Annotated in this window: 47 protein-coding genes, 1 tRNA gene and 1 pseudogene (2 of these 49 cut by a window edge); 24 read left to right on the top strand and 25 right to left on the bottom strand. The window is 70.0% G+C overall.

What is annotated here, in order from left to right:
• From ACIREO_RS16205 to ACIREO_RS16195, 3 genes are all read right to left on the bottom strand, one after another.
• Window positions 1-476, bottom strand: the 5' portion of a protein-coding gene (locus ACIREO_RS16205; RefSeq protein ID WP_404109812.1) for a TerD family protein. Its footprint begins 103 nt before the window's first position; only the first 476 of its 579 coding nucleotides appear in the window; it begins with the start codon at window positions 474-476; its stop codon lies off the left edge, out of view.
• 131 nt (window positions 477-607) lie between these two features.
• Window positions 608-2,728: an excinuclease ABC subunit UvrB gene (gene uvrB, locus ACIREO_RS16200; RefSeq protein WP_404109809.1), complete on the bottom strand. Its 2,121-nt coding sequence runs from the start codon at window positions 2,726-2,728 to the stop codon at window positions 608-610.
• A gap of 39 nt (window positions 2,729-2,767) precedes the next feature.
• Complete coding sequence (locus tag ACIREO_RS16195) at window positions 2,768-3,640, bottom strand: MHYT domain-containing protein (protein WP_404109806.1); 873 nt, start codon at window positions 3,638-3,640, stop codon at window positions 2,768-2,770.
• Window positions 3,641-3,855: 215 nt separating this feature from the next.
• Between ACIREO_RS16195 and ACIREO_RS16190 the strand changes: the two genes are divergently transcribed.
• The 3 genes from ACIREO_RS16190 to ACIREO_RS16180 all read left to right on the top strand — a co-directional run bounded on the left by ACIREO_RS16190 (window position 3,856) and on the right by ACIREO_RS16180 (window position 6,665).
• The gene (locus tag ACIREO_RS16190) at window positions 3,856-4,728 is read left to right on the top strand and encodes a glycerophosphodiester phosphodiesterase (protein ID WP_404109804.1); all 873 of its coding nucleotides are present in this window, start codon (window positions 3,856-3,858) and stop codon (window positions 4,726-4,728) included.
• A 47-nt stretch (window positions 4,729-4,775) separates the two neighbouring features.
• Entirely contained in the window at window positions 4,776-5,321 is a 546-nt protein-coding gene (locus ACIREO_RS16185) for a methylated-DNA--[protein]-cysteine S-methyltransferase (RefSeq protein ID WP_404109801.1), read from the top strand.
• A 66-nt stretch (window positions 5,322-5,387) separates the two neighbouring features.
• Window positions 5,388-6,665 carry an MFS transporter gene (locus ACIREO_RS16180; RefSeq protein ID WP_404110008.1) on the top strand — a complete coding sequence of 426 codons (1,278 nt, stop codon included), beginning with the start codon at window positions 5,388-5,390 and terminating at the stop codon, window positions 6,663-6,665.
• A 97-nt stretch (window positions 6,666-6,762) separates the two neighbouring features.
• Here the strand turns inward: ACIREO_RS16180 and ACIREO_RS16175 are convergent, their stop codons facing one another.
• Window positions 6,763-7,404, bottom strand: a complete 642-nt coding sequence (locus ACIREO_RS16175; protein ID WP_404109799.1) for a uridine kinase — start codon at window positions 7,402-7,404, stop codon at window positions 6,763-6,765.
• A gap of 34 nt (window positions 7,405-7,438) precedes the next feature.
• Between ACIREO_RS16175 and ACIREO_RS16170 the strand changes: the two genes are divergently transcribed.
• Window positions 7,439-7,804: a nuclear transport factor 2 family protein gene (locus ACIREO_RS16170; protein WP_404109796.1), complete on the top strand. Its 366-nt coding sequence runs from the start codon at window positions 7,439-7,441 to the stop codon at window positions 7,802-7,804.
• A 67-nt stretch (window positions 7,805-7,871) separates the two neighbouring features.
• Here the strand turns inward: ACIREO_RS16170 and ACIREO_RS16165 are convergent, their stop codons facing one another.
• Both ACIREO_RS16165 and ACIREO_RS16160 read right to left on the bottom strand, forming a co-directional pair.
• Window positions 7,872-8,366: a cupin domain-containing protein gene (locus ACIREO_RS16165; protein ID WP_404109793.1), complete on the bottom strand. Its 495-nt coding sequence runs from the start codon at window positions 8,364-8,366 to the stop codon at window positions 7,872-7,874.
• Window positions 8,367-8,444: 78 nt separating this feature from the next.
• Entirely contained in the window at window positions 8,445-9,131 is a 687-nt protein-coding gene (locus tag ACIREO_RS16160) for a winged helix-turn-helix transcriptional regulator (protein WP_404109790.1), read from the bottom strand.
• A 69-nt stretch (window positions 9,132-9,200) separates the two neighbouring features.
• Between ACIREO_RS16160 and ACIREO_RS16155 the strand changes: the two genes are divergently transcribed.
• From ACIREO_RS16155 to ACIREO_RS16145, 3 genes are all read left to right on the top strand, one after another.
• Window positions 9,201-10,412, top strand: a complete 1,212-nt coding sequence (locus ACIREO_RS16155) for a pyridoxal phosphate-dependent aminotransferase (protein ID WP_404109787.1) — start codon at window positions 9,201-9,203, stop codon at window positions 10,410-10,412.
• Complete coding sequence (locus tag ACIREO_RS16150) at window positions 10,409-11,038, top strand: peptidase (protein WP_404109784.1); 630 nt, start codon at window positions 10,409-10,411, stop codon at window positions 11,036-11,038. The genes ACIREO_RS16155 and ACIREO_RS16150 overlap by 4 nt, the downstream gene beginning before the upstream one ends.
• 327 nt (window positions 11,039-11,365) lie before the next feature.
• Entirely contained in the window at window positions 11,366-11,674 is a 309-nt protein-coding gene (locus tag ACIREO_RS16145; RefSeq protein ID WP_404109782.1) for a hypothetical protein, read from the top strand.
• Between the two features lie 10 nt (window positions 11,675-11,684).
• Here ACIREO_RS16145 and ACIREO_RS16140 read toward each other — a convergent pair whose 3' ends face one another.
• The 3 genes from ACIREO_RS16140 to ACIREO_RS16130 form a co-directional block, all read right to left on the bottom strand.
• On the bottom strand, window positions 11,685-12,962 hold the full coding sequence (locus ACIREO_RS16140) for an SWIM zinc finger family protein (RefSeq protein WP_404109780.1): 1,278 nt from the start codon (window positions 12,960-12,962) through the stop codon (window positions 11,685-11,687).
• Complete coding sequence (locus ACIREO_RS16135; RefSeq protein WP_404109778.1) at window positions 12,959-15,871, bottom strand: DEAD/DEAH box helicase; 2,913 nt, start codon at window positions 15,869-15,871, stop codon at window positions 12,959-12,961. Before ACIREO_RS16135 ends, ACIREO_RS16140 begins: the two co-directional genes overlap by 4 nt.
• A 125-nt stretch (window positions 15,872-15,996) precedes the next feature.
• Complete coding sequence (locus tag ACIREO_RS16130) at window positions 15,997-17,088, bottom strand: slipin family protein (protein WP_404109775.1); 1,092 nt, start codon at window positions 17,086-17,088, stop codon at window positions 15,997-15,999.
• 220 nt (window positions 17,089-17,308) lie between these two features.
• Between ACIREO_RS16130 and ACIREO_RS16125 the strand changes: the two genes are divergently transcribed.
• Window positions 17,309-17,665 carry a hypothetical protein gene (locus ACIREO_RS16125; RefSeq protein ID WP_404109772.1) on the top strand — a complete coding sequence of 119 codons (357 nt, stop codon included), beginning with the start codon at window positions 17,309-17,311 and terminating at the stop codon, window positions 17,663-17,665.
• On the opposite strand, the gene ACIREO_RS16120 is transcribed toward ACIREO_RS16125, so the two are convergent.
• Window positions 17,659-18,120 (bottom strand): DoxX family protein, encoded by a 462-nt coding sequence (locus tag ACIREO_RS16120; protein WP_404109769.1) that lies wholly within the window; start codon window positions 18,118-18,120, stop codon window positions 17,659-17,661. The genes ACIREO_RS16125 and ACIREO_RS16120 overlap by 7 nt on opposite strands.
• 181 nt (window positions 18,121-18,301) lie before the next feature.
• Window positions 18,302-19,006, bottom strand: coding sequence for a class I SAM-dependent methyltransferase (locus tag ACIREO_RS16115; protein WP_404109766.1), 705 nt, complete (start codon window positions 19,004-19,006; stop codon window positions 18,302-18,304).
• A gap of 161 nt (window positions 19,007-19,167) precedes the next feature.
• Between ACIREO_RS16115 and ACIREO_RS16110 the strand changes: the two genes are divergently transcribed.
• Window positions 19,168-19,449 carry a DUF6343 family protein gene (locus ACIREO_RS16110; protein ID WP_404109763.1) on the top strand — a complete coding sequence of 94 codons (282 nt, stop codon included), beginning with the start codon at window positions 19,168-19,170 and terminating at the stop codon, window positions 19,447-19,449.
• Between the two features lie 44 nt (window positions 19,450-19,493).
• On the opposite strand, the gene ACIREO_RS16105 is transcribed toward ACIREO_RS16110, so the two are convergent.
• The 5 genes and pseudogenes from ACIREO_RS16105 to rpsA form a co-directional block, all read right to left on the bottom strand.
• Window positions 19,494-19,862: a tetratricopeptide repeat protein gene (locus ACIREO_RS16105; RefSeq protein WP_404109760.1), complete on the bottom strand. Its 369-nt coding sequence runs from the start codon at window positions 19,860-19,862 to the stop codon at window positions 19,494-19,496.
• Between the two features lie 72 nt (window positions 19,863-19,934).
• Complete coding sequence (gene coaE, locus ACIREO_RS16100) at window positions 19,935-20,537, bottom strand: dephospho-CoA kinase (protein ID WP_404109757.1); 603 nt, start codon at window positions 20,535-20,537, stop codon at window positions 19,935-19,937.
• Window positions 20,538-20,580: 43 nt separating this feature from the next.
• A complete protein-coding gene (locus ACIREO_RS16095) occupies window positions 20,581-21,519 on the bottom strand; it encodes a PAC2 family protein (RefSeq protein WP_404110005.1) in 939 nt (312 codons plus the stop codon).
• Between the two features lie 243 nt (window positions 21,520-21,762).
• Window positions 21,763-22,336, bottom strand: a pseudogene (locus ACIREO_RS16090) (FAD-dependent oxidoreductase); the annotation flags it as partial.
• A gap of 48 nt (window positions 22,337-22,384) precedes the next feature.
• A complete protein-coding gene (rpsA, locus tag ACIREO_RS16085) occupies window positions 22,385-23,905 on the bottom strand; it encodes a 30S ribosomal protein S1 (RefSeq protein WP_404109754.1) in 1,521 nt (506 codons plus the stop codon).
• A gap of 397 nt (window positions 23,906-24,302) precedes the next feature.
• On the opposite strand from rpsA, the gene ACIREO_RS16080 reads away from it, so the two are divergent.
• Together ACIREO_RS16080 and hrpB are read left to right on the top strand one after the other, a co-directional pair.
• A complete protein-coding gene (locus tag ACIREO_RS16080; protein WP_404109752.1) occupies window positions 24,303-25,127 on the top strand; it encodes a class I SAM-dependent methyltransferase in 825 nt (274 codons plus the stop codon).
• Between the two features lie 37 nt (window positions 25,128-25,164).
• Window positions 25,165-27,684 (top strand): ATP-dependent helicase HrpB, encoded by a 2,520-nt coding sequence (hrpB, locus tag ACIREO_RS16075; RefSeq protein WP_404109749.1) that lies wholly within the window; start codon window positions 25,165-25,167, stop codon window positions 27,682-27,684.
• A 60-nt stretch (window positions 27,685-27,744) separates the two neighbouring features.
• Here hrpB and ACIREO_RS16070 read toward each other — a convergent pair whose 3' ends face one another.
• Window positions 27,745-29,424, bottom strand: coding sequence for a lytic transglycosylase domain-containing protein (locus ACIREO_RS16070; protein WP_404109747.1), 1,680 nt, complete (start codon window positions 29,422-29,424; stop codon window positions 27,745-27,747).
• A 185-nt stretch (window positions 29,425-29,609) separates the two neighbouring features.
• Here ACIREO_RS16070 and ACIREO_RS16065 point away from each other — a divergent pair, with 185 nt between their 5' ends.
• Window positions 29,610-30,485, top strand: a complete 876-nt coding sequence (locus ACIREO_RS16065) for a DUF4184 family protein (protein ID WP_404109744.1) — start codon at window positions 29,610-29,612, stop codon at window positions 30,483-30,485.
• Between the two features lie 21 nt (window positions 30,486-30,506).
• On the opposite strand, the gene polA is transcribed toward ACIREO_RS16065, so the two are convergent.
• Window positions 30,507-33,218 (bottom strand): DNA polymerase I, encoded by a 2,712-nt coding sequence (polA, locus tag ACIREO_RS16060; protein ID WP_404109741.1) that lies wholly within the window; start codon window positions 33,216-33,218, stop codon window positions 30,507-30,509.
• A 270-nt stretch (window positions 33,219-33,488) separates the two neighbouring features.
• Here polA and ACIREO_RS16055 point away from each other — a divergent pair, with 270 nt between their 5' ends.
• The 7 genes from ACIREO_RS16055 to ACIREO_RS16025 all read left to right on the top strand — a co-directional run bounded on the left by ACIREO_RS16055 (window position 33,489) and on the right by ACIREO_RS16025 (window position 42,544).
• The gene (locus ACIREO_RS16055) at window positions 33,489-35,759 is read left to right on the top strand and encodes an FdhF/YdeP family oxidoreductase (RefSeq protein WP_404109738.1); all 2,271 of its coding nucleotides are present in this window, start codon (window positions 33,489-33,491) and stop codon (window positions 35,757-35,759) included.
• Window positions 35,760-35,864: 105 nt separating this feature from the next.
• A complete protein-coding gene (locus ACIREO_RS16050) occupies window positions 35,865-36,335 on the top strand; it encodes a PaaI family thioesterase (protein ID WP_404110002.1) in 471 nt (156 codons plus the stop codon).
• Window positions 36,336-36,931: 596 nt separating this feature from the next.
• Window positions 36,932-38,167: a branched-chain amino acid ABC transporter substrate-binding protein gene (locus ACIREO_RS16045; protein WP_404109735.1), complete on the top strand. Its 1,236-nt coding sequence runs from the start codon at window positions 36,932-36,934 to the stop codon at window positions 38,165-38,167.
• Between the two features lie 99 nt (window positions 38,168-38,266).
• Complete coding sequence (locus ACIREO_RS16040) at window positions 38,267-39,199, top strand: branched-chain amino acid ABC transporter permease (protein ID WP_389201344.1); 933 nt, start codon at window positions 38,267-38,269, stop codon at window positions 39,197-39,199.
• 5 nt (window positions 39,200-39,204) lie between these two features.
• Window positions 39,205-40,938 (top strand): branched-chain amino acid ABC transporter permease, encoded by a 1,734-nt coding sequence (locus tag ACIREO_RS16035; RefSeq protein WP_404109732.1) that lies wholly within the window; start codon window positions 39,205-39,207, stop codon window positions 40,936-40,938.
• 5 nt (window positions 40,939-40,943) lie between these two features.
• The gene (locus tag ACIREO_RS16030) at window positions 40,944-41,831 is read left to right on the top strand and encodes an ABC transporter ATP-binding protein (protein WP_404109999.1); all 888 of its coding nucleotides are present in this window, start codon (window positions 40,944-40,946) and stop codon (window positions 41,829-41,831) included.
• The gene (locus ACIREO_RS16025; RefSeq protein ID WP_389201346.1) at window positions 41,828-42,544 is read left to right on the top strand and encodes an ABC transporter ATP-binding protein; all 717 of its coding nucleotides are present in this window, start codon (window positions 41,828-41,830) and stop codon (window positions 42,542-42,544) included. Before ACIREO_RS16030 ends, ACIREO_RS16025 begins: the two co-directional genes overlap by 4 nt.
• Window positions 42,545-42,616: 72 nt before the next feature.
• Here the strand turns inward: ACIREO_RS16025 and ACIREO_RS16020 are convergent, their stop codons facing one another.
• Window positions 42,617-43,273, bottom strand: coding sequence for a response regulator (locus tag ACIREO_RS16020; protein ID WP_351280279.1), 657 nt, complete (start codon window positions 43,271-43,273; stop codon window positions 42,617-42,619).
• A 100-nt stretch (window positions 43,274-43,373) separates the two neighbouring features.
• On the opposite strand from ACIREO_RS16020, the gene ACIREO_RS16015 reads away from it, so the two are divergent.
• Window positions 43,374-43,446 (top strand) — tRNA-Leu (locus ACIREO_RS16015).
• A 111-nt stretch (window positions 43,447-43,557) separates the two neighbouring features.
• The gene (locus ACIREO_RS16010; protein ID WP_404109728.1) at window positions 43,558-44,337 is read left to right on the top strand and encodes a helix-turn-helix domain-containing protein; all 780 of its coding nucleotides are present in this window, start codon (window positions 43,558-43,560) and stop codon (window positions 44,335-44,337) included.
• 6 nt (window positions 44,338-44,343) lie between these two features.
• Here the strand turns inward: ACIREO_RS16010 and pyk are convergent, their stop codons facing one another.
• Window positions 44,344-45,777 (bottom strand): pyruvate kinase, encoded by a 1,434-nt coding sequence (pyk, locus tag ACIREO_RS16005; protein ID WP_404109725.1) that lies wholly within the window; start codon window positions 45,775-45,777, stop codon window positions 44,344-44,346.
• A gap of 259 nt (window positions 45,778-46,036) precedes the next feature.
• On the opposite strand from pyk, the gene ACIREO_RS16000 reads away from it, so the two are divergent.
• Entirely contained in the window at window positions 46,037-47,848 is a 1,812-nt protein-coding gene (locus tag ACIREO_RS16000) for a bifunctional metallophosphatase/5'-nucleotidase (protein WP_404109723.1), read from the top strand.
• A gap of 59 nt (window positions 47,849-47,907) precedes the next feature.
• Here ACIREO_RS16000 and ACIREO_RS15995 read toward each other — a convergent pair whose 3' ends face one another.
• The 5 genes from ACIREO_RS15995 to ACIREO_RS15975 all read right to left on the bottom strand — a co-directional run bounded on the left by ACIREO_RS15995 (window position 47,908) and on the right by ACIREO_RS15975 (window position 55,083).
• The gene (locus ACIREO_RS15995) at window positions 47,908-49,350 is read right to left on the bottom strand and encodes a lysine N(6)-hydroxylase/L-ornithine N(5)-oxygenase family protein (protein WP_404109720.1); all 1,443 of its coding nucleotides are present in this window, start codon (window positions 49,348-49,350) and stop codon (window positions 47,908-47,910) included.
• On the bottom strand, window positions 49,347-50,747 hold the full coding sequence (locus tag ACIREO_RS15990) for a pyridoxal phosphate-dependent decarboxylase family protein (protein WP_404109717.1): 1,401 nt from the start codon (window positions 50,745-50,747) through the stop codon (window positions 49,347-49,349). The genes ACIREO_RS15995 and ACIREO_RS15990 overlap by 4 nt, the downstream gene beginning before the upstream one ends.
• 273 nt (window positions 50,748-51,020) lie before the next feature.
• A complete protein-coding gene (gene pepN, locus ACIREO_RS15985; RefSeq protein ID WP_404109714.1) occupies window positions 51,021-53,633 on the bottom strand; it encodes an aminopeptidase N in 2,613 nt (870 codons plus the stop codon).
• A 249-nt stretch (window positions 53,634-53,882) separates the two neighbouring features.
• On the bottom strand, window positions 53,883-54,206 hold the full coding sequence (locus ACIREO_RS15980) for a chorismate mutase (RefSeq protein ID WP_404109711.1): 324 nt from the start codon (window positions 54,204-54,206) through the stop codon (window positions 53,883-53,885).
• Window positions 54,207-54,309: 103 nt separating this feature from the next.
• A complete protein-coding gene (locus ACIREO_RS15975; RefSeq protein ID WP_404109708.1) occupies window positions 54,310-55,083 on the bottom strand; it encodes a S1 family peptidase in 774 nt (257 codons plus the stop codon).
• A 246-nt stretch (window positions 55,084-55,329) separates the two neighbouring features.
• Between ACIREO_RS15975 and ACIREO_RS15970 the strand changes: the two genes are divergently transcribed.
• Both ACIREO_RS15970 and ACIREO_RS15965 read left to right on the top strand, forming a co-directional pair.
• On the top strand, window positions 55,330-56,238 hold the full coding sequence (locus ACIREO_RS15970) for a hypothetical protein (RefSeq protein WP_404109706.1): 909 nt from the start codon (window positions 55,330-55,332) through the stop codon (window positions 56,236-56,238).
• A 38-nt stretch (window positions 56,239-56,276) separates the two neighbouring features.
• Window positions 56,277-56,731, top strand: partial view of an ankyrin repeat domain-containing protein gene (locus ACIREO_RS15965; protein ID WP_404109703.1) — the 5' portion only. It continues 646 nt past the right edge of the window; the window shows 455 of its 1,101 coding nt (coding positions 1-455); its start codon is at window positions 56,277-56,279; its stop codon lies beyond the right edge, outside the window.

Raw genomic sequence — 56,731 nt, 5'->3', positions numbered from 1 at the left:
TTCGCCATGATCTGCGCCGTGTACTGGCCCCCGCCGTCCAGCGTGTAGCGGGCGAGCTCCTGGCCGTTGGTCTCGTCGACGATGCGGCAGAAGGCGTGTCGCACCTCCTGGAACGTCTGGCCGGTGAAGGAGTTCACCGTGAAGACGATCTGGTCGATGTGGACCGGGACCCGCTGCAGGTCGACGAGGATCGCCTCGTCGTCGCCGCCGGAGCCGGCCCCGCCGACCAGGTTGTCGCCGGTGTGCTTGACCGAACCGTCGTCGCTGACGAGGTGACGGAAGAACACGACGTCAACGGGCTGCTTGTCGGCGAAGAGCACCGCCGAGGCGTCCAGGTCGATCTCCCGGGTGCGCGAACCGAACAGCCCGCGGCGCGGAGCCGCCTGCCAGCCGAGCCCCATCCGTACCGCGGTCAGGGTCCCCCCGTCGCTCTTCTGCAGGTTGATGGCCTGGCCCTTGGTCATGTTGACCGTCACGCGCTGTCCCCTCTCCGCTTGCCCCGCAACCGTCGGTGTGCGGTTTCCCAGCACCCTACGCAGTCCTCGCAGGCGGGAAGAGGCGTGGGCCGCTTTTGTGTCGGTCCTGCAACACTGCGGGCCCCACGGGCTCAGGCCAGCCCCGCCTCCCTCATCTGGCGCAGCTCCTTCTTCAGCTCCCCCACCTCGTCACGCAGCCGGGCGGCCACCTCGAACTGCAGGTCGGCCGCGGCGGCCCGCATGCGGTCCGTCATCTCCTCGATGATCCCCGCGAGCTCCGCGGCGGGCCGGTCGGTGACCACCGCGCCCTCCTTCTTCGCCTTGCCCCCCGCGGGGGCCTTGCCGCCCAGCGAAGGGACAGGAGCCTTGGTGTCCTTGCCCTGCCGGTAGCCGGTGCCGAGCAGCTGCTCGGTGTCGACCTCCTCGCGGGCGATGGACGCGACGATGTCGTTGATCTTCTTGCGCAGCGGCTGCGGGTCGACCCCCCGCTCGGTGTTGTAGGCGATCTGCTTCTCGCGGCGGCGGTTGGTCTCGTCGATGGCCTGCGCCATCGCCGGGGTGACCTTGTCGGCGTACATGTGGACCTGCCCCGAGACGTTACGGGCGGCACGCCCGATGGTCTGGATCAGCGATGTGCCGGAGCGCAGGAAGCCCTGTTTGTCCGCGTCGAGGATGGCCACGAGCGACACCTCGGGCAGGTCGAGGCCCTCACGCAGGAGGTTGATGCCGACCAGGACGTCGTACTCCCCGGAGCGCAGCTCGCGCAGCAGTTCGATGCGGCGCAGTGTGTCGACGTCGCTGTGGAGGTAGCGGACCTGGATGCCCAGCTCGAGGAAGTAGTCCGTGAGGTCCTCGGACATCTTCTTGGTGAGCGTGGTGACCAGGACGCGCTCGTCCTTCTCGGTCCGCTCGCGGATCTCGTGGACCAGGTCGTCGATCTGGCCCTCGGTGGGCTTGACGACGACCTCCGGGTCGACAAGTCCGGTGGGCCGGATGATCTGCTCGACGAAACCGTCGCCCCGGGACATCTCGTACTTCCCGGGTGTGGCGGAGAGGTAGACGGTCTGGTCGATCCGGCCCAGGAACTCCTCCCATTTCAGCGGACGGTTGTCCAGGGCGGAGGGCAGCCTGAAGCCGTGGTCGACGAGGGTCCGCTTGCGGGAGGCGTCGCCCTCGTACATCGCGCCGATCTGCGGCACGGTGACGTGCGACTCGTCCAGGACGAGGAGGAAGTCCTCGGGGAAGTAGTCGAGGAGGGTGTTGGGGGCGGTGCCGGGCGAGCGGCCGTCGAAGTGCATCGAGTAGTTCTCGACGCCGGAGCAGCTGCCGATCTGGCGGAGCATCTCGATGTCGTACGTGGTGCGCATGCGCAGCCGCTGGGCCTCCAGCATCTTGCCCTGCTTCTCCAGCTCGGCGAGGCGCTGTTCCAGCTCCTGTTCGATGCCGCCGACCGCCTTCTCCAGGCGCTCGGGGCCCGCGACGTAGTGGCTGGCGGGGAAGACGTGGACCGAGGCGTCCTCGCTGATGACCTCGCCGGTAAGGGGGTGGAGGGTCGAGAGCGCCTCGATCTCGTCGCCGAACATCTCGATGCGGACGGCGAGCTCCTCGTACACCGGGAAGATCTCGATGGTGTCGCCGCGGACCCGGAAGGTCCCGCGGGTGAACGCGAGGTCGTTGCGGGTGTACTGGATCTCGACGAAACGGCGCAGCAGCTGGTCACGGTCGATCTCGTCGCCGACCTTGAGCTGGACCATCCGGTCCACGTACTCCTGGGGGGTGCCCAGGCCGTAGATACAGGAGACGGAGGCGACCACGACGACGTCGCGCCGGGTGAGCAGCGAATTCGTGGCGGAGTGCCGCAGCCGCTCGACCTCCTCGTTGATCGAGGAGTCCTTCTCGATGTAGGTGTCCGACTGCGGTACGTACGCCTCGGGCTGGTAGTAGTCGTAGTACGAGACGAAGTACTCCACGGCGTTGTTCGGGAGGAGCTCGCGGAACTCGTTGGCCAGCTGGGCGGCCAGCGTCTTGTTCGGTGCCATCACCAGGGTGGGGCGCTGCAGCTTCTCGATCATCCAGGCGGTCGTCGCCGACTTGCCCGTGCCGGTCGCACCGAGCAGGACGACATCCTTCTCACCTGCGCGGACGCGCCGGTCCAGCTCGGCGATGGCCGCCGGCTGGTCACCGCTTGGCTGGTAGGGACTGATGACCTCGAAAGGCGCCACCGAACGTTCGATCTTCGAGACTGGCCGCATGCAACCACCGTACGGCCCGCCACTGACAACGGCCGGGGATCAGCGGCTCCACGGCTGCCGGGACTCCTTGCGTGCGGTGGTCGCGTAGGGCTGCGTCCGGCGGCGCTGGACGGGGATCGAGGCCACAGGTCCGCCGCTCCGGGGAGCCTGCCCCGGCAGCCGCCCGGCTTCTTCGCGGGATCCGGTCACCACGAGGGGGTCGATCATCACGACCACGGCTGCGAGCAGAAGGAAGCAGCCCGGTCCGATCATCATCGGCAGGAGCAGCGAGGTGGGTGCCTCGCCGGGCAGTGCCGGCGGGGCGTCGGGGTGCAGGTGCACCCGGAGCGCGGCCATTCCCGTGTAGTGCATCCCGCTCACGGCCACACCCATGACCACGCTGGCACCGAGGCTGGGGAGGAATCCGTGGATGGAGACGGCGGCCCACAGCGCGGTTGTCGCGGCCACCACGGCGATGACGACGGAGAGCGCGACGGTGAGCGTGTCGTACTCGAACACTCCCTCGAAGTTCATTCCGGCCATGCCGAGGTAGTGCATGGAGGCGACACCGAGGCCGGTGATCGTTCCGCCGGTGACCAGCGCCATGCGGGTGGCGCCCCGGTAGCCGACCAGGAAGATACCGATCCCGACCATCCCGACCCCCACGGCGAGACTGGCGTAGGTCAGCGGCCTGTCGTAGCTCACCGGCGCTTCCCGGACGGTGAAGCCCAGCATCGCGATGAAGTGCATCGTCCAGATGCCGGACCCGATGGATGTCGCGCCGAGGGCCAGCCAGCCGGCTCTGGAGGCTCCCCGAGTGCGCAGGGACCGTGTGGTGCACCGAAGACCGAGCGCGGCGCCGAGGCATGCCATGAGGAACGCCGTGACCGGCGTCACGAGGCCGTAGGTGAATCCGTCAACTGTGCCCTGCATGCTGGTACGCCCTTCGCGGTGTGCCCGGGTTCGGGGGTGACCCTAAAGGGCAAGGCCCGGCAAGCAAACATAAGGACGGCATTTTATCCGCCTTCGGGCCCTTCGAGGACGCGGCTCCCATCATTGCGTTCACAACATGGCCATCATCCCCCTCCCTTTTGTTGGCGATCGGATGCGAGTCTCAGGCTGTCCGCATCTCGACGCGAGGAGTACACGTGTCCGTACGCACAGCAACCACCTCCGGTGCCGTCGCCGCCCTGCTCGGCGCCTGTGTCCTGTTGCCCGCCACCCAGGCCCAGGCCTCGGGGCCCCAGGACAGCCCGGTCGTCTACGCCCACCGGGGCGCTTCCGCCTACGCCCCGGAGAACACTCTGGCGGCCGTGGACGCGGCCGACGACCTGGGCATCGCATGGGTGGAGAACGACGTGCAGCTCACCAAGGACGGTGTGCTGGTCGTCGTGCACGACACCACCCTGGACAGGACCACCGACGCCGAGGAGGTCTTCCCCGACCGTGCGCCCTGGGCGGTCAAGGACTTCACTGCGGCGGAGATCGCGAAGCTGGACGCCGGCAGCTGGTTCGGCGCCGGCTTCGCGGGCGCCCGGGTGCCGACGCTCAGCCAGTACCTGCACCGTGTCGAGCGCAACCGCCAGAAGCTGCTCCTGGAGATCAAGAGCCCGGAGATCTACCCGGGCATCGAGAAGGAGACCCTGGGCGTCCTGCGCAAGGAGGGGTGGCTCGACCGCGGACACGTCAAGCACAAGCTGATCATCCAGAGCTTCGGTGCAGAGAGTGTGAAAACTGTTCATGTTCAGCGTCCGGACGTCGTCACGGGCTTCCTGGGCACCCCGGCGGTGGCCGATCTGCCGTCGTACGCGGCGTTCACCGACCAGATCAATCCGTCGTACACGACGATCGGCGCCGACTACGTCGCCGCGGTCCAGAAGCTGAAGGGCGCCCACGGCAAGCCTCTCCGGGTCAACACCTGGACGGTGAACGACGCGGCGAAGGCGGCGGAGGCGGCCGGCTTCGGCGTGGACGGCATCATCACCAACAACCCCGACATCGTCCGGGACGCCACCCGCTGAGCGGCTGACGGGGCGGCACTGTCGGTGCCCGGTCGTACGGTGGTCGCATGGAGAGCAGCGAGCAGGTCGTGGAGTGGGCCGTCGTGCCGAGCGGTATCGGCCCGCTCCTGCTGGCCGCGACCCGCACCGGTCTGGTGACCGTGGTCTTCCACGCGCGCCCGGCGGTCCGGGACAAGGTGCTCGGGCAGTTGCGGACACGGCTCGGCGCGAAGCCCGTGGAAGCCCCGGGCTCCGCGCTGCTGGCCGAGCCGGCGCGTCAGCTCGCCGCGTATTTCGCCGGAGAGCTGCGGGACTTCTCTCTCGCTCTGGACTGGTCGCTCAGCTCCGGCTTCCACCGCGAGGTGCTCACCGAGCTGGCGTCCGGCGTGCCCTACGGCACGGTCGTGGGCTACGGGGACCTGGCGAGCCAGGTCGGCCGGCCGGGCGCCGCCCAGGCCGTGGGGGCGGCCATGGGCTCCAACCCGCTGCCGGTCGTGGTTCCGTGCCACCGGGTGGTGGAGAGCGGCGGAGGGCTCGGCGGGTTCGGCGGCGGGCTGGAGACGAAGCGGCAGCTGCTGGCTCTGGAGGGCATACTCCCGCAGCCGCTGTTCTGAATTCGTACCGACCGTGTCCGTCGCGCCATGTCGCACGGAGGTACGAGCTGGCACACTGCGGCGGTGATGACAGCTCTCCCCGCGCCGCGGATCACAGCCGCTGAGCTGCCGGCCCTGCGGCGCCGGATATCCACCGTGCTCGTCGGCAGCCAGATACTCGGCGGCCTCGGCGTGGCCGTCGGTATCGCGCTCGCCCCGGTCCTGGCGACCGAGGTGAGTGGCTCCGAAGCCGTGTCGGGGCTCGCGCCGACCGCCTCCGTGACGGGCACCGCACTGCTCTCGCTGCCGCTGGCCGCCCTGATGACCTCGCGGGGCAGGCGCGCCGGGCTCGTCCTCGCCTACCTGATCGGGGCGTGCGGGGCCTTCCTCGTGGTGACCGCTGCCGTCGTGGGCAGCTTTCCGCTGCTGCTGCTCGGTATGGCCGGCTTCGGTGCCGGCTCGTCGGCCAATCTCCAGGCGCGGTTCGCGGCGGCCGACCTCTCGGAGCCGGAGCGGCGCGGGCGGGCGATCTCCACCGTCATCTGGGCCACCACGATCGGTTCGGTGCTCGGCCCGAACATCGCCGCTCCCGCGAGCCGGGTGTTCCGGGGCACCTTCGTGCCCGAGACGGCGGGCCCGTTCGCCTGGGCCGCCGGCATCTTCCTGCTCACCGGGGCCGTGGTCGCCGTGCTGCTGCGCCCCGACCCGCTGCTGACCGCACGGGCGCTCGCCTCCGAGGACACGGCCGACGCGGCGAGCCGATCGCTGCGGGCAGGGATCGCGGCGGTGCGGGCGGCCCCGATGGCCCGGCTGGCACTCGTGACGGTCGCCGTGTCCCACACCGTGATGGTCTCCATCATGGTCATGACCCCTGTCCATCTGGGGCACCACGGCGCGGACATCCAGCTGATCGGCCTGGTCATCAGCGGACACATCGCCGGCATGTACGCGCTGTCCCCCGTCATGGGCTGGCTCTCCGACCGGGTCGGCCGGCTCCCCGTCATCGGGCTGGCTGCCGGACTGCTCTGCTGCGCGGCGGTGTTGGCCGGTACGTCGGGTGACGGGCACATCCGGACGGCCGCAGGCCTGTTCGTCCTGGGGCTCGGCTGGTCGGCGGGCCTGGTAGCGGGCTCGGCGCTGCTCACCGACTCCGTACCTCAGGCGGCACGGGCCGCCGTGCAAGGACTCTCCGACCTCACGATGAACACGGCTGCCGGCATCGGCGGCGCCGTCGCCGGAGTGGTCGTCTCCCGGCTGGGCTACGGCTGGCTGAACGCGGCCGCCGCCTGCCTCCTCCTGCCGATGGCCGCGCTCGCGCTGCGCAGGACACTGGCCCGGCCTGCCCCGGATTCCTTGAAGGCCTGACCACCCGCTCGACGTACGCCCGGCGGCCGCGGCGGGCTCCGGGCAGGGCCGAAGCGGTCGCGATGGTCGGGGCCCGCCCGGTGTGACACCCCTCGCTTCAGCCGCCGAGCCCCGTCCAGGCGGGGCGGTGCGGGTCGTCGGCCCGTACGACGGCGTCCGCGCGGCCGGCCGGGGCGACCTCGTCCTCGTACCGCTCGAAGGCGGGCAGCGTCCACCGCTCGCTCTCCCGTGTACGCCGTCGCAGCGCTCCCGGCGAGACACTCAGATGCACGGCGAGGTCGAACGGGAACCAGTGCCCGAGGAGCAGCGGCCCGTGCAGGATCAGCACCCCGCCCCCGGGCAGCACCTGGTACGGACTGCGGGTCGCCCGGTCCGTCGCGGGGTTCCAGAGATCGGGCAGGACCCGTCCGCTGCCGCCCGTTTCGAGCGGACGGAACACCTCGCGCCACAGCGCCCCGGTGTCGAACCAGCTGTCGGCGTACGAGTCCGGGTCCTCCTTGCCGTATTCGTAGCGCAGGCTGGCCGGGCGCAGGAAGCCCTCCGTGGAGACGGTGAGCACCGGGCGCCCGAGGGCCCGCAGCGCCTCGGCGAGACGGGCGGCGGCTTCCTCGGGGCGGGCGGCGGGAGCGCCGTCGACACCGATCCTCAGCCAGGACCCGCCGTCGGCCGGTTCGAGTCCGTCGGCATGGGCGGCGAGGTCGCGGGACAGCCGTTCCCAGGTGATGGGTTCAAAGTGCACGCATCCATCATCGCCCTGTCGCATCATGATCCGTATGGATCTCGCATACGCCCGCAGGTTCGCGTCCCGGTGGCAGGACGACTGGAACTCCCACGATCTGGACCGCATCCTCGCCCACTACGACGAGGACGTGACCTTCAGCTCCCCGATGATCGCCCGGCTGACGGGCTCCCCGGCCGGGACACTGCACGGCAAGGCGGCGCTGCGGGCGTACTGGGCCGCCGGGCTGGAGAAGATCCCCGGCCTGGAGTTCGAGGTGATGGACGTGCGCGCGGGCGTCGACGCGCTGGTGATCGACTACCGCAACCAGATCGGTGGCCGGGTGTACGAGGTGCTGACCTTCCGGGACGGGCTCGTCGTCTCCGGCTTCGGGGCGTACGGGGAGACGGCCGCCGTCTGACGGACGGCTCGGGTTTTAAGGCGCCCCGGCGGGGACGCCCGCCGCCGTGCGGAGGCCCCCGCCACGCTCATCCCGCAGCCGGGCAGTCCACCGCGTCGGCGTCGTCGGAGAGTTCGCTGCCTTCGGGGAGCAGATAGGTCACCCAGAGCACGACGGGCTCCGTGCCCAGGTTGCGCCCGATGTGGCGGTGGTCGGCCCCGGACGGTTCGATGAACGACGTTCCCGCTGGTGTCGCCTCGACCGAGCAGTCGTCGAGGGTCCGCGTCAGCGTGCCGGACTTGACGACGGCGATCAGCTGTCCGCGATGGGTGTGCCAGCCCGTGGAGCCGCCCGGCGCCACCGTGATCTCCCGGAAGGTCACATCCGTGCGCCCCTCGGGAGTCTCCACCTTCAGCTTGCCCCGGGACGTGCCCTCGGCGACGACCGTGCCGCTCACACCGCTGCCCGGTGTCGCGACCGCCGCCGCCGGCACAAGACCGAGCGCCGCCACGCAGACCCCCACGAGCATGACCTTGCGCAGGGTCACCCGCTTCTTCGTACCGACCGTGCCACCGAATTCCATGACCGACTCCCTCAGCATCCGGGCCCATCGAACATGCCTACGCTACGCGTGAGTTGGCGTACCGCAGCGACGGCACGGTCATCCGCCGCCACGGAGTTCGACGGCGAGCGGTCCCTCGCCCAGGACTTCGGCCCGGCCTTCCTTCACGGCCTCGGCGAGAGTGCTTTCACCGCGCCCGATGGACAGCACGGCCTCGGCGTCCAGCACGAGGCACGCGTCCGGGTGGCCGGCGGGACCGTATCCGTACGCCTCGCCTCCCGGCGCCTCCGCACCGGTACGGATGTGGAACTCGCCCTCGGGGAGCCTGACCTCGATGACTCCGCCATGGGTGAGGGCGTCCAGGGCCCGCAGCAGCGGCAGGGCGAACCAGTGGGCCCTGACCGCGTCCGTGGGCCGGCGCTCACCGAGCGCGGGCGCGCCCCACCGAGCGAGCGCGGTGAGGACCGGGAGCAGTCCACGGCCGTGCTCGGTCAGCTCGTAGACCGAGGCTGCCGCCGGGGGCGGCAGACGGCGGCGCACGGCCAGGCCGCCCTGTTCCATGTCCTTGAGCCGGGAGGCCAGCACATCCGTGCTGACTCCTGGCAGATCGGCGTGCAGATCCGTGTAGCGGCGCGGACCGGCCAGCAGTTCACGGACGATCAGCAGGGTCCACCGGTCGCCGACGGAGTCGAGGGCGCGGGCGGTGGCGCAGAACTGGTCGTAGCTCCGGCGGCGGGCGGGGCGTGCGGGCTGCTGCTGACGTGGCATGCGACGCAGTCTAGACATGTTGTTGGACTTTCCAAGCGCAAGCTTGGTAAAACCAAGTATCGCAAATCCAGGCTCGGGAGGCACCGCATGGAGTTCCGGCAGTCCAGCAAGCTCAACGAGGTCTGTTACGAGATCCGGGGGCCGGTCATCGAGCAGGCCAACGCCCTGGAGGAGGCGGGCCACAGCGTGCTCCGCCTCAACACGGGCAATCCGGCTCTGTTCGGCTTCGAGGCCCCGGAGGAGATCGTCCAGGACATGATCCGGATGCTCCCCCAGGCGCACGGCTACACCGACTCGCGCGGCATCCTGTCCGCTCGCCGGGCCGTCGCGCAGCGCTATCAGGCGATGGGCCTGACCGACGTCGACGTCGACGACATCTTCCTCGGCAACGGCGTCTCCGAGCTGATCTCCATGTCCGTACAGGCACTCGTGGAGGACGGCGACGAGATCCTCGTCCCGAGCCCCGACTACCCCCTGTGGACCGCTGTCACCACACTCGCGGGCGGGAGGGCCGTTCACTACATGTGCGACGAGGGGGCGGACTGGAACCCCGACCTCGCCGACATGGCCTCGAAGATCACCGACCGCACCCGGGCCATGGTGATCATCAATCCGAACAACCCGACGGGAGCCGTCTACTCCCGCGAAGTCCTCGACGGCATGCTCGACCTGGCGCGCCGGCACGGGCTGATGGTGTTCGCCGACGAGATCTACGACCAGATCCTGTACGACGGTGCCGAGCACCACAGCGTGGCGGTGCTGGCTCCCGACCTGCTCTGTCTCACCTTCAGCGGGCTGTCCAAGACGTACCGTGTGGCGGGATTCCGCTCGGGCTGGATGGTGGTGTCGGGCCCGCAGCAGCACGCCCGCAGCTATCTGGAGGGGCTCACCATGCTCGCCTCCATGCGGCTCTGCCCCAACGCCCCCGCCCAGTACGCGATCCAGGCGGCGCTCGGCGGACGGCAGTCGATCCGGGAGCTCGTCGCCCCGGGGGGCAGGCTCCACGAACAGCGTGACCGGGCCTGGGAGCGCCTCAACGAGATCCCCGGGGTGTCGTGCGTGAAGCCGAAGGGCGCGCTGTACGCCTTCCCGCGCATCGACCCGAAGGTCCACCCCATCGTCGACGACGAACGGTTCGTCCTGGACCTGCTGCTGCGGGAGAAGATCCAGGTGGTGCAGGGCACCGGCTTCAACTGGCCGCGCCCGGACCACTTCCGCATCCTCACCCTCCCGCACGCCGACGACCTGGACGCCGCGATCAGCCGCATCGGCCGCTTCCTGAACGGATACCGCCAGTGACCTGTACGACCTGCCGTACGCCCGTGCACACGCAGTTCGCCTCGCCCGGTCTGGTCGAGGCGATCGTGGAAGGCGGGCTCGATCCGGTGGAGGACCCCCGCTGGCCGGAGTCGGGCGCAACGTCGCCCGCCGAGTACGCGCGCTGGGCAGGCCATCTGTGCGGTATGACCTGCCTGCGCATGGCGCTCGGCACGGGGGCGCCGTCCCTGTTCGCCCTGCGGGACGGGGCGTTGAAGTACGACGCGTACACGGAGGACGCCGACGGGGTGATCAGGGGCCTGGTCTACGCCCCCTTCGCCCGGTACGTGTCCGAGGTCCACGGGCTCGACGCGGTCGTCCACCGGGACCTCTCCGCCGCCGGAATCCTGGAGCTGCTGGACGAGGGCCGGCGCGTGACGGCCTCCGTGCACTACGGAATCCGGCACCCGGAACGGCCGGCTCCTGGCCGCGGTGGCCATCTGGTGCTGCTGACCTCCCGGACGGCGGACGGGTCTGGTGTCCACTTCCACAACCCGTCGGGGACCACGGCCGCTACCCGCGCGGCCGCCCTTCCGCTGCCGGTCTTCGAGCGCTTCTTCGCAGGCCGTGGGGTCTCCCTCCCGGGCGCCCCGGCATCAGACGCGTAGCGCGGCTCACCATTACGGGTGGCTCGGCCTCGATCGGGATGTCCCGCCGCACGGGGCACGGCCCATGTGGAGGCCCACCTGTTCTTCGGCACCGAACGCCCGGACGGAGGCCCTGATGTGACGGGTGCGCAGTTCCAGTCGTTCAACGACGCGCGGTCACGCCGAGCTTCACACCGCGTACGAGAAGGCCTACGCCCAGGACTCGGTGGCCCTGCTCGACGAACGCACCCTCGCCGGCTTCTGAGGCCCGGACTGTGTTCGCTACTGTTCCGCCGCCGGGTTCACGAACCGGCACTCACGGACGGACACGAGCAGGGAGCAAGCAACATGGGCGCGGCAATACGCCACTTCACCGCCATCGGCCCCGGGGACCAGGTGTTCACGGTCAACGTCGAGCGGGACTTCCGGTACGACCCGTACCGCGATTTCCTCGTCTGCGCGCACTGCGGCTGGTCGCCGTCGCTGCTGACCATGCGGAGGATCGACGACATGGCCTGGGAGCATCTGGCCGACTCCCACGAGGCCGCCCGCGGACGGACCGATCAGGAGAACGAGTCCTTCCGCAAGGCGCGTTGGGTGGTGCTCCCACTGTGCGCGGTCCTGATCGTCGTCCTGCTGGTGTTCCTGCAGAGCTGACGGCCCTGCATCAGCCGCGCAGGGCTGTGAGGGCGGCGACCGGGTCGGGGTCCGGCGTTGCTCGGGGCCACCAGTCGTCCTCGCCGGGGTCGGACTCGTAGCCGTACCAGCGGCTGTCGTGGCCGAAGCGGAGCTGGAGGGTGCCGCCGGCGTTGGTCAGGTGGTTGCGCCAGGGCTGGAAGCGCGGGTGGTCGGCGGCGGCGAGGGCCGGCCGCGCCCGGTCGAACGGCCCGGCCGGCGGGTCCCACGGGGTTTCCAGCACCTCCAGTCCCTCCGCGCCGCCCTGCCGCCAGGCGGCGACGGCCCGGGCCAGGTCCGTCGTGCTGCGGCCGGTGGCGAAGGCCAGCTCGCGGTAGAGCGCCCGGGTCGTGGCGGTGAGGCCGGCGGTGGGGCGGGAGGCGGCGATCCGGACGGCGTCCTGCCAGGTGCTGAGCCCGTCGAGCGGGTCGTCCCCGGTGGTGAGCATCGTGTGGGCACGGGCCGCCGCGTCCGTGGCGAGGTGGTCGAGGCCGAGCGGGTCGCGGGCGCCGGGCAGCTCCGGGTAGGACGGCGGCTCGCCGGGGCAGGGCGGCACGGGCAGGGGCGCGGGCAGCGGCGGCAGGAAGCGGTCGGCCAGCGCTTCGGATGCCGAGACCGAAGGCATGGCAGGAGTTTCGGGGCGCTCCCGCGCGGAGTGCTCGGCGTTGCGCCGGCCAAGCTCGTCGAGGAGCTCGCGCTCTCCCCGGCCGCGCATCAGCAGGAGGACGAACGGGTCGCTGTCCAGGAGCCGTGCCGTCTGGAAGCAGAGCGCTGCCACATGCTTGCAGGGCCAGCCCCGGTCGGGGCAGGAGCAGTCCGGGTCCAGATCACCGGCGGCAGGCAGCAGCCGGATGCCGGTCTCGCCCGCTGTTTCGACCAGGGAGTGCGGCATCTCCTTGTCGAGGAGCGCGGACAGATGCCCCGGCCGGGCCGCGACTGCGTCCAGGAACGTGTCCCAGTCCGACGCCGAGAACGTACGCAGGCGCAGCTCCGCACGGTAGGGGCGGGGGCGGCTGCCGTGGACGTAGGCGATGACCCGGCCCGGGGTGACGGTGACCGCGGCGACATGGCCTCCGTCTGCGTACGTACGGCCGCGCGCGAGACGCTCCTCGTCCATCGAAAGGGATTCCAGGGCCTCCACCCAGGCCCGGCCCCACCAGCTGTCCGCGAAGGGCCCTTCGTCGTCCGAGGCGCGGGCGGGCACCGCTTCGAAGGTGCGCCGCAGGTCGTCGGGGCCCGGCCGGGCCGCGGGGCTCGCACCGGGGCTCATGACGTCCTCCGTAGCGAGACCAGGTCGGCCAGGTCACGGTCGCTCAGCTCGGTCAGCGCCGCCTCGCCGGAACCGAGCACCGCGTCGGCGAGGGCCCGCTTGGACTCCAGCAGCTCGCTGATCCGGTCCTCGACGGTGCCCTCGGCGATCAGCCGGTGCACCTGCACGGGCTGGGTCTGGCCGATGCGGTACGCGCGGTCGGTGGCCTGCTCCTCGACCGCCGGGTTCCACCACCGGTCGTAGTGGATGACGTGGGCGGCCCGGGTGAGATTCAGTCCGGTGCCCGCAGCCTTGAGGGAGAGCAGGAAGACGGGGACCTCGCCGGACTGGAAGCCGTCCACCATCCGTTCCCGCTCGGGCACCGGCGTGCCGCCGTGCAGCAGCTGCGAGGGGATCGCGCGGGAGGCGAGGTGCGCCGCGAGGAGCCGGGCCATCGACACGTACTGGGTGAAGATAAGGACGGAGCCGTCCTCGGACAGGATGGTGTCGAGGAGCTCGTCGAGCAGGGCGAGCTTGCCGGAACGGCCCGTGAGCCGGGTCGGCTCCTCCTTCAGATACTGCGCGGGGTGGTTGCAGATCTGCTTGAGCGAGCCCAGCAGCTTCATGATCAGGCCGCGCCGTGCGATGCCCTCCGACTGCTCGATGAACGCCATCGTCTCGCGGACCGCCGCCTCGTAGAGCGTGGCCTGTTCCCGGGTGAGGAAGACGGGGTGGTCGGTCTCGGTCTTGGGCGGGAGCTCCGGCGCGATGCCCGGGTCGGACTTCTTGCGGCGCAGCAGGAAGGGGCGGACCAGCCGGGAGAGCCGCTCGACGGCCTCCTCGTTGCCCAGGCCGGCGGCGGTGCCGGTGTTCTCGACGATCCTGGCGTGCCGGGAGCGGAACGCCTTGAGCGGGCCGAGCAGTCCGGGGGTCGTCCAGTCGAGCAGCGCCCACAGCTCGGAGAGGTTGTTCTCGACGGGGGTGCCGGTCAGCGCGACGCGAGCCGGTGCTGGGATGGTGCGCAGTGCCCTGGCGGTCGAGGAGTGCGGATTCTTCACGTGCTGTGCCTCGTCGGCGACGACGAGTCCCCAGGTGTGCCCGGCGAGCTGCTCCGCGCTGGAGCGCATCGTGCCGTAGGTCGTGAGGACGAAGCCGCCGTCGGAGCCGCCGAGGGTGCGTTCGGTGCCGTGGAAACGCCGCACCGGGACGCCGGGGGCGAAGCGGTTGATCTCGCGGTGCCAGTTACCGAGGAGGGAGGCGGGACAGACCACCAGGGTGGGGGCGGCCTGGGCGCGGTGCAGATGGAGCGCGATGACGGTGATGGTCTTGCCGAGGCCCATGTCGTCGGCGAGGCAGCCGCCCAGGCCGAGCGAGGTCATGCGGTCCAGCCAGGCCAGGCCTCGGAGTTGGTAGTCGCGGAGGGTGGCGTCGAGGCCGGGCGGCGCGGGGAGGGTGGCGTCCTCGTCCAGGATGCGCGCGCGGAGTGCGGCGAGGGCTCCGGCGGGCACGGCCTCGACCTGTTCGCCGTCGACCTCGGCGCTGCCCGTGAGCGCGACAGCGAGCGCGTCCACCGGGTCCAGGAAACCCAGCTCCCGCTTACGTGCCTTGCGGACGAGCGCGGGGTCCACGACGACCCATTGGTCGCGCAGCCGCACCACCGGCCGGTGCGCCTCGGCCAGGGTGTCCATCTCGGCCTCGGTGAGCCGGTCGTCGCCCAGGGAGAGCTGCCAGTTGAACGCGAAGAGCTGCTCGGCGTCGAAGAAGGAGGTGCCGTCGGTGGCCGATCCGGGCGCCGGGCGGACGACGGCCGCCGCGGTGAGCGAGCGGGCGAGCTCCCGGGGCCAGTGGAGCGCCACCCCAGCCGCCGCGAGCCGTGCTCCGGCCGCACCGATCAGCTCGTGGAGCTCGTCCTCGGTGACTGCGAGCACGTCGGGGACGGGCTGGTCCAGCAGCCGCTCCAGCGGCGGCCAGACGCGGGCGGCGCGGCGCAGCGCGAGCACCGCGTCGATCCGGGCCCTCGGCCCGAAGGGCTCACCCGCTCCGCCGCCCCACAGCGTGGCCGCGTCGGTGACGTACGTCGGATCGGCCAGGCTGTGCACCTGGGCGATGGCGGCGGCGGCATGGCGGGTGGCGGCCGGAGTGCCGGGCGCGTCCTCGTCAGCGGTGTCCTCACCGGTGGCGTCGGGAGGGTCGGAGGAGTCGAAGAGGTCGTACGCGGAGAGGTCGAGCCGGAGCGAGACGCGCACCCCCGCGTCGAGTCCGGCGGCCACCTCGACGGCCCAGGCCCGGGCGTCCGGCAGGTGCTGCGCGTCGCGGGCCGCGAACGGCGCTCCCATGGCGTGTGCGGCGGCGGGCGTCCGGGGCAGGGTGTCGGCGACGGCGTCGAGGAAGGCGCCGAGCAGCGCTCGGGGTTCAGGGACGCGCAGGGGCGTGCCGTCGAGCGGGACGGCATGCCCCTCGGGCGGCATCGAGGCGGCGACGGCCCTGAGATGGGCGATGTCCTCCGCGTCGCGCGGGCCGGCCCGCCAGGCGTCGTGGTCGCCGGCCGTCAGTCCGGGCAGGAGCCTGCCGCGCGCCACCAGGGTGAGGGCGTGCAGGGCCGCCGCGCCCCACGCGCGGGTGGCGGGGTGGGCGGCGGCGCGGTGCCGGGCACGCGCGAGCAGGGGCACCGCGGCCCCGACGGGAAGTGTCACTGCGGGCACGGTGCGGGTGACGGCTCCGTCCGTGCCGTGCCGGCTGACGACCGTGAGCTCGGCGACGGTGCACGCCGGCCCTGCGGCGGGGAACACCGCGTCGGGGCCGGTGAGCCCGGCTCCTCCTTCGGGGTCCCAGAAGGCGATCAGGCCGTCCCTGGGCAGCGCTGCGGGAAGGAAGACCGCGGCGCACCGCAGCAGCCGGTCGACGATGGCGTCCTGCGCCTGCCGCGTCATGTCCACCGCTCCCCCCTCCTGCCTCGGTCCACTTGCACTTCGCCTGTGTTCGCGAGTCTAGGCGGGAGGTGTGACAGCGCCCGCCCCGGCCGTGTTTCCACAGGTGGAGCGGGCGTAGGACTGTGTCAGTGACGGGTGAAGCGCTTGGTGCGGGAGCGGCCGGACGGCTCTTCCGGATCGAAGTCGGGGAGCACCTCGGGGTCGGACTCGGGGGCCTCGTCCGGCTCCGGCCCCGGACCGGTGAGAGAGGGGTCCGGGAGCGGCCGGTCCGTGAAGGTCTGCTCCGTGACCGGAGGATCCACGACGGACGGATCCATGGCGGACGGATCCACGACAGGCGGATCCACGACAGGCGGATCCACGACGGGCGGGCCGGCCGCCGACGGGTCCGTGGCCGACGGGTCCGTGGGCTCCTCCGGGACCGGCCGACCGGCCACGGGGGGCTGCGGCTCCTGCCCCTGCTGCGCGCGTTCCAGGAAGCGGAGCAGCTCCACCGGGAAGGGCAGGACCAGCGTGGAGTTCTTCTCGGCCGCCACCGCGACCACTGTCTGCAGCAGCCGCAGTTGCAGGGCCGCCGGCTGGGTCGACATCTGCTGCGCCGCCTGGGCGAGCTTCTTCGACGCCTGCAGCTCCGCGTCGGCGTTGATGACCCTCGCGCGCCGCTCACGGTCGGCCTCGGCCTGCCGGGCCATGGACCGCTTCATCGTCTCCGGCAGCGAGACGTCCTTGATCTCGACCCGGTCGATCTGCACACCCCAGCCGACCGCGGGGCTGTCGATCATCAGTTCCAGTCCCTGGTTCAGCTTCTCGCGGTCGGACAGCAGATCGTCCAGATCGCTCTTACCGATGATCGACCGGAGGGAGGTCTGTGCCATCTGGGAGACCGCGAACCGGTAGTCCTCCACCTGGATCACCGCGCTCGCAGGGTCCACCACCTTGAAGTAGATGACCGCGTCCACCCGCACCGTGACGTTGTCGCGCGTGATCCCGTCCTGGGCCGGCACGGGCATCGTCACGATCTGCATGTTGACCTTGCGGAGCCGGTCGACGCCCGGGACGATCATGGTGAAGCCCGGGGTACGCACCGCGTCGTGGAGCCGGCCCAGCCGGAGCACCACACCCCGTTCGTACTGCTTGACCACCCGGGCCGCGGCCATCGCGTACAGCAGGCCGCCCGAGAGCACCGCCACCAATGCGATCAACAGATCCTGGACCATCACGGCCCCCTGACTCCGGGGTGCGTGTCATCGCACCCACTGATCACGCCCTATTAACACAATATGCCCGATTCGCGCACTCGCGAACCCCCGTACGGGTGGCAGGGGCCCCGGCCGGCCGCGCACCGGATGCCGGCACCACGGGGACCGGGCAGCGTGGCAGCGCCAGCACGTCTCTGTGACGTACCGATGAGCCGGACGAGCAGACGAGGACCCGCCCATGTCCGTCACCGCGCCCCCCACCGTTCTCCGCCGGCGTGCCGGTATCGCCACAGGTACGGCCCTGCTCGCCCTGGCCGTCACCGGCTGCTCCGGCCTCGGGCGTACGGCCGTGGGGCCGGTGTCCTACACCACCGAGCAGGACAAGGTCGTCACCGTGCACAGCCCGTCGGTGAAGGGCTGCCACACGATGGAGCCCGCCGGTGCGGGCAAGATCGACAACCGGACCCTGGTCGACATCGTCCTCTACGCCACCCGCGACTGCTCCGGGCGCGGGACCGCCTATGTGCCCACCACGTTCTCCGACACCAACGCCCCGCGTGCCCTGCCCTGGCGCAGCTACCGGTTCGTTCACTGACCTGTGCGGGCCGTACGCCCCCGCCCGCGGAGCAGCGCGAACAGCTCCCGGGTCCGCTCCCGCCGGTCCCGGGCGATGAGGACGACCAGGACGATGAGCAGTGCGGGCATGACCGCGTTCGGCGGGTCGAGCAGCGTCAGCTGGACGACGGACGCGCCGGCCAGCAGCCCGACGAGGGCGATGGCTGCCACCCCCGCGAGGAGCGGGATCAGCAGGGCCAGCGCGCCCGCCAGCTCCAGGCCGCCGATCGCGTACATCGCGCCGCTGCCCCAGCCCATCCGGTCGAAGGACTCGACGGCCGACGCATGGGCGATGATCTTGGCCACCGCGCTGAAGCCGAGGAACAGCGCGAGGACGACACGTGCCCCGGTCAGGGCCGCGGAGCCCACCCGCCGGCGTGGCGCGGAGGGGGCGTTCGGCACGGCGAGCGGGGCGGGGGCTGCGGTTTCGGACATGGAGGTCTCCTCGATGGGCGTCGTGGGTGATGTGCGCCGGTGCGACGTGCGGCTGCTGCCGCCACCCTTCCCGGCGCTCACGGCCTGATCCGCTCCCTGTCGCGAACCAGGCCGTTACGGAGAGGTAGACCGCGCCGGTCTCCGGAACTCATCGGCCCACGGACCCTCGGTACACCTCGTTTCAGAGCTGCTCGGGGCTGGCCAGCACCCACAGGCCGTCAGGGGTGAGGTAGCGGTCGATGACGAGCCCGGCCTCCGCCAGATACGCCTCGAACTGCTCCACGCTCAGCTCCCGCGACCGGAAGGTCTGGGTCCACCGGGCGTCCTCGAAGACGTACTCCGCGCGCACCTCGTCCACGCCGTCGCCGACGGGGACCGCCGAGACGATCCGGATGGTGCAGCCCGCGGCCCGGTCCTCCCTCTCCCGGGGCAGATCGGAGTGGTAGCCGGCGCCCTCCCGCTGGATGAGCACGACGCCGGCGTCCTTCACATACCTGCGGCAGGTACCGAGCAGCCCTTCCCTGACCCGGTGATCGCCCACGTGCACCAGGAACGACCCGAGCACCACGGCGTCGAACCGCTCCTCACCGAGGTCCAGCGTCTCGATGGGGCTCCGGACCGTGCGTGCCCCGCTGACCCGCTCCAGCATCTGCGCCGACTCGTCCACCGCGGTCACATCGAAGCCCAGTCCGACCAAGGGGTGTGTCACCCGGCCCGCCCCGCAGCCCAGTTCGAGGACACTCGCTCCTGGCCGCAGAGCCGAGCCGATCACCTCGGGTTCGCTGCCGACGGACATGCGCGCGTACAACTCGACCGCACAGCCGTCGGGTGTGATCGAGCCGGGCCCCGTCCCCGCGTATCCCTCACGTACCAGTTGCCCACTCATACCCGCCAGAACGTACCGGCGCGGGACGGCGTTCCCCAGCGGACGACAACGGACGGCAGCGGACGGCAGTGTGCGGAAGCGACGACAGCGACCGGCCGGAACGGCCCCCGCGGTTTCCGATTGCCTCGCCACGGGTTCATGCTGGACGGGAGGCGATGCCGATGCGTACCGGAAGTGAACCGTCCACCGCACGCAGCCCCCTGCGGATGCGGCTCTGGCTGAGTCTGTGGGGCATGATCTGGGCCGTGGCCGGCCTGGTGGCGTTCGTGGTGACCGGACGGGCCGGCTGGGCGACCGCCTGCGGCGTTCTGCTGGTGGTCACGGTCACGGACCTCTGCGTCGTCGTGCGCCGCATGCGACAGGGACCGCGCTACCAGCCCGGCCGGGACGTCCCCCCGTACGAACCCGACCGGGGCGGGCGGCGGGGCCGGTACGGCCGCTGAGCCCGCTGGACCGGGCCGAGATGTGCGCCGGCAGTCCGGCGCAGTCAGGAACGGTCGTCGAAGCGGGCCGCCTGCAGATACTCCGGCTTCGGGTCGAGCGCGGCGGCCAGCCGGAAGTGACGGGTGGCCTGTTCCGGCCGGCCGGCGCGCTGGAAGGTGCGGGCCAGCGCGAAGTGCGCGAAGGCGTTGTCCGGCTCACGCTCCAGAACCAGTTCGAACTCCAGCTCGGCCGGGCGCAGTTGGGCGGCGGCGAAGAAGGCCCTGGCACGCAGCAGCCGGGCCGCGGTGTTCTCCGGGTGGGCGGCTATCACCGAGTCGAGCAGCTTGACCGCACCCCGCGGGTCACGCGCGGCGAGCAGCTGCTCCGCCGCGCGGAAATCGATGACATGCGTTTCCGGGTTGCTGTCGGGCACGGCCGTATCCTTCCCCTTGCCTGCCGCTCTTCAACATCGGCCCGGGTACGCGTATTCCGCCCGTACGCCGGGTCAGCGGGCGGCGGCCCGTGCGGTGAGCTCCGACCAGACCGTGCGGACCTGGGGTTCCAGCCCGTCCAGGGGGCCGTCGTTGTCGACGACGAGATCGGCGACGGCCAGCCGCTCCTCGCGCGTGGCCTGCGCCGCCATGCGGGCGCGGGCGTCGGACTCCGTCATCCCGCGCAGCCGCACGAGCCGGTCGAGCTGAGTGGCGGGTTTCGCGTCGACGACCACCACCAGGTCGTAGAGCGGGGCGAGGCCGTTCTCCGTGAGCAGCGGGACGTCGTGGACGACGACCGCGTCCTGCCCCGCGGCCCGTTCCAGCTCGGCGGAACGGGCTCCGACGAGCGGGTGCACGATGGCGTTGAGCGTGGCCAGGCGTGCGGGGTCGGAGAAGACGATCGAGCCGAGCGCCGACCGGTCCAGGGCCCCGTCCGGACCGAGGATCTCAGGGCCGAAGGCCTCGACGACGGCCGTCAGCCCGGGGGTGCCCGGTTCGACGACCTCGCGTGCGATCCGGTCGGCGTCGACGATCACGGCTCCGTAGCGTGCGAGCAGCCGTGACACTTCGCTCTTGCCGGCGCCGATCCCGCCGGTCAGGCCCACTTTCAGCATGTGCCGACCCTAGCGTCCGGCCGGGGCGCGGCCGGAGGTCCCCTCAGGAATCGCCCTCACGCTCCGCGAGGAAGCGTTCGAATTCGCGGCCGATCTCGTCCGCCGACGGAAGATCGGCCGGCTCCGCGACGAGGTTGCCCCGTGTCTCGGACCCCGCGATCGCGTCGTACTGGTGCTCCAGCCCTTCGACGAGCGAGACGAGCTCCTCGTCGCCCTGGCCGACCTGCCGGTCGATCTCGGTCTGGGTGCGGTGCGCCTCCGTGCGCAGCGTGTGCGCGACGCTGGGCAGGACCAGTCCGGTCGCCGCGGTGACCGCCTCCAGGGCGGTGAGCGCGGCGTCCGGGTAGGCGGACCTGGCGATGTAGTGCGGCACATGGGCGGCGACACCGAGGGTGTCGTGCCCGGCCTCCATCAGCCGGTACTCCACGAGTGCCTCGGCGGAACCGGGGACCTGCGCCTCGTCGAAGGGGCTGCGGTGTCCGGGCATCAGGTCGGTGCGGTTGCCGTGCGGGGTGAGGCCGACGGGCCGGGTGTGCGGGACGCCCATGGGGATGCCGTGGAAACTGACCGCGAGACGGACACCGAGACGCTCCACGATCTGTTCCACGGCCGCGGCGAACCGCTCCCACTCCACGTCGGGCTCCGGCCCGGAGAGGAGCAGGAAGGGGGCGCCCGTGGCGTCCTGGACGACCTTCACCTCCAGCGTGGGCGCCTCGAACGCCGTGTACCGGTCACGCCTGAAGGTCAGCAGCGGGCGGCGCGCCCGGTAGTCGACGAGCCGGTCGTGGTCGAAGCGGGCCACTGTCTGGTGGGGCAGGGTCTCGAGCAGGCCCTCGACGATCTGCTCGCCCGTCTCACCCGCGTCGATGTATCCGTCGAAGTGGTAGAGCATGACCAGACCGGCCGACTCCTGGGCGAGCGCCATGTCGACGACGGCCAGGCCCTTCGGCTCCCATTCGTACAAACTCTGCGGATCAGGCACGGTTACCGCTCCTCCTCGTGTTCCTGGACAAGAACACCCCGCCGAGCCGCGGCATTCCCGCCCGCGCCCCTTTCGCCCGCCGTTATGCGAGGACCCGGCTGTGCAGCGCCGTGACCGGGGTCTGGCGCGAGTGGGGGGAAGGACGACGTGGCGAGTTCCGTGCGGTACTTCTCGACGTGGATCTTCACGCCCTGGGCGACTGCCCGGGCTTCCCTCTCTCGTGGCGTGAGGGCGGCGTAGGCGTTTGAGGAGCTCCAGGAGCCGCCCCTGGTCGTCGACGGTCATCTGCCGGTCGAGGGCGCCCTTGTCCCCGGCCTTGGCGAGGAGTTCGGCGACGTAGCCGTACATGTCGGCCTTGGCCGCGCGCGGGCGCCTTCATGCCGGACTTCTCGTTGAAGTCGAAGTCGAAGTCGAAGTTGAAGTCGAAGTTGAAGTTGTAGTGGTAGGCGTTGGCGTTCTCGTTGGTGAACACCTCGACAGACACCCCGAGTTCGCGGCAGTAGTCGAGGGTGACCGTCCACTGCGGGATCCGGCCGGGTCCGGCGTTCATGTACCGGCCGTCGCTGAAGCGTGCGGTCTGCCTGTTGCCGTAGGTGTCGGTGTGGTGTCGCCGCCCCGGACGGTGAAGTTACGCCCACCGGTGCGGGCCGTCGCCCTCCAGGACCGTACAGTCGTAGCCCGCTTTGCCCAGTTCGTACGCGGCGGCGAGACCCGCTGTTCCACCGCCGACGACCACGACCTCGGCGGCGGCCTTCCGGCCGGCGCTTCGCGTCCGGACACGAGTGAGGCCCGCCCCCCGGAAGGGGACGGGCCTCACCTACAGCTCTACAGCTACTTCAGCCGATGAGCGGCTGGGGTCAGAGCGTCAGCTCTGGCCGCCGGCCAGCTTCTCGCGCAGGGCAGCCAGGGCCTCGTCCGACGCCAGGGCGCCGGAGTTGTCCTCGGACTCCGAGGAGTACGAGCCGCCGCCGCCACCACCGCTGCCGCCGGAGGCAGCCGGGGCAGCGCCGGCCGGGGCAGCAGCGCCCTCGGCAGCGGCAGCCTCGTCGGCCTCGCGGGACTTGATGACCTGGGCCTGGTGCTGCTCGAAGCGCGTCTGCGCCTCGGCGTACTGCGTCTCCCAGACCTCGCGCTGAGCCTCGAAGCCCTCGAGCCAGTCGTTGGTCTCGGGGTCGAAGCCCTCGGGGTAGATGTAGTTCCCCTGGTCGTCGTACGACGCGGCCATGCCGTACAGCGTCGGGTCGAACTCGACCGAAGCCGGGTCGCCACCGAAGGCCTCGTTGGCCTGCTTCAGCGAGAGGCTGATGCGACGGCGCTCGAGGTCGATGTCGATGACCTTGACGAAGATCTCGTCGTTGACCTGGACGACCTGCTCCGGGATCTCCACGTGGCGCTCGGCCAGCTCGGAGATGTGGACCAGGCCCTCGATGCCCTCGTCGACGCGCACGAACGCACCGAACGGAACGAGCTTGGTGACCTTACCGGGAACGACCTGCCCGATCTGGTGCGTACGGGCGAACTGCTGCCACGGGTCTTCCTGCGTCGCCTTGAGCGACAGCGACACGCGCTCGCGGTCCATGTCGACGTCGAGGACCTCGACGGTGACTTCCTGGCCGACCTCGACAACCTCGGAGGGGTGGTCGATGTGCTTCCAGGAGAGCTCGGAGACGTGCACGAGACCGTCGACGCCACCCAGGTCCACGAAGGCACCGAAGTTGACGATCGAGGAGACGACGCCGGAGCGGACCTGACCCTTCTGCAGGGTCGTGAGGAACGTCTGGCGGACCTCGGACTGCGTCTGCTCGAGCCAGGCACGGCGGGACAGGACCACGTTGTTGCGGTTCTTGTCCAGCTCGATGATCTTGGCCTCGAGCTCCTTGCCCACGTAGGGCTGGAGGTCGCGGACACGACGCATCTCGACGAGCGACGCCGGGAGGAAGCCACGGAGGCCGATGTCGAGGATGAGACCACCCTTGACGACCTCGATGACGGTACCGGTGACGATGCCGTCTTCTTCCTTGATCTTCTCGATGGTGCCCCAGGCACGCTCGTACTGAGCGCGCTTCTTCGAGAGGATCAGGCGGCCTTCCTTGTCCTCCTTCTGGAGAACCAGGGCCTCGATCTCGTCGCCGACCTTGACGACCTCGTTCGGGTCGACGTCGTGCTTGATCGAGAGCTCGCGGCTCGGGATGACACCTTCGGTCTTGTAACCGATGTCGAGGAGGACCTCGTCGCGGTCAACCTTGACGATGACACCGTCAACGATGTCGCCGTCGTTGAAGTACTTGATCGTCTCGTCGATCGCCGCGAGGAACGCGTCCGCGTCGCCGATGTCGTTGACCGCAACCTGCGGAGTGGTGGCGGTGGTCTCGGTGCTGCTCGTCATGTGGGTAAGGGCTCCGGTACGGACAGTGAGTCGTAGGTACTGCTACGCCGAGAGCCCGTATCGCCTCTGCAGAAGCCGGACAGCCTGGAAAGCACCGATCCGTTAACCGGAAGGTGCCTCGACAACCGAGGGGACATGCAACAGACGCGAGCGCGGCCTGCTAGGTCTGAGGCGCGCAGGCTCGCGACGCAACTTGTAGCATACGGGGGCAGCCGGACAGGGTCAATGCGCGAAGGCGCACACCCGGGGCACAACACCCCAATCCCGGCACAACTCACGTTCACCGAGGCCACATCGGTCGCAGCGGCATGTCGTGCGCGCACAGGCGCACTCACCGCTGCGGCCCGTGGAGGCACCCGCGCAAGGCGGGTGAAGGCAAACTACAACGACGGGCACGATGAGCCAAGAGATCTACGGGTCCGAACCCGAAGCGACCCGGCGGGAAGCCGGCGAGGCGGAGAGCAGCCGGGCGAGCCGCGGCTGGTGGGACCGGAACGCCGACGAGTACCAGAGCGACCACGGGGCGTTCCTCGGGGACGACCACTTCGTCTGGGGTCCGGAGGGGCTGGACGAGGCCGAGGCCGCCCTGCTGGGCCCGGCGGACGATCTGAAGGGCCTGGACGTCCTGGAGATCGGGGCGGGTGCCGCCCAGTGCTCGCGCTGGCTCGCCGCCCGGGGCGCCCGCCCGGTGGCCCTGGACCTCTCCCACCGCCAGCTCCAGCACGCCCTGCGCATCGGCGACGGCGTCCCCCTCGTCGAGGCCGACGCCGGGCGGCTCCCCTTCCGGGACGGCTCCTTCGACCTGGCCTGTTCCGCCTACGGAGCGGTGCCCTTCGTCGCCGACCCCGTACAGGTGTTCCGCGAGGTGCGCCGGGTGCTGCGGCCAGGCGGCCGCTGGGTCTTCTCGGTGACCCACCCGATCCGCTGGGCGTTCCCCGACGAGCCTGGCCCCGAGGGCCTTTCCGTCTCCGCCTCCTACTTCGACCGCGTGCCGTACGTGGAGCAGGACGAGGGGGGCGACGCGGTGTACGTGGAGCATCACAGGACGCTGGGCGACCGGGTGCGGGACGTGGTGGCGGGCGGCTTCCGGCTGATCGATCTCGTGGAGCCGGAGTGGCCGGCCTGGAACAACCAGGAGTGGGGCGGCTGGTCCCCCCTGCGCGGCCATCTGATCCCCGGGACCGCGATCTTCGTCTGCGAGCGGGACCGCCGGGCCTCCTGAGTCACCGGCGTACGGGACGGCGTACGAGACTGGGGGCGTGATCCGTACCGACGCCCTGGACCAGTTGCCCGTTCGCACCGCTGTGCCCGCCCTGGAGCGGGCGCTCGACGAGCGGGGCGCCGCGGTGCTCTGCGCACCGCCCGGCACCGGCAAGACGACCCTTGTGCCCCTGGTGCTCGCGGGGCTGACCGGCGGCGGTCCGGCGCGCCGGGTGCTCGTCGCCGAGCCCCGCCGGATCGCCGCCCGGGCCGCGGCGCGGCGGATGGCGTGGCTGCTCGGGGAGCGGACCGGGGGCCGGGTCGGGTTCACGGTGCGCGGTGAGCGGACCGTGGGGCCCGACACGGTGGTGGAGGTGGTGACCACCGGGGTCCTGCTCCAGCGGCTGCAGCGCGACCAGGAGCTGGCCGGGGTCGACGTCGTGATCATCGACGAGTGCCACGAGCGCCATCTGGACGCGGACACGGCCGCCGCGTTCCTGCTCGACGTACGGGGGACGATCAGGCCCGATCTGCGTCTGGTGGCGGCGTCGGCGACGACGGACGCCGCTGGCTGGTCCCGGCTGCTGGGCGACGCCCCCGTGGTCGAGGCCCAAGGCGTCTCCCATCCGGTGGAGGTGGTGTGGGTGCCACCGGCCGGCCCCGTCCGGCCGCCCCACGGGATGAGGGTGGACCCGGCCCTGCTGACACATGTCGCCGCGGTGGTGCGCCGGGCGCTCTCCGAGCGGGACGGTGACGTCCTGTGCTTCCTGCCCGGCGTCGGCGAGATCGGCCGGGTCGCGGGACAGCTCACGGGCGTCGGCGCCGAGGTGCTCCAGGTGCACGGGCGCGCCCCGGCGGCGGTGCAGGACGCGGTGCTGGCGGGGCCGTCGGGCGGGCGGCGGGTGGTGCTGGCCACGTCCGTGGCGGAGTCGTCCCTGACGGTGCCAGGAGTGCGGGTCGTCGTGGATTCCGGCCTCTCCAGGGAGCCGCGTACCGACCACGCGCGGGGGCTGGGCGCCCTGACGACCGTGCGGTCTTCGCGGGCGGCGGGACGCCAGCGCGCGGGCCGGGCGGGACGTGAGGCTCCGGGCGCGGTGTACCGCTGCTGGGAGGAGGCCGGGGACGGGCGCCTGGCCGCGTTCCCCTCCCCCGAGATCAAGGTGGCCGACCTCGCGGCGTTCGCGCTGCAGGCGGCCTGCTGGGGCGATCCGGACGCCTCGGGGCTCGCGCTGCTGGATCCGCCGCCCGCCGGCGCCATGGGCGCGGCCCGGGAGGTGCTGACGGCGGTCGGCGCGGTGGACGCCGCGGGACGCGCGACGAGCCGGGGCGTACGGATGTCCCGGCTGGGCCTGCACCCCCGGCTGGCCCGTGCCCTCCTGGACGGCGCGGACGAGGTCGGGGGGCGGCGGGCCGCGGAGGTGGTGGCGCTGATCGGCGAGGAGCCGCCACGGGAGTACGGCGACGACCTGGCGCACGCGCTGCGCACGGCGCGGCGCGGCGGGGACGGTTACGCGGCCCGCTGGCGGCAGGAGGTGCGGCGGCTCTCGCAGTCCCTCGGCTCATCGAAGTCCCCCGCCTCCGCGAACGACGCGGCTGCCGGTCCGGACGACGCCGCCGTGGGACTGGTGGCGGCGCTGGCGTTCCCGGAGCGGGTGGCGCGCGCCCGGGGCGAGGGGGCTTTCCTCATGGTGTCGGGCACGGGCGCGGAGCTCCGGGACGGCTCACGGCTGCGCAGCGCGCCGTGGATCGCGGTCGCGGTCGCCGACCGGCCCGCCCACGCCGCGTCCGCCCAGGTGCGGCTGGCGGCCGTCGTCGACGAGGGCACGGCGCGGCTGGCCGCCGGACATCTGCGGTTCTCGGGCGAGGAGGTGCGGTGGGCGGAAGGCGACGTGGTGGCCCGTTCCGTGGAACGCCTCGGGGCCGTCGAACTGTCGGCACGCCCACTGCGGCGGCCCGCCCCGGAGCTGGTGCGCGGGGCGCTGCTGGACGGACTGCGACGCGAGGGGCCGGGGCTGCTGCGGTGGACCCGGGACAGTGAGCAGCTGCGGCTGCGGCTCTCGTTCCTGCACCGGGTGCTGGGGGCGCCGTGGCCCGATGTGTCGGACGACGCGCTGCTGGCCCGTGCCGACGAGTGGCTGGAGCCCGAGTTGTCACGTGCCGGCCGCCGCTCGGACCTGGGGCGGATCGATGCCGGGCAGGCGTTGCGGCGGCTGCTGCCGTGGGCGACGGGCGACGCCGCCCGGCTCGACGAGCTCGCCCCGGAGCGGATCGAGGTGCCGAGCGGGTCCAGGATCCGGGTGGAGTACGGCGGCGAGCAGCCCGTGCTCGCGGTGAAGCTCCAGGAACTCTTCGGGATGGGCGAGACGCCCCGGGTGGCGGGCGTGCCCGTCCTGGTCCACCTGCTGTCCCCGGCCGGGCGCCCGGCGGCGGTGACGGCGGACCTGGCGTCGTTCTGGCGGGAGGGGTACCGGGGCGTACGGGCGGAGCTGCGCGGCCGCTACCCGAAGCACCCCTGGCCCGAGGACCCGACGACGGTGGAGGCGACCCGCTTCACCTCGGCGAGGCTGCGCCGCGACTGAGGGCTGTCCAGAGCCAGGGGCGTACGGCTCGGAAGCCGGACACCCCTGGTCCCGTGCGGGTCAGGCCGCGGGCGCCTCGACCTTCAGCTCGACGGTCAGCGTGGCGCCGCTCGCGGTGGTGAGCCGCAGTTCGTAGGTGCCCGCCGTGTCGTCGGCGTAGATCTTCGGGAGTTCGAGGAGTCCGTCGGCGCCGGTCGTCAGGGTCAGGATGCGGACGGGAATGCCGAGCGCGTCCTTGAAGTACGGACCCTTGTCGTTCGCGGTGGGCGTCTCCGCATCGGTGATCATCGTGGCGGTGACGGCGGTGTCCGCCACCCCCGTGCCCTTGTAGGCCGCCCTGACCTCGAGCCGGTCGGCGAACTCGGCGCCGGGGGCGGCCGTCAGAACCTTGTCGTCGGTACGGACGATGGTGTCCGCGACCCGGGCCGTGACGGTCGCGAGGTAGCTGACGGTGCGCGGCGTGGTGGTGCCGGCGACGGCGGTCACCCTGACGGGGCCCGTCTTCTCACCGGCCGTCAGGACGGGGGCGGTGACGGTGCCGTCGGCCCCGGTGGTCAGGGTCACGGTGCGCTTCCCGCCGGTGAAGCGGGTGTCCGTGTCACCGACGACGGTGAAGGTGACCGACGTCCTGGCGAGCGGGGCGCCGAGCGTGTTCCTCGCCCGGACCTTGACGCGCTCGGCGAACGCGTCGCCTGCCGTGGCGGTGAGGACGCCGGTGCCCGCGTTCTCGAGGCTGCCGAAGACCGCGGGCGGGGTGGTCGGCGGGGTGGTCGGCGGCGTCGTGGGAGGAGGCGTGGGGTCGGGGCTCGGCGTGGTGCTGCCGGGCTTCGCCGGGCTGGGGTCCGGGCTCGGGGACGTACCGCCGCTCGGGGGGCTGGACGAGGACGGGGGCGTGGGCGTCGGCGACGGGGAGGGCAGGCCGCTTCCGGTGTCGACGGGGAGGACTCCCGAGCCGTCCGGGACCTCGTGGGTACCGCGCCTGTAGTAGTCGAACCAGGAGCGCACCGTGCGCAAATACTCCGTCGAGTGGTTGTAGCTCAGCACCGCCCGGTCGAGGTCCGTGGCGAGCGACAGGTCGCGGGTGCCCGCGCAGAGGTAGCGCCCGGCGGCCAGCGCCGCGTCGTAGACGTTGTTGGGGTCCTTGCGCCCGTCGCCGTTCCCGTCCTGGCCCCAGGTCGCCCAGGTCGACGGGATGAACTGCATCGGGCCGACCGCGCGGTCGTGGGTAGAGTCCCCGTCGTACGCCCCGCCGTCGGTGTCCTTGATCAGGGCGAAGCCCTGGCCGTTGAGCGCCGGGCCGAGGATCGGGGACGTGGTGGTGCCGTTCGCGTCGACCTTGCCGCCGCGGGCCTGGCCGGACTCGACCTTGCCGATCGCGGCGAGGAGCTGCCACGGCAGGCGGCACGCGGCGTCGGTGCTCGCGAGGTTCTGCTCGGCCTTCTTGTACGCGGCCAGGACCGTGGCGGGTATACCCGCCTCGGCGGTGCCGGTCACCGGAAGATTCACGGACGAATCGGGCTTGTTGGGCGTATCGAGCGGCGGAAGATCCGTGTAGTAGGGCGAGTTGCCCGTGGCCGCGCTGTCGCCGGGCGGTGTCGCGCCGGCCGACGTCCGGTCGTCCGCACTGTCGGGCTGCGGTGCGGCAGGAGCCTGAGAGGCGGAAAGGGCGGCGACGGCGGCGGCGGCCACCGCGGTGGTCGTGGCCCCCCTGCGCAGTCTGCGGCCGAATTGCGCTGCCATACGTGTCGGTTCCTCCCCGTCGACGGCTGTCCGCGCTCCCCGCGCGAGAACTCTGGCGACACTACGACAACTCCCGTCGCCCGAACACTGGTCCGCGCCCGGTTCTTACCGGTTTCTCAGCTTCGCGGCCGTCAAGTCACCAGGGTGCCCCGGCCGGGTGACGCGGGCTCACGCATACTGCCGCCATGCCGTTCACACTCAGCCACGCCGCAGCCGTACTCCCTGGGATCCGCAGGTCCGGCACGGGGCGCGGAACTCTCGTCGCCTCCGCCCTCGTCGCCGGGTCGTTCGCACCCGACATCACCTATTACGCGGACACGGTCGTGCCGGGAGCGATGGAGTTCGGCGAGGTGACACACGCCGTGTGGGGAGTGTTCACCGTGGATGTCCTCATCACGGGCGCCCTGGTGGCCCTCTGGCTGATGCTGCGCGAACCACTCGTCGCCCTGCTGCCCGGGGCGGCGCAGGGGCGCGTGCACACCTTCGTACGGGGGCGGCGCCGGGTGCCCGGTCTCCCGGTCCTCCGCGAGGCGGGGTGGTTCGTCGGGTCCGCCGTCATCGGCTCGGGAACCCATGTGGTGTGGGACGCCTTCACTCATCACGACCGGTGGGGCACGGAGCTTGTCCCCGTCCTCGGCCGGAGCGTCGGCGGCTACCCGGTGTTCCAGATCGTCCAGTACGGCAGTTCGGCCGTGGCCCTGGTGCTCCTGGCATGGTTCACGTACACGGGCCTGCGGCTCGTCGGGCCCCTGCCGGCCCCGGATTCCGTGCCGGTGCTGGGCCGGGCCGAACGCGGATGGGCCGGTGTTCTCCTCGCCCTGTGCGTCCTGCTGGGCATCGTCCACCGATGTGCCCGCTGGTACGCCTATTTCGGGCACGTCGACACGCCTCTGGACATCATCCCGACCGCGTGCTTCGGCGCCGGGGCGGGCCTGGCGGCCGGCCTCGTGCTGTACGGGGCGTGGATGCGGCTGCTGCGGAAACCGTCCGTGCCCCGGCCGTCGGACGGGCCCCGTGCGGACACCGCACAGGGCCGCCCGGCCGGCCAGGACACCGGCTGAGCCCGGCTCCTGGAGGGGAACTCAGTGCGCTGCCGTCTCCCAGTCCTTGCCGACGCCGACCGAGACGTCCAGCGGCGCACGGAGCTCGACCGCCGTGGACATCTCCCGGCGGAGGATCTCCTCGACCTGCTCCCGCTCGCCCTTCGCGATCTCCAGGACGATTTCGTCGTGGACCTGGAGCAGCATGCGTGACGTCAGCTCCGCCTCCCGCAGCGCCCGGTCCACGTGCAGCATCGCGACCTTCACGATGTCGGCGGCCGTTCCCTGGATCGGGGCGTTGAGCGCCATCCGCTCGGCGGCCTCGCGGCGCTGGCGGTTGTCGCTGTTCAGGTCCGGGAGATAGCGGCGGCGGCCGAGGATCGTCTCCGTGTACCCGGTGGCCCTGGCCTCCTCCACGACCCGGTGCAGATAGTCGCGCACCCCGCCGAACCGGAGGAAGTAGGTGTCCATCAGCCCGCGCGCCTCGCCGGCCTCGATGTTCAGCTGCTGGGAGAGGCCGAACGCGGAGAGCCCGTAGGCCAGCCCGTACGACATCGCCTTGATCTTGCGGCGCATCTCCGCGTCGACGGCCGACTTCTCGACGCCGAACACCTGCGAGGCGACCGTCGTGTGCAGGTCCTCCCCGGAGGTGAACGCCTCGATCAGGCCGGCGTCCTCGGAGAGGTGGGCCATGACGCGCAGCTCGATCTGGCTGTAGTCGGCCGTCATCAGCGTCTCGAAGCCCTCGCCCACGACGAAACCCCGGCGGATCGCCCGCCCCTCGTCCGTACGCACGGGGATGTTCTGCAGGTTGGGCTCGGTGGAGGACAGCCGGCCCGTCGCCGCGACCGTCTGGTTGAACGTGGTGTGGATACGGCCGTCCGCACCGATCGTCTTGATCAGGCCCTCGACCGTGACCCGCAGCTTCGCCTGCTCACGGTGGCGCAGCATGATGACCGGCAGCTCGTGCTCGGTCTGCGCGGCCAGCCAGGCCAGCGCGTCCGCGTCGGTCGTGTAGCCCGTCTTCGTCTTCTTCGTCTTCGGCAGGGCCAGCTCGCCGAAGAGCACCTCCTGGAGCTGCTTGGGCGAGCCGAGGTTGAACTCACGGCCCACCGCGGCATGCGCCTCCTTCACCGCTTGCTGCACCGCACCGGCGAACTGCTGCTCCATGCCCTCCAGATGAGTCCGGTCGGCGGCGATGCCGTGCCGCTCCAGACGGGCCAGCATGATCGATGTCGGCAGCTCCATGTCGTGCAGGAGCCCGGTGGCACCGACCTCCTTCAGGCGCGTCGTGAACGCGTCGCCGAGGTCCAGCACCGCGCGGGCCTGCGCCATCAGGGCGTCGGCCTCCGCCCGGTCGTCCGCGCCGAAGGCCAGCTGACCGTCGGACGCGGGGGCCGGGGCCAGCTCACGGCCGAGGTACTCCACGGCCAGCGCGTCCAGGGCGAAGGAACGGCGCCCCGGCTTGACGAGATAGGCGGCGAGCGCGGTGTCCATGGCGATGCCGTCCAGCCGCCAGCCCTGCTCGGGGAAGACCCGCAGGGCGTTCTTGGCGTTGTGCAGGACCTTGGGCCGCGCCGGGTCCGCGAGCCACGCGGCGAGAGCCTGCTCGTCGGCCTCGTCGAGCTCGGCCGGGTCCAGCCAGGCGGCGGCCCCGTCGGCGGCGGCGAGCGCGATCTCCGTGACCGTGCCGGTGCCCAGCGACCAGGTGTCGACGGTCATCACACCGAGCGGCTGACCGCCGTGGGACTCCAGCCACGGGGCGACCTCGCCCGACCCGAGCACCGCGCCGTCCAGCTCGATACCGGCCAGGGGCTCCGGCGGACCGGCCTCCTCCGCACCCGGGTCGACGGCGAGCAGCCGCTCGCGCAGGCTCGGGTTACGGATCTCCAGGATGTCCAGCACACCCGTGACCGCCGTGCGGTCGTACGGAGCGCGCTCCAGCTCGGCCGGGGCCTTCGGCAGCTCCACGTCACGGACCATCTCGGTCAGCACACGGTTCATCTTCACCGCGTCCAGGTGGTCCCGGAAATTCTGGCCGGCCTTGCCCTTGACCTCGTCGGCCCGCTCGATCAGCTCCGCGAACGAACCGAACTGGTTGATCCACTTCGCCGCCGTCTTCTCACCCACACCGGGGATCCCCGGAAGGTTGTCCGACGGGTCACCCCGCAGCGCAGCGAAGTCCGGATACTGCGAAGGCGTGAGGCCGTACTTCTCCTGGACCTTCTCCGGGGTGAAGCGCGTCAGCTCCGAGACGCCCTTCGTCGGGTAGAGCACCGTCACATTGTCCGTGATCAGCTGGAACGAGTCCCGGTCGCCCGTGACGATCAGCACCTCGTAACCCGCCGTCTCGGCCTGCGTGGCCAGAGTCGCGATGACGTCGTCGGCCTCGAACCCGTCCACCGCGAACCGGTCCGCGTGCATCGCGTCCAGAAGCTCGCCGATCAGCTCGACCTGCCCCTTGAACTCGTCGGGGGTCTTGGAACGGTTCGCCTTGTACTCCGGGAACTCCTGCGCACGCCACGTCTTACGGGACACGTCGAACGCGACCGCGAAATGAGTGGGCGCCTCGTCGCGCAGCGTGTTCGCCAGCATCGACATGAAGCCGTACACGGCATTCGTCGGCTGCCCCGTCGCCGTCGTGAAATTCTCCGCGGGCAGGGCGAAGAACGCCCGGTACGCCAGGGAGTGCCCGTCCATCAGGAGCAGGCGCGGTCGGTTGTCTGCCGTCTTCTTCGATGCCGTCTCAGCCACGCCCCCGATCCTGCCACGGACCACTGACAATCCGGACCGGCCGGCTCCCTGCCCCCGTCCCGGACACCGCCGACCCGCCCCCGGAGCGGCCTCACCGCGCCTCCCCGCTTCCCGAGGAGCACCCCGGCACGCCCCGGCACGCGTGCATGACAGGATCGAAGGACTGTGAAGGCGTAAGAAGACGCGACAGGACGCCACGGCAAGCACGGACGCGGCACGCACGCCCGCACGGCGCCGCCGGAGGCGACCGAAGGCTCGAAGGGGAGCACCATGGCCACGAAGCCCCCGACCGGAGACCCGGTCCAGGACGCGCCGCAGATCGACGCGGTCCAGCACGCAGCCGCCGGGCTGCCCGCCATCGGCCACACACTGCGCATCGCCCAGCAGCAGATGGGCGTACGCCGCACCGCGCAGACCCTCCTCAAGGTCAACCAGAAGGACGGCTTCGACTGCCCCGGCTGCGCCTGGCCCGAGGGCGACAAGCGCCACACGGCCGAATTCTGCGAGAACGGCGCCAAGGCCGTCGCCGAGGAAGCGACCCTGCGTCGCGTCACCCCCGACTTCTTCGCCGCCCACCCCGTCGCCGACCTGGGCACCCGCAGCGGCTACTGGCTCGGCCAGCAGGGACGCATCACACAGCCCGTGTACCTCCCCGAGGGCGCCGACCGGTACGAGGCCGTCACCTGGGAACGCGCCTTCGAGATCATCGCCGAGGAGCTCACCGCACTCTCCTCGCCCGACGAGGCCCTCTTCTACACCTCCGGGCGCACCAGCAACGAGGCCGCGTTCCTCCTCCAGCTCTTCGCCCGCGAGTTCGGCACCAACAACCTGCCCGACTGCTCCAACATGTGCCACGAGTCATCCGGCTCGGCCCTCACCGAGACCATCGGGATCGGCAAGGGCAGTGTCAGCCTCGAGGACCTCCACCACGCCGACCTGATCATCGTCGCCGGACAGAACCCCGGCACCAACCACCCCCGGATGCTCTCGGCCCTCGAACAGGCCAAGACCGCCGGAGCGAAGATCATCTCGGTGAACCCGCTGCCCGAGGCCGGCCTCGAACGGTTCAAGAACCCCCAGACCGCCCAGGGCATGCTCAAGGGCGCCGCCCTCACCGACCTCTTCCTCCAGATCCGCATCGGCGGCGACCAGGCACTCTTCCGCCTGCTGAACAAAATGATCATCGAGGCCGACGGCGCCGTCGACACCGCCTTCATCGCCGAACACACCCACGGCTACGAGGAATTCGCCCAGGCCGCCCGCGCGGCCGACTGGGACGACACCCTCACCGCCACCGGCCTCGACCGCGACGCCATCGAACAGGCGCTCGCCATGATCCTCGCGTCGGAACGCACCATCGTCTGCTGGGCCATGGGCCTCACCCAGCACAAGCACTCCGTGCCGACCATCCGCGAAGTCGTCAACCTCCTCCTCCTGCGCGGCAACATCGGCAGGCCCGGCGCAGGCGTCTGCCCCGTCCGAGGCCACTCCAACGTCCAGGGCGACCGCACCATGGGCATCTTCGAACGCCCCTCCACCGCGTTCCTCGACGCCCTCGACCAGGAATTCGGCATCACCTCACCCCGGCACCACGGCTACGACGTCGTACGGTCCATCGAGGCACTCCGCGACGGCGACGCCAAGGTCTTCTTCGCCATGGGCGGCAACTTCGTCGGCGCCACCCCCGACACCGCCGTCACCGAAGCCGCCATGCGCCGCGCCCGGCTCACCGTCCACGTCTCCACCAAACTCAACCGCTCGCACGCGGTCACCGGCACCCGCGCCCTGATCCTTCCCACCCTGGGCCGCACCGACAAGGACGTACAGGCGGGGACTAAGCAGTTCGTCACCGTCGAGGACTCCATGGGCCTGGTCCACTCCTCACGGGGCAACCTCACCCCCGCGAGCCCCCACCTGCTCTCCGAACCGGCCATCGTCGCCCGCCTGGCCCGCGCGGTCCTCGGCCCCCGGTCCACCACACCCTGGGAGGAGTTCGAGAAGGACTACGGGACGATCCGCGACCGCGTCTCCCGCGTCGTCCCCGGCTTCGAGGACTTCAACGCACGCGTCGCACGGCCGGGCGGCTTCTCCCTGCCCCACGCCCCGCGCGACGAACGCCGCTTCCCCACCGCCACCGGCAAGGCAAACTTCACCGCCGCGCCCGTCGAGTACCCGGAGCTCCCCGAAGGCAGGCTGCTGCTCCAGACCCTGCGCTCCCACGACCAGTACAACACCACGATCTACGGCCTCGACGACCGCTACCGCGGCATCAAGGGCGGCCGCCGCATCGTGATGGTCAACCCCGACGACGCCCACGCCCTCGGCCTCGCCGACGGCGCCTACACCGACCTCGTCAGCGAGTGGAAGGACGGCGTCGAACGCCGCGCCCCCGGCTTCCGCGTCGTGCACTACCCCACCGCCCGCGGCTGCGCCGCCGCGTACTACCCGGAGACCAACGTGCTCGTCCCCCTCGGCGCCACCGCGGACACCAGCAACACCCCGGCCAGCAAGTCCGTCGTCATCCGGTTCGAGACGACCTGAGCACGCCCGATCCGGACAAGAGGCCCTAAGCGCACGCTCAGTCATCTGATAAGAACAGTGCACACAGCAACGGACGACGACCGCACACGATCGGAGCAGGACCCGATGGGCGAGCACACCGCACCCACGTTCCCCCAGGAGATCATCGACGAGTACGCGGCACTCGGCGTCGACCTCCCCGCACTCTTCTCCGCCGGACACCTCGGCGAGCGCATGGGCGTCAGGATCGTCGAGGCCTCCGCCGAGCGCGTCGTGGGCACCATGCCCGTCGAAGGCAACACCCAGCCCTACGGGCTGCTCCACGGCGGCGCCTCGGCCGTCCTCGCCGAGACCCTCGGCTCCGTCGGCTCCATGCTCCACGGCGGGGCCGGCAAGCTCGCCGTCGGCGTCGACCTGAACTGCACCCACCACCGCGGCGCCCGCAGCGGCCTCGTCACCGGCACCGCCACCCCCGTCCACCGCGGGCGCTCCACCGCCACCTACGAGATCGTCATCACCGACGAGCACGACAAGCGGGTCTGCACCGCCCGCCTCACCTGCCTGCTCCGCGACGCACCCGGCCCCGCCGCCGACTGAACGACCCGCCACCCCGACACCCACTGCCCGGCCGGAAAGCACACCGCATTCCGGACCGGGCAGACCCATATCCGGGGGATTTACGGGAAGTTACCGAACACGCACGGTCAACACCTCTGACTCGCAAGCCTGTCCCAAGACCCACTTCAACAGCCACGCCGCCTCCACGACGCCGTAAACACACCTCGCAGATGTAACACTCCGTAACATGTGTGCAATACACGAAAAACGGCGCGCCACCACCCATCCACGCACCGGACCGATCTCCCCCGTGCCCCTTGTGCCCCGTTCGTCCGACAGCACCAAGATCGCACCAAGCCCCTTAGCAGAGCTGCATGTTCTCACCATACGGTCACTTCGGACCCCGCCGAAAAGCCGTACATGTCCACACAGCGACCATCAAGCCTTCCCCACGGCATAACAAGACAGTCACATCATCAGCGGACCCGTCCCGCACCCCCCCACCTGCCCTTAGAGTCACGGCCAGTCACCGCGCCGCCGGGCGTGTCTGCTGCACGGCCCTGTATCGACCAGTACAGCCCGGCGTAGTCACGGCACCTCATGCAGAGGAGGCCGCGCCAGGGAAAGGACCTTTCGTGCGACACCGTTCTTTGATCATCCTCACCACAGTGCTCACCACCGGTGCACTCACCCTCACCGCCTGCGGATCGCGCGACGACGACAGCAAGGGCAGCAACGACAGCGGCGGCAAGACCACCGTCGTCATCGGCGTCGACGCCCCGCTGACCGGATCCCTCTCGGCGCTCGGCCAGGGCATCAAGAACTCCGTGGACCTCGCGGCCAAGACCGCGAACAAGAACAACGAAGTCCCCGGCATCGAATTCAAGATCGAAGGCCTCGACGACCAGGCCGTCCCCGCCTCCGGACAGGCCAACGCCACCAAACTCGTCGGCAACAAGGACGTCCTCGGAGCCGTCGGCCCCCTGAACTCCGGCGTCGCCCAGTCCATGCAGGGCGTCTTCGAGAAGGCAGACCTCGCCCAGGTCTCCCCCGCCAACACCAACCCCGCCCTCAGCCAGGGCGACGACTGGGCCAAGGGCAACGGCAAGCGCGTCTTCAAGACCTACTTCCGCACCTGCGCCACCGACGTCGTCCAGGGCAAGTTCGCCGCCCAGTACCTCTTCAACGACGCCAAGAAGAAGAAGGTCTACGTCGTCGACGACAAGCAGACCTACGGCGCCGGCCTCGCCGCGATCTTCTCCGCGGAATTCAAGCGCCTCGGCGGCACCGTCGCCGGCACCGACCACGTCACCGTCAAGGAAACCGACTTCTCCAGCACCGCCGACAAGGTCAAGAGCTCCGGCGCCGACTCCGTCTACTACGGCGGCCAGTACCCCGAGGGCGGCCTCCTCTCCGACCAGATCAAGAAGACCGGCGCCAAGATCCCCACCATGGGCGGCGACGGCATCTACGACCCCGCCTTCATCAGCGCCTCCGGTGAGACCAACGACGGCGACTTCGCCACCTCCGTCGGCTACCCCGTCGAAGCCCTCCCGACCGCCAAGCAGTTCATCGCGGACTACAAGGCCGGCGGCTACAAGGACCCCTTCGCGGCATACGGCGGCTACTCCTACGACGCCGGATGGGCCATCATCCAGGCCGTCAAGGCCGTCGTCGCCGAGAACGACGGCAAGCTCCCCGAAGACGCCCGCGCCAAGGTCGTCGAGGCCATGGCCAAGGTCTCCTTCGACGGCGTGACCGGCAAGGTCTCCTTCGACGAGTTCGGTGACACCACCAACAAGCAGCTCACCGTCTACTCGGTCCAGAAGGGTGCCTGGAAGGACGTCAAGAGCGCCACGTTCGAGGACTGATCACCCGGCACACCCTCAGCACATACTCCTGACCGCGCGAGGGCGCAAACAGCGCCCTCGCGCGGTGTCATATCCGACAAGCTCATCGGAGGCACTGCGGTGAACGAACTGCCGCAACAGCTGGCCAACGGTCTCGCACTCGGCGCGCTCTATGGCCTCATAGCCATCGGGTACACCATGGTGTACGGCATCGTCCAGCTCATCAATTTCGCCCACGGCGAGATCTTCATGATCGGGGGCTTCGGCGCCCTCACCACCTACCTAGCACTCCCCAGCGGAACGTCGCTCATGGTGGTCATTCCCCTCATGATCATCGGCGGCGCAATCGCCTCCGTCGCCGTAGCCACAGCGGCAGAACGCTTCGCCTACCGCCCCCTGCGCGGCGCGCCCCGCCTGGCCCCGCTCATCACCGCGATCGGCCTCTCGATCGTCCTCCAGCAGCTTGTCTGGGGCTTCTACCCCGACGCGAAGAAGCCGCGCAGCTTCCCCGAGTTCCAGGGCGAGTCGTTCAAGATCTTCGACAACCTCTACCTCCAGCGCGCCGACGCCTTCATCCTCGTCCTCGCACCCCTCTGCATGCTCGCCCTCGGCATGTTCGTCGCCAAGAGCCGCAGCGGCCGCGCCATGCAAGCCACCGCACAGGACCCCGACACGGCCAAGCTCATGGGCATCAACACCGACCGCATCATCGTGATGGCCTTCGCCATCGGAGCCGCGTTCGCCGCCGTAGCAGCCGTCGCGTACGGACTCGACAAGGGCCAGATCAACTTCGAGATGGGCTTCCTCCTCGGACTCAAGGCCTTCACCGCCGCAGTACTCGGCGGCATCGGCAACATCTACGGAGCCATGGTCGGCGGAGTCGTCCTAGGCCTCGCCGAAGCCCTCTCCATCGCCTACATCGAAGAGATCCCCGGCATGCAACAGCTCGGCGGCGGCGCCTGGGCCAACGTCTGGGCATTCGTACTCCTCATCGTCGTCCTCCTCGTCAGGCCACAAGGCCTGCTCGGTGAGCGCGTCGCGGATCGGGCGTGAGAGCCATGACAACCGACACCACCACAACCACAGCCACCACCCCAACCGGCCCCGGCTCCCGGACCACCGGCCTGCGCCGCCTCACCGCCCTCGGCGGCATCGCGACCATCGCCGCCACCTTCATGTCCTGGACCTACACCGACGAGTTCCCCGGCGACCTCACCGTCTACGGCTACCCCGGCGGCCTCCAGGTCCTCACCCTCGCCGCAGGCGCCCTCGTACTCCTGTACGCACTCGCCGCCCTCGACATCCCCGGCCTCCGCTGGATCGCCCCCACCGGCACCACCAAGGCCCTCCGATTCCTCGCCCTCGGCGCCTTCGGAACCACCTGGTTCACCATCATCGCCATCGCCGTGGAACTCGGCGGCGTCGTCAACCTGGAACCCGGCGGCTACGTCGCAGCAGTGGCCTCCGCCATCCCGCTCGTCGCCCTCCTCCTCCCCGACGACACCCACAAGGCCTCACGCCCCAAGACACTCCCCTCCTGGGCAGAGATCCTCATCATCGTCGCCGCCTTCGGCATCGGCCTCTTCGTCGTCACCTACGGCATCGACACCGAATACGCCGAACTCTTCACCGGCTACATGATCACCGCAGGCTTCGCCGTCGGCGCCCTGTTCAAATCCGGCCTCATGGCCCGGCTCTCGGCACTCACCACCAAATACCGCCCCATCGCCGTAACCGCCGCCTTCATCGCCGCCGCAGCATTCCCCTTCACCCAGAGCACCGACCAGTTCACCCTCATCGCGGTCAACATCCTCATCTTCGCGACCGTCGCACTCGGACTGAACATCGTCGTCGGCCTCGCCGGACTCCTCGACCTCGGATACGTCGCCTTCCTCGGCGTCGGCGCCTACACCGCCGCACTCGTCTCAGGCACCACCGCATCCGCCTTCGACGTCCACTTCCCCTTCTGGGCAGCAGTCCTCACCGGAGCAGCCGTCTCCCTGATCTTCGGCGTCGTCATCGGAGCACCCACACTCCGCCTCCGCGGCGACTACCTCGCCATCGTCACCCTCGGCTTCGGCGAAATCTTCCGCATCACCGTCGGCAACCTCGACGGCGTCTCCGGACCCCAGATCACCAACGGCCCCAACGGCGTACCCAACATCCCCGACCTCGTCTTCTTCGGATACGACTTCGGCGAATCCCACACCATCCTCGGCTTCGAACTCGGCGGATACGCCAACTACTACCTGCTCATGCTGCTCGCGATGATCCTCGTCGTCCTCGTCTTCAGCCGCGCAGGCAGCTCCCGCATCGGCCGCGCCTGGGTCGCCATCCGCGAGGACGAGACCGCCGCCACCGCCATGGGCATCAACGGCTTCCGCGTCAAACTCATCGCCTTCGCCCTCGGCGCCACCCTCGCCGGCCTCGCCGGCACCGTCCAGGCCCACGTACAGAGCACCGTCGTCCCGGAGATGTACGTCTTCGCCGGCCCCGTGCCGCCCAACTCCGCCTTCCTCCTCGCCGCAGTCATCCTCGGCGGCATGGGAACCATCAGCGGACCCCTCATCGGCGCCACACTCCTGTACATGATCCCCGCGAAGCTGCAGTTCCTCCAGGACTACCAGCTCCTCGGCTTCGGCCTCGCACTCATCCTGCTGATGCGCTTCCGCCCCGAAGGCCTCATCGCCAACCGGCGCGCCCAGCTCGAATACCACGAGACAGGCCAACTCGACACACCCGAGGGCACCTTGCCCGGCTCCGGCGTCGGCACCGTGAAGGCGGGGGCGTGAACGACATGACGACCACCACCAACGAGACCACCCCGGTCCTGGACGCCTCCGGCGTCACCATGCGCTTCGGCGGCCTCACCGCCGTGCGCGACGTCGACCTCAAGGTCGACGCAGGCGAGATCGTGGGCCTCATCGGCCCCAACGGCGCAGGCAAGACCACCTTCTTCAACTGCCTCACCGGCCTCTACGTCCCCACCGAGGGCAAGGTCCGCTACAAAGGCACCGTCCTGCCACCCAAGCCCCACCTCGTCACCCAGGCAGGCATCGCCCGCACCTTCCAGAACATCCGGCTCTTCGCCAACATGACCGTCCTGGAGAACGTCCTCGTCGGACGCCACACCAGGACCAAGGAAGGCCTCTGGTCCGCACTCCTGCGCGGCCCCGGATTCAAGAAGGCCGAAGCCGCCTCCCACGCACGCGCCATGGAACTCCTCGAGTTCATCGGCCTGCAGGACAAGGCCGACCACCTCGCACGCAACCTCCCCTACGGAGACCAGCGCAAGCTGGAGATCGCGCGCGCCCTCGCCAGCGACCCCGGCCTCCTCCTCCTGGACGAGCCCACCGCAGGCATGAACCCGCAGGAAACCCGCGTCACCGAAGAACTCATCTTCGCCATCCGGGACATGGGCACCGCCGTACTCGTCATCGAGCACGACATGCGCTTCATCTTCAACCTCTGCGACCGCGTCGCCTGCCTCGTCCAGGGCGAGAAACTCGTCGAAGGCACACCCGCCGTCGTCCAGGGCGACGAACGCGTCGTCGCCGCCTACCTCGGCACCCCCTTCGAAGGGGACACCCCCGAGAAGACGGCCACCCCCGCAGCCGAGGCAGAAGCCGAGGAGACGGAAACCGCGGCAAAGGGCACCACCAGCACAGAAGGGGAAGGCCAGTGACCGCACTGCTCGAGGTCGAAGACCTCAGGGTCGCCTACGGCAAGATCGAAGCCGTCAAGGGAATCTCCTTCAGCGTCGAAGCCGGCCAGGTCGTCACCCTCATCGGCACCAACGGTGCGGGCAAGACCACCACCCTGCGCACCCTCTCCGGCCTCCTCAAGCCCTCCGGCGGCCGGATCCTCTTCGACGGGAAACCCCTCACCGGCATCCCCGCCCACAAGATCGTGGCACTCGGCCTCGCCCACTCCCCCGAGGGCCGCCACATCTTCCCCCGCCTCACCATCGCCGAGAACCTCCAGCTCGGCGCCTTCCTCCGCACCGACAAGGCAGGCATCGAAAAGGACGTCCAGCGCGCCTACGACCTCTTCCCCATCCTCGGGGAACGCCGAAAGCAGGCAGCCGGAACCCTCTCCGGAGGGGAGCAGCAGATGCTCGCCATGGGACGCGCACTCATGTCCCAGCCCAAACTGCTCATGCTCGACGAACCCTCCATGGGCCTCTCCCCGATCATGATGCAGAAGATCATGGAAACCATCGTCGAGCTCAAGGCGTCCGGCACCACGATCCTGCTCGTCGAGCAGAACGCCCAGGCCGCCCTCTCCCTCGCGGACCAGGGCCACGTCATGGAGGTCGGCAAGGTCGTCCTCTCCGGCACCGGAGCCGACCTCCTCCACGACGAGTCGGTCCGCAAGGCCTACCTCGGCGAGGACTGAGCACCGCCCGTACGGAAAGGGCCCGCCCCCGGATGTGTCCGGGAGCGGGCCCTTCTCGTACGTCCGTACCGGCTACTCGGCCGACTTCTTCTTCTCCTCGGCGTCCTCGATCAACGCCTCCGCGAGCTGCTGCATCGACATCCGGCGGTCCATCGACGTCTTCTGGATCCAGCGGAACGCCGCCGGCTCGGACAGCCCGTAATCCGTCTGCAGAATGCTCTTCGCCCGGTCCACCAGCTTCCGGGTCTCCAGCCGCTGCGAGAGATCCGCGATCTCGCTCTCCAGCGCCTTCAGCTCCGCGAACCGGGACACGGCCATCTCGATGGCCGGAACCACATCGCTCTTGCTGAACGGCTTCACGAGATACGCCATCGCACCGGCGTCCCGGGCCCGCTCGACCAGATCCCGCTGCGAGAACGCCGTCAGCATCAGGACCGGGGCGATGGACTCCTCGGTGATCTTCTCGGCGGCCGAGATCCCGTCGAGGACCGGCATCTTCACATCGAGGATCACGAGGTCCGGGCGGTGCTCCCGCGCCAGCTCGACGGCCTGCTGCCCGTCCCCGGCCTCGCCGACGACCGAGTAGCCCTCTTCCTCCAGCATCTCTTTGAGGTCGAGGCGGATCAGCGCCTCGTCCTCGGCGATGACGACGCGGGTCGTCAGCGGCGGGACGTGCGACTTGTCGTCGTCGACGGCGTCTACGGGCTGGGGCGACTCGGGGGTGGTCACGGGGCTCCTTGATCAAGACAGGGGTGCAGCTCCCAAGAGCCTACCTAGTTACGGTATGTTTGAGGCACGGAGGGTCTTCCGCATCCTTCGTTTCGAAGGAGCCCCGGTAGCCCAGCGGTAGAGGCCATGGATTCAAAACCCATACAGCGTCGGTTCGAATCCGACTCGGGGCACTTCTCCTTCATTTCCAAGGTTGGATCACCTATTGGCGATCTTCATCCTTGCCGGTGAACGCCCCTTCGAATCTGGCAGATGCCTGCGAAGGTCGCACAAGAATCCGTCGCATGGAACAGCACAATCCGTCGATACGCGACGAAGCACTCGCGCTCTTGCGGAGCGGGATCACCAATCGAGCAGCTTCCGAGCTTCTCAATGTTCCGCGCGGAACAATCGGCTGGTGGCTGTACGAGGACCGCAAAAGTCGCGGAGTCCAGTACACCCAGCCCACCGACTGTCCGGTCTGCATCGACCGCGATTTTGATCGCGTCGCCTACGCCTATCTGCTAGGGCTCTACCTGGGCGACGGCCACATCATCTCCAAGCCCAAGCAGCACCACCTGTCGATCTTCTGCGGGGACGACTGGCCCGGGCTGATCGACGAGGCTGAATCGGTGATGCGCAGGGTGATGCCCATGCCACGCACCGGGCGGCGACACAAGCGCGGATGCGTCGAGGTCAAGTCCTTCACCAAACACTGGACATGTCTCTTCCCGCAGCACGGCCCGGGCAAGAAGCATGAGCGCCCGATCATCCTCGAAGCCTGGCAGCAGGAGATCGTGGACGCTCATGCATGGGAATTCATCCGGGGACTCATCCACTCCGACGGCTGCCGGACCATGAATTGGACCACCCGCATGGTGGGTGGGATCCGAAAGCGGTACGAGTACCCCCGGTACTGGTTCACCAATGTCTCCGACGACATCCGTCGGCTGTACACCGACACTCTGGACAAGCTCGGTATCGAGTGGACGCACTGCACCCGCGCGGGCAAGGAGTACAACATCTCCGTAGCCCGACGCGCGTCCGTCGCCCTCATGGACGCTCACGTCGGGCCGAAGTACTGACGACCGTCACTGCGGGCTGTCGTCCTCGCCGATGTGGTGCACCCGCACCAGGTTCGTCGAGCCCGCGACTCCCGGCGGGGACCCGGCCGTGATGACCACGATGTCGCCCTTCTGGCACCGTCCGATCCGCAGCAGCTCCTCGTCCACCTGCGCCACCATCGCGTCCGTCGACTCCACGTGCGGCCCGAGGAACGCCTCGACGCCCCACGTCAGGTTCAGCTGCGCGCAGGTGCCCTGGTCCGGGGTGAAGGCGAGGAGCGGGATCGGGGAGCGGTAGCGGGAGAGGCGCTTGACGGTGTCGCCGCTCTGGGTGAAGGCCACCAGGAATTTGGCGCCGAGGAAGTCGCCCATCTCGGCTGCCGCGCGGGCGACCGCGCCGCCCTGGGTGCGGGGCTTGTTGCGGTCGGTGAGGGGCGGGAGGCCCTTGGCGAGGATGTCCTCCTCGGCCGCCTCGACGATGCGGGCCATGGTGCGGACGGTCTCGACGGGGTGTTTGCCGACGCTGGTCTCGCCGGAGAGCATCACGGCGTCCGTGCCGTCGATGACGGCGTTGGCGACGTCGGAGGCTTCGGCGCGGGTGGGGCGGGAGTTGTCGATCATCGATTCGAGCATCTGGGTGGCGACGATGACCGGCTTGGCGTTGCGCTTGGCGAGTTTGATGGCGCGCTTCTGGACGATCGGGACCTGTTCCAGGGGCATTTCGACGCCGAGGTCGCCGCGGGCGACCATGATGCCGTCGAATGCGGCGACGATGTCCTCGATGTTGTCGACGGCCTGGGGCTTCTCGACCTTGGCGATGACGGGGAGGCGGCGGTTCTCCTCGTCCATGATGCGGTGGACGTCGTCGATGTCGCGTCCGCTGCGTACGAAGGAGAGGGCGATGACGTCGGCGCCGGTGCGCAGGGCCCAGCGGAGGTCTTCGATGTCCTTCTCGGAGAGTGCGGGGACGGAGACGGCGACGCCGGGGAGGTTGAGTCCCTTGTGGTCGGAGACCATGCCGCCTTCGATGACGGTGGTGTGGACGCGGGGTCCGTCGACTTCGGTGACTTCGAGGGTGACGCGGCCGTCGTCGATGAGGATGCGTTCGCCGGCGGTGACGTCGGAGGCGAGGCCGTCGTAGGTGGTGCCGCAGGTGGTGCGGTCGCCTTCCTTGGGTTCGACGGTGATGGTGAAGTCGTCGCCGCGTTCAAGGAGTACGGGGCCTTCGGCGAAGCGGCCGAGGCGGATCTTCGGACCTTGAAGGTCGGCGAGGATTCCTACGCTGCGGCCGGTTTCTTCGGAGGCTTTGCGTACGCGGTGGTAGCGCTCTTCGTGTTCGGTGTAGGTGCCGTGGCTGAGGTTGAGGCGGGCGATGTCCATTCCCGCTTCGACGAGTGCTTTGATCTGCTCGTATGTGTCGGTTGCGGGTCCCAGGGTACAAACGATTTTTGCTCGGCGCATGGTTTGAGCCTAGACCTTACCTGCGGGTAGGTAATTGTCTCTGCATGACTGTCCAACAGCCTTTGGGTGAAGGGTTATTGACAACTGTTTAATTGTGCGGCGGGGTGCTCTGATGAGCATCGGGGAGGGCGCGTCCCGGTGGGGCCCGGAGGCGGGTGGGCTCCGCTGGTCACCAGATCGAAACCTGTTGGGGGTGTTGCGGGTGGGGGTGGCTGGGCCAGAATCTACGCGCGTTGTTCGCTCGAACGAGGAGTCAAGGATGCCGTTGAACCGTAGGACGTTTCTGGGCCGTTCGGCTGTCGCCGGTGCGGGTGTGGCGCTGGCGGGAGGGGTCGGTGCGGGGTCTGCGGCGGCCTCCGAGTCGAAGGGGCATGGTCATGGGCGTCCGCCGAAGCGCTACTCGTTCACGGTGATGGGGACGACGGACCTGCACGGCAATGTCTTCAACTGGGACTACTTCACGGACAAGGAGTTCGACGACTCGGCGCAGAACGATGTCGGTCTGGCGAAGATCTCGACGCTGGTGGATCAGATCCGTGAGGACCGGGGTCGCCGGAACACGTTGTTGATCGATGCGGGTGACACGATCCAGGGCACGCAGTTGTCGTACTACTACGCGAAGATCGATCCGATCACGGCGAAGCGTGGTCCTGTGCATCCGATGGCGCAGGCGATGAACAAGATCGGTTATGACGCGGCTGCGCTCGGGAATCATGAGTTCAACTACGGCATTCCGGTGTTGCGGAAGTTCGAGGAGCAGTGTGATTTTCCGCTGCTGGGTGCGAATGCGCTGGATGCGAAGACGTTGCGGCCGGCGTTCGCTCCGTATGTGATCAAGCGGGTGCGTACGCCGCATGGTCGTGATGTGCGGGTGGCGGTGCTGGGTTTGACGAATCCCGGTATCGCGATCTGGGACAAGGCGAATGTGGGCGGGAAGATGGTGTTCCCGGGGCTTGAGGAGCAGGCGGCGAAGTGGGTGCCGAAGCTTCGTTCGATGGGTGCGGATGTGGTGATCGTTTCGGCGCATTCGGGTTCGTCGGGTACGTCGTCGTACGGGGATCAGTTGCCGTATGTCGAGAATGCGGCGGGTCTGGTGGCGGAGCAGGTGCCGGGGATCGACGCGATTCTGGTGGGTCACGCGCACTCGGAGATTCCTGAGTATTTCGTGACGAACAAGGAGACGGGGAAGCAGGTTGTTCTCTCGGAGCCGTTGAAGTGGGGGCAGCGGCTGACGCTGTTCGATTTCGGTCTGGTGTGGGAGAAGGGCCGTTGGGTGGTCGAGAAGGTCGGTGCTTCGGTGCTGAACTCGAACACGGTGGAGGAGGATCCGCGGATCACGTCGTTGCTCGGGGATGAGCACCGAGAGGTGGTGGCGTATGTGAACCAGGTGATCGGTACGTCGGTGGTGGCGATGTCGACGGCGGAGGCGCCGTGGAAGGACGAGCCGGTCATCGATCTGATCAATCTGGTGCAGGCGGAGACGGTGAGGGAGGCGCTGGCGGGCGGGGAGTATGCGGCGTTGCCGGTGCTGTCGCAGGCGGCGTGTTTCTCGCGTACGGCGTCGATCCCTGCGGGTGAGGTGACGATCAAGGATGCTGCGGGGTTGTATCCGTTCGAGAACACGCTGGAGGCGCGGCTTCTGACGGGTGCGCAGCTGAAGGATTATCTGGAGTACTCGGTGAGGTACTACGTGCAGACGGCTGCGGGTGCGCCGGTGGATACGTCGAAGTTGACGAATGCGGAGGACATTCCGGATTACAACTATGACGTGGTGTCGGGTGTGACGTATGACGTCGATATCGCGAAGCCGGTGGGTTCGCGGATCGTGGGGTTGTCGTTCGAGGGGGCGCCGGTGGATCCGGCGGCGGAGTTCGTGTTCGCGGTGAACAACTATCGGGCGAGTGGTGGGGGCAACTTCCCGCATGTGCCTGGTGCGAAGCAGTTGTGGGCGAATTCGGATGAGATCCGGAACACGATCATCGGGTGGGTTCAGGCGAAGGGTTCGGTGGATCCTGCGGAGTTCGCTTCGGTGGACTGGCGTCTGACGCGGGATGGTGTGCCGGTGTTCTAGCTGCTGGTGGGTGTGTGGGGCGGCCGTTCTCCTTGGGGAGGGCGGCCGCTTTCGTGTGGTCAGCGGACCTGTCCGAGGGGGGTGAGGGGGGTGAGGGGGCTGCCTTGTCCGGGGACGGCGGGGTTGGTGTGGGGGGTGAGGCCGAAGGTGGTGAAGGCGGTGCGTTGTGGGAGGGGGTAGGGGGTGGTGCCGGTGAGGTTGTTGAGGATGGTGGCGCTGCGCCAGGCGGCGAGTCCGAGGTCGGGGGCGCCGACTCCGTGGGTGTGGCGTTCGGCGTTCTGTACGTAGATGTTGCCGGTGATGGCGGGGTCGAGGTCGAGGCGGAAGTCGGTGTGGATGCGGGGGCGTCCTTGGGTGTCGCGGCGGATGTGGGGGGTGATGCCGGTGAGGAGGGTGTCGAGGGGGCGTTCGCGGTAGCCGGTGGCGAGGACGACGGCGTCGGTGGTGAGGCGGCTTCGGGTGGCTTGCTGAGTGTGTTCGAGGTGGAGTTCGATGCGGGTGCCGCTGCCGGAGAGGCGGCCTGCGGTGCGGACTCTGACGCCGGGGGTGAGGGTGGCGTCGGGCCAGCCTCCGTGGAGGGTGCGGCGGTAGAGCTCGTCGTGGATGGCGGCGATGGTGTCGGTGTCGATGCCTTTGTGGAGTTGCCATTGCTGAGGGACGAGGGTGTCGCGTACGTGTTCGGGGAGTGCGTGGAAGTAGTGGGTGTAGTCGGGGGTGAAGTGTTCGAGGCCGAGTTTTGAGTACTCCATGGGGGCGAAGGCCTGGGTGCGGGCGAGCCAGTGGATCCTTTCGATGCCGTGGGGGCGGGCGCGGAGGAGGTCGAGGAAGATTTCGGCGCCTGACTGGCCGGAGCCGATGACGGTGATGTGGTCGGCGCGGAGGAGTTCTTCGCGGTGGTGGAGGTAGTCGGCGGAGTGGATGACGGGGACGCCGGGGGCTTCTGCGAGGGGGCGTAGGGGTTCGGGGATGAAGGGGGCGGTGCCGACGCCGAGGGCGATGTGGCGGGTGTGGGTGCGTCCGAGTGCTTGGGCTTCGCCGTCGGCGTCGAGTCGGGTGTGGTCGACCTCGAAGTGGGAGTGGTCGGGGTTCCAGCGGATGGCGTCGACCTGGTGGTTGAAGTGGATGGTGGGGAGTTGTTCGCTGACCCAGCGGCAGTAGGCGTCGTATTCGGCGCGGTGGATGTGGAACTGCTCGGCGAAGTAGAAGGGGTAGAGGCGGTCGCGGGTGCGGAGGTAGTTGAGGAAGGTCCAGGGGCTGGTGGGGTCGGCGAGGGTGGTGAGGTCGGCGAGGAAGGGGACTTGGAGGGTGGCGCCGTCGATGAGGAGGCCGGGGTGCCAGTGGAAGGCGGGGCGTTGTTCGTAGAAGGCGGTGGTGAGGGGGGTGGTGTCGGGGGTGGTGGGGATGCGGTCGGCGAGGGCGGCGAGGGAGAGGTTGAAGGGGCCGAGGCCGATGCCGATGAGGTCGTGGGTCCGGTGGCCTTCGGGGGTGGTCCGTTCGGTCATCGGGGGGTGCTGCCTTCCGTGGTGGCGCGGGTGTGGGTGTGGGTGACGAGGGTGAGGAGCTGCTGGAGGTCGTCGGGGGTGGTGTGGGGGTTGAGGAGGGTGGCTTTGAGCCAGAGGCGGTCGCCGGTTCGGGCGCGGCCGAGTACGGCGTGTCCTTGGTTGAGGAGGGTGCGGCGGATGGTGGCGACGGTGGTGTCGTCGGTGTGGGTGGGGCGGAAGAGGACGGTGCTGATGGTGGGGCGGTCGTAGAGCTCGAGTGCGGGGTCTTTTTCGATGAGGTCGGCGAGGTGGTGGGCGGTGGCGATGGTGCGGTCGATGAGGTCGGCGAGTCCGTCGCGGCCGAGTGCTTGGAGGGTGACGGCGATCTTGAGGGCGTCGGGTCGGCGGGTGGTGCGCAGGGAGCGGCCGAGGAGGTCGGGGAGGCCTGCGTCGGTGTCGTCGTCGGCGTTGAGGTAGGGGGCGTGGTGGTGGAGGGGGGTGAGGTCGTGGTGGTGGGGGACGGCGAGGATGCCGGCTGATGCGGGTTGCCAGCCGAGTTTGTGCAGGTCGAGGGTGACGCTGTGGGCGCGGTGGAGGCTGCGGAGGGTGTGGCGGTGGGTGGGGCTGAAGAGGAGGGGGCCGCCGTATGCCGCGTCGATGTGGAGGTCGGCGCCGTGGGTGGTGGTGAGGTCGGCGATGTCGGTGAGGGGGTCGATCTGGCCGGTGTCGGTGGTGCCTGCGGTGGCGGTGACGAGGAGGGGGCCGTCGTTGCGGATGAGGGCGTCGCGGAGTGCGGTGAGGTCCATGACGCCGGTGGGGGCTGGGATGACGACGGGTTGGGGGAGGCCGAGGAGCCAGGCGGCGCGGGTGATGCTGTGGTGGGCGTTGGCGGCGCAGATGGTCTGTACGGGGCCGTGGCGTTCGCGGGCGAGGAGGAGGGCGAGTTGGTTGGCTTCGGTGCCGCCGGTGGTGACGAGGGCGTCGGGGTCGGTGGTGTGGGGGTAGATCTCGGCGGCGAGTGCGGTGGTGAGGGCGGTTTCGAGGGCGGAGGCTGCGGGGGCCTGGTCCCAGGAGTCCATGGAGGGGTTGAGGGCTGATGCGGCGAGGTCGGCTGCGGCGGCGAGTGCGAGGGGTGGGGTGTGGAGGTGGGCGGCGCAGTGGGGGTGTGCGGGGTCGGCGGCGCCTTCGGTGAGTGCGGTGACGAGGGTGCGGAGGGCGTGGTGGGCGCCGGTTCCGTGGTCGGGGATGAGGGGGCCGGTGGCGTGGTGGAGTTTTTCTGTGACGGTGTCGGGGCCGCCGGCGGGGAGTGGGCCGTTGCGGCGGGTGGCGCCGTCGTGGAGTGCGGTGAGGACGGTGTCGATGAGGGGGCGCAGGTGGGCGGGGCCTGCGGTGCCTCCGGCGAGGGGCGGGGTGGGCATGGGTGGTGTGGTCCTTCGGGTGCGCGGGGGCGGTGGTGCCAGCTTGTCCGGATTGCGGAGGGTGCGGCCGAAGAGCCCAACGATCTCAACCCGAAAGGGGTACTGGGGCTCGGTGTGGGGGTGTTGGTGACCCAGGGGCTGGTATAAGCGTTCGTTGTTCGCATGACTGTGCCCGGCCTCTTCTGTGGGGGCCGGGCACGGTGTCGTGGGGGTCGGGGTGTGGCGTTACGGCGTGGTCGGGGTGTGGCGTTACGGCGTGGTCGGGGTGTTGCGTTACGGCGTGGTCGGGGTGTCGGTCCGGTGGGCGTCGCGTACGGCGAGGGCGCGGCGGACGTCGTCGAGCTGGTCGGTGAGTTTGCGGCGCAGGGCGGGGGTGAGTGCGGGGTCGGTGAGGGCCTGGTCGCCGAGGTGGATGCTGTCGGTGTCGATGGCGTGTACGGGGAAGGCGTGGCGTCCGGCGGCTTCGGCGATGGCGGGGCCGCGGCGTGCGGCGAGTGCGATGGCGTCGGGGTAGTAGCGGGCGGTGTAGGGGTGGAGGAGTTCGTTCTGTTCGGGCTGCCAGAAGCCCTGGGCGGTGGCTGTGAAGAGGTAGTTGGACAGGGTGTCGTCGGTGAACATCGCCTGCCAGGCGGCTGCTTTGGCTTCGGGGGTGGGGAGGGCGGCGCGGCAGCGGGCGGCGCCTTCCTGTCCGGTGGCGCTGGGGTCCTTGTCGAGTTCGTGGGCGATGGCGGTCTCGTCGGTGGCGCCGAGGACGGCGAGGCGGGTGAGGATGCGCCAGCGGAGTTCGGGGTCGAGTTCGGGTCCGCCGGGGACGGCGCCTTCGCGGAGCCAGTCCTGGATGGCGTCGGGCTGGGTGGCGGCGTCGATGAAGTGGCGTACGGCGGTGAGGCGGAGGCCGGGGTCGGGGCTGCCGGGTGTGGTGCCGGGGCTCTGTTCCCAGTCCTTGGCGGTGAGTCCTTCGGTGCGGCGGAGGAGGTCGCGGCAGAGGGAGGTGAGGGTGGCGAGGGCGGTGGGCCGGTCCTCGGGTGTGAGGTAGCGGTCGGCGATGTGGGTGGCGGCGAAGCCGAGGACGCCGTGGACGAGGGCGAGGTCGGTTTCGTAGGGGAGGTGGGTGCGGGCCGCGGTGAGGTGGACGGTGGGGTGGAGTGCGCTGTCGCGGACCATGTCGCGGGCGGTGTTCCAGATGACGGCGCGGGTGAGGGGGTCGGGGATGCCGGAGAGGTGGGTGAGGGCGGTGTTCCAGGAGTCGTGGTCGAGGCGGATCTTGGCGTAGGTGAGGTCGTTGTCGTTGAGGACGACGAGGTCGGGGCGGTGGCCGGGCTGGGTGGTGGGGGTGCCGTTCTGGGGGATGTCGAGTTCGAAACGGCTGCGGAGGGTGAGCTGGTCGGTGCCGGTCTGGGTGTCGAGGCTGTGGTCGTAGGTGCCGACGGTGATGCGGTGGGGGCGGGTGCCCGCGTGGTCGACGGTGAGGTTCCAGCTGTTGCCGGTGTTCTCGACGTGGGCTGTGAGGGTGTCGATGCCGGTGGTGCGGAGCCAGTCGGCGGCCCAGGTGTGGACGTCCCGGTCGGTGGCGGTGGCGAGGTTGTCGATGAAGTCGGCGAGGGTGGCGTTGCCGAATTTGTGCCGGGCGAAGTGGGTGTTGATGCCGGTGAGGAAGTCCTTTTCGCCGAGCCAGGCGACGAGTTGGCGGAGTGCGGATGCGCCCTTGGCGTAGGAGATGCCGTCGAAGTTGAGGAGGGCGGAGGCGGTGTCGGGGACGGCGTCGGGGTCCGGGGCGACGGGGTGGGTGGTGGGGCGTTGGTCCGCGTCGTAGCCCCAGCCCTTGCGGGAGACTCCGAATTCGACCCAGGTGTCGGGGTATGGGGTCTCCCCTGCTCGAACGGAGTTGAGAGCTTGGGGAAGGGTGGCTTCGGTGAGGGTCTGGTAGCCCATGTATTCGGCGAAGGACTCGTTGAGCCAGATGTCGTCCCACCATGTGAGGGTGACGAGGTCGCCGAACCACATGTGGGCCATTTCGTGGGCGATGACCATGGCGCGGGTCTGGCGTTCGGTGGCGGTGACGGCGGAGCGGTAGATGAATTCGTCGCGGAAGGTGACGAGTCCGGGGTTCTCCATGGCGCCGGCGTTGAATTCGGGGACGAAGGCCTGGTCGTAGGAGTCGAAGGGGTAGGGCTCGTCGAATTTGTCGTGGTAGCGGTCGTAGCAGGCGCGGGTGATGCCGAAGATTTCGTCGGCGTCGGCGTCCAGGTGGGGGGCGAGGGAGCGGCGGCAGTGGATGCCGAAGGGGAGGCCGGCGTGGTGGGTGGTGACGGAGTGCCAGGGGCCGGCGGCGACGGCGACGAGGTAGGTGGAGATGGGTGGGGTGGGGGCGATGGTCCAGTGGCCTTCGGTGGCCTGGGTGGTGGTGCCGTTGCCGAGGACGGTCCAGCCGGTGGGTGCGGTGACGGTGAGGTCGAACACGGATTTGAGGTCGGGCTGGTCGAAGGCGGGGAAGACGCGTTGGACGTCTTCCATGAAGAGCTGGGTGTAGACGTAGGTTTCGCCGTCGGCCGGGTCGGTGAAGCGGTGCATGCCTTCGCCGGTGCGGGAGTAGCGCATGGTGGCGTCGGCGGTGAGTTCGTGGGGGCCGGCGGTGAGGCCGTCCAGGGGGTAGCGGTTCTCGTCGAGTCGCTCGGGGTCGAGGGCCTGTCCGTCGAGGCTGAGTGAGCGCAGGGTTGCCGGCTTGATCTCGACGAAGGTGTCCCCGGCCGTGTGGGCGGTGAACCGGATGACCGTCCGGGAGTGGAAGGTCTCCTCGCCCGTGGTGAGGTCGAGGTCGACGGTGTACCGGTGTACGTCGAGGAGCTGGGCGCGGGTCTGCGCTTCGTTGCGCGTCAGTACGGACATGGCGCCCATGCTGCCGTACGGGTGCGGGGCTGTGCAGTGGCGTTCTCACAGGGCTGACGGGCGGCGGGGGGGGCCTGCGCGGGGCCGTCCGGCCTTGGTCAGGGCTGTCGGGCGTCAGGACTGTCGCGAGGTGCCCTGGGCGTCAGGGCTGTCGCGAGGTGCCCTGGGCGTCAGGACTGTCGCGAGGTGCCAGGGGGCGTACGGGTGCGGCCCCGGGGTCCGTGGGTCGGTCCGGGGCCGGTGGTGGGGTCAGGCTTCGGGGGTGGTGGTTTTCTCGGCGATGCGCTCGTGGTGGCGGATGACCTCGGCCACGATGAAGTTCAGGAGCTTCTCGGCGAAGGCGGGATCCAGCCTGGCGCTCTCGGCGAGCTGCCGCAGCCGGGCGATCTGGCGGGCCTCGCGGGCGGGGTCGGCGGGCGGCAGGTGGTGTTCGGCCTTGAGGTGGCCCACCTGCTGGGTGGCCTTGAAACGCTCGGCGAGCATGTGGACGACTGCGGCATCGATGTTGTCGATGCTCTCGCGCAGCCGGTTCAGTTCGGCGGTGACGTACTCGTCGATGTTGCTCTTGGTCATGGTCAGCGAGCTTAGACGCACCGGCTGGGGGGTGGTGGACACGGCCCTGGCCCCTGGGGCGCCCGTCGGGACGGGCGCCCCAGGGGCGCTCGGACGAGCCGGGTCAGAGGTTCGAGGCCGCGGAGGCGATGTCCGACGCGAAGGTCGAGACCTCGGTGTACACGCCGGGGTAGCCGGCGCGGGCGCAGCCCTGGCCCCAGCTGACGATGCCGACCTGGATCCAGTCTCCGGCGTCGTCCTTGCGGAACATGGGTCCGCCGGAGTCACCCTGGCAGCTGTCCACGCCGCCTTCGTCCACGTATCCGGCGCAGAGTTCCTCGCCGGGGACGAGTTCGCCGTCATAGGCGTCCTGGCAGACGGAGTCGGAGACGTACGGCACGGACGCCTTGAGGAGGTAGCGCTCCTGGTCGCCGCCCTCGGTGGCGGCGCCCCAGCCCGCGACGGTGAAGGTGCCCGTGTTGTACGCGGTGGTGGTGGCGATCTTCAGGGTGGGCTGGTCGATGGGCTCGGCGAGCTTGATCAGCGCCCAGTCCTTGCCCGTTCCGTCGTAGCCGGGGGCCTGGAGAACCTTGGTGGACCTGACGGTGACCGCGCTGCCGGACTCCAGGTCGACGGTGCCGCCGGTGGCGGTGATCGAGTTGTCGTTGCCGGAGCCGTCCACGCAGTGTGCGGCGGTCAGCACGATGTCCTGGGCGTAGAGCGCGCCGCCGCAGCCCATGGAGAGCCGGACCATGAAGGGGAATTCGCCCTGGGCGGCGCGGGTCCCGCCGACTATGGGGGCGGGGGTGGCGGAGGCACTGGGCTGAAGGCTCAGGCCGGCAAGGGCCACCGCGGCTATGACGGAACATCTTTTGAGCGTGCGCAGAAGCTGCTTCACAGGAGTGTCTGCTTTCGTGTGGGGGGGGTGTTGGTGCAGGCGTGCGGGCGTGCGTGTCCTGGTCAGGGGCGTCGACCGATACACTTTTCGCCATGCCCGCGACAAGAACGATCCGATTATCGGGAAGTGATCACCGCTGACACAAGGCAGGGTTTCCGGCCAAGATCATTTGTCGTCCCCCGGCCGGATTCCGGCGGATCGGCCTAGAGTGAAGGTCCGTTGGGCGCCGTTGATGGGGGTTGGGACGTGAGCGACGGCAGCAACGCCGGCGGTGGTCCGGTCGTCCATGGGTTCCCGCATCTCGACGCGGTCAGGTCCGCGATCACCGCGCTCTACCGGCGGGTCTCCCCCGACGGTGTGCGCGCCTACGCGACGAGCCTCGCCCCGGCCGACGTCGCCTTCTCCGACGTGGACGACCTGTATCCGGGTGCCCAGCGGGTGGCCGGCGCCCTGGTGCAGCACCTGCGTCTGCCGCAGGCCCGTATCGTCGTGGGCTTCCGGCGGATGGAGCACGCCGCGAGCGTCGAACTCGCCGCCGGACCCGAGTACTTCATCGAGCTCAACGACCGATTCCGTACGCACCGCAGGGACATCGGGGCCGCTCTGGCGCACGAGATCACCCATGTGCTGCTGCACCGGCTGGGGCTGGAGCTCCCCGGCACCCGCGACAACGAGATCCTGACGGACACGGTGACGGCCTATCTCGGCGCCGGCTGGCTGCTGCTGGACGCCTTCCGTCAGGACGCGCTCTCCAGTCAGAAGCTCGGCTATCTCACTCCCGAGGAGTTCGGGTACGTACTCGCCAAGCGTGCGCTGGTCTTCGACGAGGACCCGTCCGTCTGGTTCACCAGCCCCCAGGCGTACACGGCGTACACCAAGGGACGGGCCGAGGCCCTGCGTGACCTGCAGCGGCCGCCGCTGACGGCCGCCGGGTGGGCGGGCAGACGCCGTTACGCCAAGGACCGCCGTCACGCCGGGGACCACCCGGGCGCCGCCCCCGACCCGTCCGTCACGTACGCCTTCGAGGGCGGGGCGGACGGTCTCCGGGTCTCCTTCGCCTGCCCCACGTGCCACCAGCGCGTCCGGGTCCCGGTCAGGGGCCGGACCCGGGCCCGGTGCGGCCTGTGCCGCACGGTCCTGGAGTGCGACACCTGAGAAACCGTCCCGGACCGGGGTGGTCGTAGGGTCGGTGTATGACGAATGGTCCGGTTGGGGGTGCGAGGCCCCTCTTCGAGGCGTTGTACGACGATGAGAACGCCGTCGTACGCGCGCTCCGTGCGGGCTCGTCCGCCGAGTCGAGCGACGAGGAGGGGACGACCGCGCTGTATCTGGCGTCCGTGCAGGACCTGCCGGGCGCGGTCCGGCTGCTCCTGGCCGCGGGCGCGGACCCGAACCGGGCGAGCGGTCAGGACGCGGGTGATCTGCCGCTGTGCGGGGCGGCCTGCGGCGGGCATGCCGAGGTCGTCGGTGCGCTCCTGTCCGCGGGCGCCGAACCGGATCTGATCGAGGAGTTCGGCTTCACCGCGCTGCGCTGGGCGGCGGGCCTCGGTCACGCCCGGGTCGCGGAGACCCTCCTGGCCCACGGCGCCGACCCGGACCTGCCCGGCCCGCAGGGTGAGGCGCCGCTGGTCGTCGCTGCCCGGCGGGG

The sequence above is a fragment of the Streptomyces sp. NPDC102441 genome, assembly GCF_044765585.1.
Classification (GTDB): domain Bacteria; phylum Actinomycetota; class Actinomycetes; order Streptomycetales; family Streptomycetaceae; genus Streptomyces.
Note: the sequence above shows the minus strand (reverse complement) of the source record. Positions and strands in the feature narration are given on the sequence as shown.

What these genes read in the sequence shown, in the direction of transcription:
- ACIREO_RS16000 (WP_404109723.1), top strand. Translation starts at nt 46,037, where the DNA reads ATGCCGTTGAACCGTAGGACGTTTCTGGGCCGTTCGGCTGTCGCCGGT.
- ACIREO_RS16110 (WP_404109763.1), top strand. Translation starts at nt 19,168, where the DNA reads ATGCGTACCGGAAGTGAACCGTCCACCGCACGCAGCCCCCTGCGGATG.
- pyk (WP_404109725.1), bottom strand. Translation starts at nt 45,777, where the DNA reads ATGCGCCGAGCAAAAATCGTTTGTACCCTGGGACCCGCAACCGACACA.
- uvrB (WP_404109809.1), bottom strand. Translation starts at nt 2,728, where the DNA reads ATGCGGCCAGTCTCGAAGATCGAACGTTCGGTGGCGCCTTTCGAGGTC.
- ACIREO_RS16120 (WP_404109769.1), bottom strand. Translation starts at nt 18,120, where the DNA reads ATGTCCGAAACCGCAGCCCCCGCCCCGCTCGCCGTGCCGAACGCCCCC.
- ACIREO_RS16010 (WP_404109728.1), top strand. Translation starts at nt 43,558, where the DNA reads ATGGAACAGCACAATCCGTCGATACGCGACGAAGCACTCGCGCTCTTG.
- ACIREO_RS15995 (WP_404109720.1), bottom strand. Translation starts at nt 49,350, where the DNA reads ATGACCGAACGGACCACCCCCGAAGGCCACCGGACCCACGACCTCATC.
- ACIREO_RS16070 (WP_404109747.1), bottom strand. Translation starts at nt 29,424, where the DNA reads ATGGCAGCGCAATTCGGCCGCAGACTGCGCAGGGGGGCCACGACCACC.
- ACIREO_RS16155 (WP_404109787.1), top strand. Translation starts at nt 9,201, where the DNA reads ATGGAGTTCCGGCAGTCCAGCAAGCTCAACGAGGTCTGTTACGAGATC.
- ACIREO_RS16180 (WP_404110008.1), top strand. Translation starts at nt 5,388, where the DNA reads ATGACAGCTCTCCCCGCGCCGCGGATCACAGCCGCTGAGCTGCCGGCC.
- ACIREO_RS16130 (WP_404109775.1), bottom strand. Translation starts at nt 17,088, where the DNA reads ATGGTCCAGGATCTGTTGATCGCATTGGTGGCGGTGCTCTCGGGCGGC.
- coaE (WP_404109757.1), bottom strand. Translation starts at nt 20,537, where the DNA reads ATGCTGAAAGTGGGCCTGACCGGCGGGATCGGCGCCGGCAAGAGCGAA.
- ACIREO_RS16115 (WP_404109766.1), bottom strand. Translation starts at nt 19,006, where the DNA reads ATGAGTGGGCAACTGGTACGTGAGGGATACGCGGGGACGGGGCCCGGC.
- ACIREO_RS16055 (WP_404109738.1), top strand. Translation starts at nt 33,489, where the DNA reads ATGGCCACGAAGCCCCCGACCGGAGACCCGGTCCAGGACGCGCCGCAG.
- ACIREO_RS15990 (WP_404109717.1), bottom strand. Translation starts at nt 50,747, where the DNA reads ATGCCCACCCCGCCCCTCGCCGGAGGCACCGCAGGCCCCGCCCACCTG.
- ACIREO_RS16140 (WP_404109780.1), bottom strand. Translation starts at nt 12,962, where the DNA reads ATGAGCCCCGGTGCGAGCCCCGCGGCCCGGCCGGGCCCCGACGACCTG.
- ACIREO_RS16170 (WP_404109796.1), top strand. Translation starts at nt 7,439, where the DNA reads ATGGATCTCGCATACGCCCGCAGGTTCGCGTCCCGGTGGCAGGACGAC.
- ACIREO_RS16160 (WP_404109790.1), bottom strand. Translation starts at nt 9,131, where the DNA reads ATGTCTAGACTGCGTCGCATGCCACGTCAGCAGCAGCCCGCACGCCCC.
- ACIREO_RS16065 (WP_404109744.1), top strand. Translation starts at nt 29,610, where the DNA reads ATGCCGTTCACACTCAGCCACGCCGCAGCCGTACTCCCTGGGATCCGC.
- ACIREO_RS16145 (WP_404109782.1), top strand. Translation starts at nt 11,366, where the DNA reads ATGGGCGCGGCAATACGCCACTTCACCGCCATCGGCCCCGGGGACCAG.
- ACIREO_RS16080 (WP_404109752.1), top strand. Translation starts at nt 24,303, where the DNA reads ATGAGCCAAGAGATCTACGGGTCCGAACCCGAAGCGACCCGGCGGGAA.
- ACIREO_RS16125 (WP_404109772.1), top strand. Translation starts at nt 17,309, where the DNA reads ATGTCCGTCACCGCGCCCCCCACCGTTCTCCGCCGGCGTGCCGGTATC.
- pepN (WP_404109714.1), bottom strand. Translation starts at nt 53,633, where the DNA reads ATGTCCGTACTGACGCGCAACGAAGCGCAGACCCGCGCCCAGCTCCTC.
- ACIREO_RS16185 (WP_404109801.1), top strand. Translation starts at nt 4,776, where the DNA reads ATGGAGAGCAGCGAGCAGGTCGTGGAGTGGGCCGTCGTGCCGAGCGGT.
- ACIREO_RS16195 (WP_404109806.1), bottom strand. Translation starts at nt 3,640, where the DNA reads ATGCAGGGCACAGTTGACGGATTCACCTACGGCCTCGTGACGCCGGTC.
- ACIREO_RS16035 (WP_404109732.1), top strand. Translation starts at nt 39,205, where the DNA reads ATGACAACCGACACCACCACAACCACAGCCACCACCCCAACCGGCCCC.
- ACIREO_RS16050 (WP_404110002.1), top strand. Translation starts at nt 35,865, where the DNA reads ATGGGCGAGCACACCGCACCCACGTTCCCCCAGGAGATCATCGACGAG.
- ACIREO_RS16135 (WP_404109778.1), bottom strand. Translation starts at nt 15,871, where the DNA reads ATGACGCGGCAGGCGCAGGACGCCATCGTCGACCGGCTGCTGCGGTGC.
- rpsA (WP_404109754.1), bottom strand. Translation starts at nt 23,905, where the DNA reads ATGACGAGCAGCACCGAGACCACCGCCACCACTCCGCAGGTTGCGGTC.
- ACIREO_RS16165 (WP_404109793.1), bottom strand. Translation starts at nt 8,366, where the DNA reads ATGGAATTCGGTGGCACGGTCGGTACGAAGAAGCGGGTGACCCTGCGC.
- ACIREO_RS16030 (WP_404109999.1), top strand. Translation starts at nt 40,944, where the DNA reads ATGACGACCACCACCAACGAGACCACCCCGGTCCTGGACGCCTCCGGC.
- ACIREO_RS15980 (WP_404109711.1), bottom strand. Translation starts at nt 54,206, where the DNA reads ATGACCAAGAGCAACATCGACGAGTACGTCACCGCCGAACTGAACCGG.